This window comes from Caballeronia sp. A2-2 (genome assembly GCF_057612605.2).
This window is the reverse complement of sequence record NZ_CM172587.1, coordinates 2680750-2736524: the sequence shown is the minus strand read 5'-3', so window position 1 is coordinate 2736524 and position 55775 is coordinate 2680750. Positions and strand designations below refer to the sequence as shown.

The following is a 55775-nucleotide window of genomic DNA, read 5'->3' as shown; positions in this document are numbered from 1 at the left end:
GAAAGCTCCGTGCTGTTCAGAATTTTTCGACCCACGGACGCAGTTCGATTTCCCACGACCACGCGCTGCGATGCTGACGCAGCACATCGACATAGGCCTGCGCGATGGCGTCCGGGTCGAGTGTGCTGTCGTCGTTCGAGGCGTCGCGGCGAACCGCGCCGTCGATCACGAAGTGAACCACGTGGATGCCCTTGGGCGCGAACTCACGCGCTGCGCTTTGCGCGAGACCACGCAGCGCGAACTTGCCCATCGCGAAAGGCGCGGAGAGCGCGAACCCTTTGACGCCCGCAGTCGCGCCCGTCAGGAGAATCGCGCCGTGCGAGGCGGGCAGCATGCGCTTGGCGGCCTGCTGCACGGCATAGAACGCGCCGAGCGCCGATACATCGACCGCCTGTTTCACCGCGTGCGGATCGAGTTCCGCGATGGGTCCGCGCACGCGTCCGCTCGCGTTATAGACCACGAGTTCCGGCGCGCCGATGCGGGCCTCGGTTTCATCGAACAACTTGGCGATTTGCTCGGGGCTCGTGGCATCGACGGGCAAGGCAATCGCGCCGGTTTCATCGACGAGGGAAGCGAGCTTGTCCACATTGCGCGCCGCGATGACCACGGGGATGTCCTGCGCGCGCAGCAGCCGCGCCAGCGATCCGCTGATGCCGGGTCCGGCACCGATGATGAGTGCATTGCGATAAGGAATGTCGGTCATGGCGAGGTCTGTCCTTTGGTCTGAAATCTGGCGTTACATCTGCCGAAGGGCTTTCAGAAGCGTCCGATTATTGGAGTTGCCAATAGGCGTTTAGTCTCGCGGGTTGCTCGCCAAAAAGCAAATAACTACGCAAGCGCCTAAGCGGTCAACGCGGCCAAAGGCGCATATCGGGCAGCCATCAACGACTTATTTTCTGCTTCTATTGCCTTATGAAAAGTATCAAGAAACTCGCTATTCCCGTCTTGTTCGCCGCTTTCGGTGCAATGCAGGCACAAGCGCAAACCTCGGACGCGATCGATCCTTCACTGCTGAAATTGATGGGCGTCTATGGACCGCACAGCGCGTTCGCCGGTCCTTATGTTGGAGCAAAGCTCGGCATGAACTGGTCGGATGCCACGGGCTATCACCCGCGCTCGACGCACTCCACGTTCTTCCCCGGCCTCGTCGCCGGTGTGAACTATGACGTCGGCCCGATGGTTCTCGGCGTGGAAGGCTTCATGGATTTCCACGAAGGCTCGACCACGAAGAAGGATGGCGGTATCGATGCCCGCATCGGCATGCCGTTGAATAATGTCGTCATGCCGTACGCACGCATCGGCTTTACCGGAACATCGCCGGACACGCGCTTTCACTATGGCGTGGGCACGGAATACAAGTTCGCGAAGAACTGGAGCGTGGCGGGCGAATACACGGCCGACACGTCTCACTATGACGGCGGTCATCGTCGCAACGACAGCGTGACTGTCGGCGTGCACTACTACTTCTTCTGATTTTTCTTTTACCGATGCGCGGGCCTTTAAGCGCCCGCGCATTCCCGCCTAAACGTTCACTGCTTTTACTTGCCCGACGCGATGCGATCTTCGATATGCTTCGCGCGCGACGGCGACGACGGGTGCGAACTCAGCATGTCCGACTTGCCGCCATCGATCGAGGACAGCTTCTGGAACGCGGTGACGAGACCCTTCGGATCGTAGCCGCGCTTCTTCTGCAGATCGAACGAATAATCGTCGGCGGCGCTTTCCTGCGATTGCGAGAACTGCGCGTTGATGAACTTCTCCGACAGATCGCCCAATTGCGAGGCCGACAGATTGCCGACCACGCCGCCCGCCGACGACGCCGCCGAGCGCGCCGCCGACGTCGCATAAGCGACCTGCATCGCGCGCTTCACGTGACCGAGCGCCACGTGGCCCATTTCGTGGCCGACCACGCCGCGCACTTCGTCGTCGTTCATCATGTCCATCAGGGCGCTGTAGACGCGCACGCAACCGTTCGCCATGGCAAACGCGTTGACATCCTTCGTCATGTAGACCTTGTAGTTGACCGGCACGCCGTTGATGTTGTCGCCGAGTTGCTTGGCGAGCTTGTTGACGCGCTGCGTGTATTGGCTCGATGCCGGCGCGATCTTGTTCTTGGCGTCGAGTTCCTTGCAGGACTTGTCGGAGAGCGTGCGCACATCGGTGTCGCTGAGCGAGAGCGCCTGCGAGGCGAGCTGGCCGGTTTGCAGAAGCTGGTTCGGGTCCATGCTGCTCACGCTGGCGCATGATGCGAGCACGACGAGCGCGGATGCTGCCAGTGCGATGCGGCTCATGCGGCCGATATTCAGTTTGGTCATTTTTTTCGCCTTTTTTCGAATGCGTTTTGGTTGCCGCTCGCGCGTGGTGGCGAGCGGAGCGCAATGCTCAAGGCGAGCCGGTGTTTTCGCTAGGTGAATATTCTGAAAATGCTTACGGTGAGTGACAAAAAGCTGTCGACTCAGTTGGCGGCGCGTTTTTTGATCGCTCGAACGCGGGCGGCGATGGCATCGATGGGCGAGGCATCGACGGGAAAAGAGGGCAGTTCGGGCATGGCGTCGGCGGCGAGTTGCGTGAGCGTCTGGCCGGGCGGCATCTCGACGAACACCGTCGCGCCGAGTTCCTGAAGCGCCACGGTGGAGTCATGCCAGCGCACCGGATGACGCAGATTGGTCGCGAGATCCTCGCGCACGGCGTCGGCGCGACGCAGCACGCGCGCGCCTCGATTGCTCACGTACGGAATGCGCGGCGCTTCCATGCGCACCGTTTGGGCCGCTTCGATGAGACACGCGGCGGCGTCTTCCAGCAACACGCAATGCGAAGGCACGCTCACCGCGAGCCGCTCGGCCCGGCGCGCGCCGCGTTCGAGGGACAACGCGCGCACTCGTTCGAGCGCGGCATCGCTGCCCGATACGACGATTTGCCTCGGCGCGTTCAGATTGCCGATGTAGGCATCGGCGTGACTGTCTTCGATGACGCGCGCGATTTCCGGCTCGCTCAGGCCAAGCACGGCGAGCATGCCGTAACCGTGCGGGTAGGCGTCTTGCATGAGCGTGGCGCGTAGCTGGACGAGCTTCAAGGCATCGTCGAAGGCGATGGCGCCGCTCGTCACCGCCGCGCCGTATGCGCCGACCGACAGACCTGCGACTGCATCCGGTTCGATGCCTTCTTCTGCCAACGCCCGCGCCGCCGCGACACCGGCGACAACGAGGCCGATCTGCACATTAACGGTCGAACCGAGCGCATCGGCATGATCGATTGCCGATACATCGATGCCAAGCACATCCGATGCTTCGGCCAACGTGCGCGCGATAGCCGGATGCGGATTATCGCCGCCCAGCCGATGCAAAAACCCCGGCATCTGCGCGCCCTGACCCGGAAACAGATACGCAATCACCGCGCGCTCCACGGATCAACGGACAGACGCGGACCGTCCGCGTGACGCAGCATCACACGAAGATTCGAGCGCGCGAATTCGGCGAGCGAGAACGCGGCATCGGGGGTTTCGATCTGCACGTCGATTCGCGTGCCAATAGCCTGCGCGGCTTGCGAGAGCGCGTCGAATAGCGCGGTGGCTTCGTCGCGTGGCAATGGTTGCGGTGCGCGCACGATCAGGTCGAGATCGCTTGCGGGCGTCACGGTGGGCGCGCCGCTCGCGAGTTCGAAACCGGCGCTGCCGGCCGGACCCCATGCGAGATGCGTTGCATCGATGATGGGTGACACGGCGCGCAGCAGTTCGAAGCAGGGCAGATGCGCGCGTGTTTGATCCGGCTCACGCCCGCATAAATCTTCAGGTGCGGTCACGTTCAGCAAAAACCGCGGCTCGATCCACGTACCGAAGCGTTCGCCACGCGTCGCGCCACGCACGCCGACCGCGACCGCATGCTCCAAAGGCGGCGCGCGACGCGCAACAACATACGGCGCCCGTTCGAGCGCGGCCGCAACCCACGACGGCGCATTGGCAAACGGCGGCGCATCGTGGGTCAGGCGCGCGAGATCGTGCGGACGCACGGTGGCTTACCTCACGCGTTCCATTGTTCGCGCATGCGCTTGCGTACATCGATCGATGCCGCGCGCATGCGTTTCGCATCGTCGGAAGCGAGACGGCTCGACAGATCGCGCGGACCGTCGCGCGCGTCCTTCACGGCATCGGCGAGCGTCTTGCGCACGCGTTCGATGTCGGCGGACGAAGGCGAATCCGCGTCGATGTCTTCGATCAGCGCGTGCAGCAAGCCGAGCTTCGCGTACGCGCTCATCTTGTAGGACATCGGCAGCACGCGGTCGCCGAGTGCATCGAGGCTCTCGACGCTGCGCCGCGTGACGCGCGCGGCGGCTTCCTTACCCATTGCGTGGACGGCGGTGCCGGGCGCATCGAGCGCGACGATGCGGTTCGCCTGATAGCCGTGCGCCAGATACGCGCCCGACATCGCCGGACCGACGATCAGCGCGATCACCGGATGCCCGTCGAGCCGCGCGCTGGCATAGGCATCGACGGCGGCGGCGCACGCCAGATGCACGCCGAGCAGTTCTTCGCGCCGTCCGTAGGCCTGGCTTTTGACATCGACCACGGCGACGATGGGGCGCTTCACCGCAGCATTCGTGTCGGCATCGATGACTTCGCGTACGGCGCGTGCCAGCAACCAGCCTTGTTCGAGTCCGACCACGTTGTCGCGCGCGCGCGGAAAGCGGTTGGCGGCATCGGGGACGACGGTGAAAAAGCGGGCGGTTTCATCGCCTAAAACGCCATCGCGTGCGCGGATCGGGCCGTGTTCATCGCCGGAGGAAGCAGAAGAAGTCAGCGCGTCGAGCCAGCGCTCGCCACGGGAAAGCGTATCGCTCATGATGTGCCCCACAAGTCGCGCAAGGTATCGGCATCGATGGCATCGGGGTTCACGCGCGCCAGCCGTTCGAGAAAGCCATCCACGTCTTCCGTGCGATGCCGCGCCGGAACACCGCGCGCGAACGTGGCAAGCACCGCGTCGCGGACCTGCGCCGTATCGTCCTCGACAAGCGTATCGGCCAGACCCACGGCCACGCGTTCCTCGCCGCCGATCATCGACCAGATCAGCCGCCGGTCGCCCGAATCCAGTTCCTCGATGCCCGCTTCCTGCTCGATCACTTCCGGCCCGTTCATGCCGAGCCGCGCCTGCCGCGTCATCACGAGTTCGCTGCACAGCGCCGCCGCCAGCGACATGCCGCCGAAGCAACCGACCATGCCGCCGATCACGCCGACCACCGGCACATGCCGCCGCAACGCGACGATGCCCGCCTGAATCTCCGCGATCACGGCAAGCCCGAGGTTCGCTTCCTGAAGCCGCACGCCGCCGGTTTCGAACAGGATCACCGGACGGATCGCGCGGCCTGCATCGAATTCGCTCAAGGCCATTTCGAGCGCCGCCGCGATCTTCGCACCCGACACTTCGCCGATGCTGCCGCCCTGAAACGCGGGCTCGATCGCCGCGATCACCGCTGGCTCGCCGCCGAGCGTGCCGCGCGCGATCACCGCGCCGTCGTCCGACTGGCAGACGATATTCTGCATCGCCAGCCACGGCGATTCGAGCCGGTCGAACGGGCCGATCAGTTCGCGGAACGTGCCGCGATCGAGCAAGGCCTGCGCGCGCTCCCGCGCCGTCAGTTCGATGAAGCTGTGCCGCGCGAGAAAGGTATCGTGCGCGTTCATGCGGTGTCTCCTTCGCTGGCTTCGACCGCTTCGGCGAGCCGCAGCATGACCACGCCGGGCGTCGCGCCGAAGTCGTTCAGTTCGATGCGCGCCGCGCCGTCATAGCGCTGAAAGAAGCGGTCGAGCACGCTTTTCCAGACATGCCCGTAGCCATCGACGCTCGTGCGGATCACGACTTCCGCGTGTCCCGATGACGACGCCGAGAGCAGCACTTCGAGATCGCCGGAACCGACCACGCCGACATGCGCCGCACGCGTGACGGGCCGCCTGGCGGGATATTCATACTGGATGTTTTCCATCTTCGATCCTCATGCATGCGCCAGATTCAGGCGACGAAGACTGTCGAGAAAAAGAGTGGCCGCGAGCAGATCGGCCGCGCCGCCCGGCGATGCGTTCAGCCTGAGCAGCGCGTGTTCGAGCGCATCGAAGGCGAGGCGTCCTTGCGCGGTCGATATGCCGCCCGCATCGAGCACATGTTGCGCGCCGTTTTGCGCCGTGCGCAGCGCGTGCATGCCGCCGCGATGCAAGAGGCACGTATCGTCGAGCGTGGCGACAATCGCCATCAGCGCATCGACGCGTGCTTCGTTTTCGCCGATGCCGCGCGCGCGCGCCGCATCGAGCGCGGGCAAGCCGATGCGCCACACATGCGGGAAGCCATCGCGAGCTTCGCCGCGTGCGCCTTTCACGGCATAGCGCTTCATGGCGCGCGCACCGTGACTGCTTGCAGGCGGCGCGTATCGGTCTTCATACGCCGCGATGTCGGCAGCGGTCGAGCAGATCGCATCGGCATTCATCGCCGCGCCCGCGCACAAAAGACCCACGATCCAGATTGCACCGCGATGCGCGTTGCTGCCATCGGTCGCATGCATCATCGCGACTTCGCCTTCGCGGCCGATGCGCGCCAATCGTTCGCGCAAGGCTTGCGACGGCACGCCGCCATCCGCCGCGCGCGCGATGGCGAGAAACGTAGGCGCGAGCGCACGCGCGGAACGCAGCATCGTGTCCAGATCGAGATCGCGATGCGCGCCGCTGCCGCGTGCATCGACGAGCGCGGGTTTAGGCGTGAGACGCGCCTCGGCGATCAGCGCATCGACGGCGAGCGTCGCGATGAGCGAAGGCGCGAGCGGGCATTCGGCGCGTAAAAGAGGAAGCGCGGACGTCATCGGGCTCACCAGCTTCTGAAGCGCGCAGGCGGCGCGTAAAGTCCGCCCGACCACGCCACCAGATCGTCGATGCTGCGCGCCGCAAGCAACGAACGCTTCGCTTCCCCGCGCCGCACGCCTAAATCTTCAGGATACGCAACGATCCCGCGCCGCCGAAGTTCAGCGGTTTTCGCAGGCTCCGCGCGCATGCCGATGGGCGTCACGCCCGCGACCGCCGCCAGCGCCGCGCGCCGTTCATCGACGCCTTGGGCCGCGTGCAGATACGCGATGCCTTCTTCCGTCACCACATGCGTCACGTCATCGCCGTAAATCATGACGGGCGCGATCGGCATGCCGCTTTTCTCGCCGACGGCAATCGCATCCAGCGCATCGACGATGGTCGGCTCGCCGCCTTTCTTGTACGTCTCGGCGGTCTGCACGACGAGCTTGTGACCGCGCGCGATCTTCGGATTCGGGCCATCGTCCTTCAGCAGCTTGAGCCACGCCTCGCTCGAATGACGCCGGCCGCGCGGATCGTGGCCCATGTTCGGCGCACCGCCAAAACCCGCGAGACGTCCGAGCGTGACGGTGGAGGAGTTGGCATCGGCATCCATCTGCAAGGTCGAGCCGATGAACAGATCGACGCCGTATTGCCCCGCGAGCTGGCAGAACACGCGGTTCGAACGCAGGCTGCCGTCGCGGCCGGTGAAGAACACATCGGGCCGCGCCTCAATGTATTTCTCCATGCCCACTTCGCTGCCGAAGCAGTGCACGCTCTCCACCCAGCCGGATTCGATGGCCGGAATCAGCGTCGGATGCGGATTGAGCGCCCAATGCGTGCAAATTTTGCCCTTCAGTCCGAGCGATTCGCCGTAAGTCGGCAACAACAGTTCGATGGCGGCCGTATCGAAGCCGATGCCGTGATTGAGCGAGGTCACGCCATAACGGTCGTAGATGCCGCGAATGGTCATCATCGCCATGAGAATCTGCAATTCGCCGATGTGACGCGGATCGCGCGTGAAAAGCGGTTCCACCGCGAACGGACGATCCGCCTGCACGACCACATCGATCCACGAGCCGGGAATATCCACGCGCGGGAGTTCATCGACGATTTCATCGACCTGCGCCACCACGATGCCTTGCCGGAACGCGGTCGCCTCCACGATGGTCGGCGTGTCCTCGGTGTTCGCGCCGGTGTAGAGATTGCCGTGACGGTCCGCCTGCACCGCGCACACCAGCGCGACTTGCGGCGTGAGATCGATGAACATGCGCGCGTACAACTCGATATACGTGTAGATCGCGCCGATCTCCAGCAAGCCGTCTTCGAGCAATTGCGCGACGCGCAGACTTTGCGGCCCGGCGAACGCGAAATCGACCTTGCGCGCGATGCCTTGTTCGAACAGCGCGAGATGTTCAGGACGGCTGATGCTCGAAATGAGCAGATGGACGTCGTGAATCTTGTCGGCGTCCAGCCTGGCGAACGAGCGCGACAGAAAATCCGCCTGCTTCTGATTGTTGCCTTCGAGCGCGACACGATCGCCGCTCACGATCAGCGCGCTCAACGCATCGACGATACGGTCGGTGTCGAGCACCGGACCGTTCATCCACGGCGCGATCAGCTTGAGGCGGCGCGCTTTCTCCTGCGCGCGCGTGTTCCAGGAACGGGTGGTCGGAGCGAGAGCGTCTTCGTTCATCGGTCTGCCTGTCGTGAAGTCGTTCTGGACGATGCACGGCGTTTCTTCCTGACGTGCGTGGTTTGCGCGAGCGCCTGGGCATCGGCGAGAAAGCGGTAAATAAGTTCGCCCGTGGCCAGCAGATGCCGCGCCACGAGAGTCTGCGCCTGTTCGATATCGCGTGCAGCGAGCGCTGCCAGAATCGCGCGATGCTCGGCATCCGACGCGTCCTTATGAATCGGCAAACCGAGTTTCAGGCGCAGATAGCGCTCGCCGCGCCGGTGCATCTGACCGATGAGTTCCATCAGACGAGGACGCGCGGCGGGCGCATAAAGACTCATATGAAACTGCTCGTTGCGCACGACATAGAGCGCGGGGTCCGGCTCCTTCTCGGCAGCTTCGAGCAGACGTTGCGCGACGGCGAGCGTTTCCGGCGTGTGATGTTCCAGCGCGATGCCAATGGCAAGACTCTCCAGCGACGCGCGTATTTCATAGATTTCGCGCGCTTCGTCGGCGGATTGAAGGCTGACCGCCGCGCCGCGATTTTGCTCGATGGTCACCCAGCCTTCGCTTTCCAGTTGCCGGAACGCTTCGCGCACGGGAATGGCGCTCACCGAAAACTGCCGCGCAATCGCGTCCTGCCGCAATGGCTCGCCCGGCAACAACGAACCCTCGACGATGGCGGTGCGCAAGGCATCGGCGATAAAGCGCGAAGTGCTCTGGCGCGGCTCGAACTGGGCATCGCGGAAGGCGCCGTTGCCGGACGCGCCGCTTGCGGATGTAAGGTCTGTCGGCATGGCTAGGTGAAAGTGCGGACTTGTCGGAAGTCGATGTTCAAATATTATATATAAAAACGCGCTTATGTTTTGAGTGCTTTCCCCGAGACGCCGACTTAACCGATGCAGCCGACGTGCTCGTTCTTTCATCTGGAGAGACAAGGCCATGCCGACCACGCTAGACAGTCAGATCCGCGCGCGACGCGCGACGAAGACGCCGCTGAACCGTTCTCAGATCACCGGCTTCTGGGGCGCCTGGGCGGGCTGGACGCTCGACGGAATGGATTCGTTCATCTACGCACTGGTGCTCGCGCCAGCGCTCACCGAGTTGCTGCCGAAGTCCGGCTATGCCGCGACGCCCGCGAATGTCGGGCTGGCCGGGTCGATTCTGTTCGCGCTGTTTCTGGTCGGATGGGGACTGTCGTTCATCTGGGGACCGCTCGCGGATCGCTTCGGGCGCACCAAGGTGCTGGCCGCGACCATCTTCACGTTCGCGATTTTCACGGGTCTGGCCGCGACGGCGAATTCGGTGTGGGCGCTGGGCATTTATCGCTTTTTCGCGGGCGTGGGCATCGGCGGGGAATGGGCGCTGGCGGGAACGTATGTCGCGGAAGCGTGGCCGGAAGATCGCAGGAAGATGGGCGCGGGTTACTTGCAGACGGGTTACTACGCGGGCTTCTTCCTGGCGGCGGCGCTGAACTACACCATCGGCGCGGCATTCGGCTGGCGCGCGATGTTCTTGGTCGGCCTGTTTCCGGTCGTCGTGTCGATTCTCGTGCTGCTGCGCGTGAAGGAAACCGACAAGTGGGAACGCGCCGAAGCGACCGCGCCGAACGTCAAGCACGAAAGCTCCCTCAAGACGATCTTCAATGCGCAGTACCGCAAGCGGACCATCGTGGCGGCGGTGTTGCTGACGGTGGCGATCATCGGCTTGTGGGCGGGGGCGGTGTATGAACCGTCGGCGGTCATTCAGCTTGCGACGAAGGCGGGCATGAGCAAGCCCGAGGCGGCGCGCATGGCGTCCATCGCGACGGGGCTGTTGTCGATCGGCACGATCGTCGGCTGTCTCGCGCTGCCGCCGATGGCCGAGCGTATCGGCCGGAAGAAGACGCTGGCGGTGTACTTCGTGGGCATGGCGGCGTCGATTGCATTGGCGTTCGGCTGGGCGTTCTATCTGCAGAACGGGCTGGTGCCGTTCATCGCGATGCTCGTCGTGCTGGGCTTCTTCGGCGGCAACTTCGCGCTGTTCTCGCTGTGGCTGCCGGAGCAGTTCGAGACGCGCGTCCGGGCGACGGCGTTTGCGTTCTGTACATCGGTCGGGCGCTTTTTCGGGGCGATCGTGAACTTCGGCATCGGCGCGATGGTGCTCAACATGAAGACGCTCGGCGTGCCGATTGCGCTGACATCGATTGCGTTTTTGATCGGGCTTGCGGTCATTCCGCTGGCGCCGGAAACGAAGGGCGAGGAACTGCCGAGTTAATCATTCGAGGTGCCTCCACGCTTACTTCGCGTAAGCATGTTTTCATTGGTAATGGGACGTTACCAAGTTGCACAGATGCCCATCGCCGGGTTGGTTATAGTCATCTCACGACAACAACCAACCCATCGAGGTGGGCTTCACATGAACAAGGTATCGAAGACTTCCGTGGCTTACGCGCTTGCAATCGGCGGTTTGATGGCCTCGGGCGCGGCCATGGCGGGGGTGTCCGTGGGCGTGAACATCGGGGTGCCCGCGCCGGTCTATGTTGCGCCCGCGCCGGTGTACGCGCCGCCGCCTCCGCCGGTGGTGTATGCACCGCCTCCGCCGCCGGTGTATGGCTATGGCGGTCCGGCCATCGTGATCGGCTGGCATGGCGACCGTTACTGGGATGGCCGCCGTTACTGGAATCGCGACGACTGGTATCGGCATAACGGACATGGCGGCGGTGGGTATTACTACGGGCACGACCACGGCGAACATCGCGGCTGGCATTAAGCCAAGTTTTGCCGCGTGACTTTATGAGGGCCATTCGCTCAAAAGCGGATGGCCCTTCGTCTTTTTCGCGATGTAACAAAAGGTAAGGTTTCTCCTGACGATTCGCTGACGCGCGCAAGAACTTACAAAGCTGAAATATTGCAGCGGCGGAGGTTTGCTACATTGCTTCGCACGTGTTCAAGAACAGCGAGGTTCGTCGCACATGAAAAACAATCGGTCGGGGAAGGTCGTCGCGGGCACGTTGATCGCGATGTCGTTTGCAACGAGCAGCGGGGCGCGCGCAGCGGATGTGCGCATCGGCGTGAATATCGGACCGCCGCCGGTGTATGTCGCGCCGACGCCCGTTTATGCGCCGCCACCGCCGCCTGTCTTGTATGCGCCGGGGCCGGTTTATGGTGGGCCGCCGATCGTGATCGGCTGGCATGGCAACCGGTATTGGGACGGACGCCGCTACTGGAACCGCAACGACTATTACCGCTATCACGGACATGGACGCGGACCGTATCACGGACCGCCGCCGCCGCATCATGGCAATGGCTATGGACACGGCGGGCATGGAGGCCACGGTGGACACGGCGGCCCGCAGCACGGACGTCACTGATATAAAAAAGGCCGCTCTCGCAATGAGAGCGGCCTTCGTGTTTCTACGCTGCCTTCTTATTTATTCCCCGATGCCTGCCATGCCGCCGACCACCGCGTGAAACCCCGCATCGACGTGAACGATTTCAGCGCTCATGCCGCCCGACAGATCCGACAGCAGAAACGCCGCCACGTTACCCACTTGTTCGATGGTCACGTTGCGCTTGAGCGGCGCGTTGTCTTCCACGAAATCGAGAATCTTGCCGAAGCCCTTGATGCCGCTCGCCGCGAGCGTCTTGATCGGGCCGGCCGAAATGCCGTTCACGCGCACGCCCTTGCTGCCGAGCGATGCTGCGAGGTAGCGCACGCTCGCTTCGAGCGATGCCTTGGCGAGACCCATCGTGTTGTAGTTGGGGATGGCGCGTTCCGCACCGAGATACGTCAGCGTGAGCAGCGAGGCATCGGCGGAAAGCATGGGTTGCGCGGCCTTGGCGAGCGCCGGGAAGCTGTACGCCGAGATATCGTGCGCGATGCGGAAGTTCTCGCGCGTCATGCCGTCGAGGAAGTCGCCCGCAATCGCCTCGCGCGGCGCGAAGCCGATGGAATGCACGAGACCGTCGAGCGTGTCCCAGCGTTCCTTGAGCGAGGCGAAGGTGCCTTCGATCTGCGCGTCGTCGGCGACGTCGCAGGGATAAACCATGTCGCTGCCGAATTCGGTCGCGAACTCGGTGACGCGTTCCTTGAAACGCTCGCCGACATAAGTGAACGCCAGTTCCGCGCCTTCGCGTTTGCATGCCTGCGCGATGCCATAGGCGATCGAACGGTTCGACAGCAAGCCCGTCAGCAGAATGCGTTTTCCAGCGAGAAAGCCCATGAATGCTCCTTTGATGTCAATGTCGCGCGCGAGTCAGTCATCGAATCGCGATGATGTTCGACGCGCGCAGCGCTCCGGCTTTTGATACGCGCCGGCCAGTGCGTGAATTTGGGTAGAATTCTCTCACATCGCAACGCCCGGTCAGGCGTGTGGCTACAGTCGTTCAACGCGCATCATCCACGAAAGGGGCTTATGACGACTCGCACGACGATCCGCTCACTGAACGCCTGGCGTGGTTGCATCGCGCTCTTGCTGACCGGATCGGCCGCGTGGTTCGCGAGTCCCGCGCTTGCCGTGCATGCCATCGCGCAATATGGCGAGCCGAAGTATCCCGCCGGCTTCAAACATTTCGATTACGTCGATCCCAACGCGCCGCGCGACGGCACGCTGGTGCTCGCCAATCCGAGCCGGCTCACGAGCTTCGACAAGTTCAATCCGTTCACGCTGCGCGGCAACCCTGCGCCGGGTCTTTCGCTGATGTTCGAAAGCCTCACGACCGGCAGCCTCGATGAAGTCGCGACCGCATACGGGCTGCTCGCCGACGATATCTCCGTCGCGCCCGATGGCAAGTCCACGACGTTTCACATCAACCCGAAAGCGCGCTTCTCGAACGGCGATCCGGTTACCGCCGAGGACGTGAAGTTCTCCTTCGAGACCTTGAAAAGCCCGCTGGCCGCGCCGCAATTCGCGACGTACTTCGGGCAGATCGCGCGCGCGGTGATCGTCGATCCGCTGACCATCCGCTTCGAATTCAAGGTGGCCACGCGCGAGATGCCGCTGCTCGCGGGCGGCATTCCGGTGTTCTCGCGCAAGTGGGGGATGAAGCCGGACGGCACGCGCATTCCCTTCGATCAACTCGCGTTTCAGCAGCCCATCGGCAGCGGTCCGTATCTGATCGATCACTACGACAACGGCCGCACGATCACGTACAAACGCAATCCCGATTACTGGGGCGCGGCGCTGCCGGTGCGCGCGGGATACTTCAACTTCGCGCATATCGACTACAAGCTTTACGGCGACTCCACCGCGCGTCTCGAAGCGTTCAAGGCGGGCGAGTACGACGTGCTCGTGGAATACATCGCGCGAAGCTGGGTGAGGCGTGACATCGGCAAGCGCTTCGACAGCGGCGAACTCATCAAGCATGAGTTTCCGCAACACAACGGCACCGGCATGCAGGGGTTTTTCATCAACACGCGGCGGCCCTTGTTCAAGGATGTGCGCGTGCGCCGCGCGCTCGATCTCGCGCTCGACTTCGAATGGCTCAACCGGCAGTTGTTCTTCAATCAGTACAGGCGTATCGACAGTTTCTTCGTGAATACGGATTTGCAGGCGAAGGGCACGCCGGGCGCGGGCGAACTGGCGATCCTCAATCCGCTCAAGAGCCAGCTCGATCCTTCCGTGTTCGGTGAAATGCCCGCGCAGCCCAACACGAATCCGCCGGGCTCGCTGCGCGCCAATCTCATCGAGGCGCGCGCGTTGCTGGCGCAGGCGGGCTGGACGTATCGTGACGGCGCGCTGCGCAATGCGAAGGGCGAGCCGTTCGTCTTCGAGATACTGGATGACACGGGCAGCGGTGTATCCATGGAACCGGTCGCAGCGGCGTTCGGGCGCAATCTGCAAAAGCTCGGCATCACGATGAACTTTCGCACCGTGGATTACGCGCTGATCCAGAAACGGCTCGATGCCTTCGACTTCGACGTGACGAGCGTGCGCATGGGCGATGTGCAGATTCCCGGCACCGAACAGATTTCGCGCTTCGGCAGCAAGTCGGCGGACGAGCAGGGCTCGGACAATCTCGCGGGCGTGAAGTCGCCGGCCATCGATTCGATTTTGAATCAGGTCGTGTCCGCGCAGACCCGCGAACAACTCGTCGATGCCACGCACGCGCTCGATCGGGTTCTGATGAACGGCTACTATGTGATCCCGCACTGGTATTCGGCGACGCATCGCGTGGCGTATCGCAACACGTTGGGTTATCCGGCCAAACTGCCGCTGTACTACACGGCGGAAGACTGGATCGTCTCGACGTGGTGGGTCAAACATTGACGAGGTGACGGGTACGCCATGTGGAGCTACATCCTCAAACGCATTCTGTTGATGATCCCGACGCTCATCGGCGTGCTCACGCTCACGTTCGTCGTGATCCAGTTCGTGCCGGGCGGGCCGGTGGAACAGGCCGTGCACGATCTGCGGCGCGGCAACGCGGAAGGCGGCGGAGGCGGCTTCGGGCTGCGCACGCACAGCGGCGTCGATGCGCAACAAGTCGAGCAACTGAAGAAGCTCTACGGTTTCGACAAACCGCCGCTGCAACGTTATGTCTCGATGCTCGGCCGCTTCGCGCGCTTCGATCTGGGCGAGAGTTACTTCCGGCATCAGAGCGTGTGGTCGCTGATCGTGTCGAAGCTGCCGGTGTCGATCAGCATCGGCTTGTGGACGTTTCTGCTCACGTATCTGATTTCGGTGCCGCTCGGCATCGCGAAAGCCGTGCGCAACGGTTCGCGGTTCGATGTCGCGACGAGTCTCGTCGTGCTCGTCGGCTTCGCCATTCCGGGCTTCGTGCTTGGCGTGCTCTTGCTCGTGCTGTTCGGCGGTGGTTCGTTCTGGCAACTGTTTCCGCTGCGCAATCTCACGTCCGACAACTGGGCAACGCTTTCGCTCGGCGGCAAGATTCTCGATTATCTGTGGCATATCACGTTGCCGATCGTCGCGTCGGTGGTGGGCAGCTTCGCGGTCGTCACGATGCTCACGAAAAACGCCTTCCTCGATGAAATCCGCAAGCAATACGTGCTGACCGCGCGCGCCAAGGGATTGAGCGAGCGCCGCGTGCTGTGGAAGCATGTGTTCCGCAACGCGCTGCTGCCGCTGATCGTCGGCTTTCCGGCGGCGTTTATCGGCGCGTTCTTCACGGGCAGCCTGCTGATCGAAACGCTGTTCTCGCTCGATGGCCTCGGGCTCCTGTCCTACGAGTCCGTCGTACGGCGCGATTATCCGGTCGTGCTCGGCACGCTCTATCTTTTCACGCTGATCGGACTCGCGACCAAGCTCATCTCGGATCTCTGCTATGTCTGGGTCGATCCGCGCATTCAATTCGAACAACTGGAGCGCTGAACGTGAACCGTGCGGCTTCGTCACGAACGCAGCAACGCGCAACGGATGCGCAACCCTTGCGCGAACGGCCGTCGATGTCGCCGGGGCGGCGGGTGTGGTTGCGCTTCAGGCGTAATCGGCTGGGGTATTGGAGCTTGATCGTGTTCGTCGCGGCGTTCGTCATCAGTCTGGCCGGGCCGCTGTGGTCGAACGACAAGCCGCTCGTCGTGCGCTATCAGGGGCAACTGTATTTCCCGCTCGTCAAGACGTATGCGGAGACGACCTTTGGCGGCGACTTTCCCACGCCCGCGGATTATCTCGATCCTTTCGTGCGCGACCGCTTCGGCACGCCGGGCAACTTCGTGATCTATCCGCCGAATCACTATTACTACGACACGCTCAACTATTTTTCGAAGGCGTCGAACCCGGCGCCGCCGTCGCGCGAGAACTGGCTCGGCACCGACGATCGCGGACGCGATGTGTTCGCGCGCCTGGTCTATGGCTTTCGCGTGTCCGTGATGTTCGCGCTCGTGCTGACGGCCATCGGCACCGTGCTCGGCGTGCTGGCGGGCGCGGTGCAGGGTTACTTCGGCGGGCGCATCGACATTACCGGGCAGCGGTTGATCGAGATATGGAGCGCGATGCCGGAGTTGTATCTGCTCATCATCTTCGCGTCGATTTTCGAGCCGAGTCTGGTGCTGCTCATCATCCTGTTGTCGCTGTTCGGCTGGATCGGGCTGTCGGATTATGTGCGCGCGGAGTTTCTGCGCAATCGCACGCAGGACTATGTGCGCGCCGCCCGCGCGATGGGTCTGTCGAATTGGCAGATCATCTGGCGGCATGTGTTGCCCAACAGTCTGACGCCAGTTATCACGTTCCTGCCGTTTCGCATGAGCGGCGCGATTCTCGCGCTGACGAGCCTCGATTTTCTCGGCCTCGGTGTGCCGTCGCCGACGCCATCGCTCGGTGAACTGCTGGCGCAAGGCAAGGCCAATCTCGATGCATGGTGGATTTCGCTTTCGACCTTCGGCGTGCTCGTCGCGACGCTGCTGCTGCTGACCTTCATGGGCGATGCGCTGCGCAACGCGCTGGATACGCGCATCGCGGATGCGGTGAAGGCCGGAGGCGGCCAATGATGGAACCGTTGCTCAAGATCGAAGACCTGCGCGTGCGCTTCGGCGACACGCTCGCCGTCGACGGCGTGAATCTCGACATCCACGCGGGCGAACGCGTGGCGCTGGTCGGCGAATCCGGTTCGGGCAAGAGCGTGACCGCGTTGTCCATCCTGCGCCTCGTGCACGAAGCCGAACTCAGCGGCTCGATCCGCTTCAACGGCGAGGACGTGCTCGCCAAAAGCGAACGTGCGATGCGCGGCCTGCGCGGTTCTGACATCGCCATGATCTTTCAGGAGCCGATGACCGCGCTCAATCCGCTCTACGCGGTGGGCGATCAGATCGGCGAAACCATTCAGCTTCACGATGGCGCGACGCCGCGCGAGGCGCGCGCGCGGGCAATCGCGCTGCTGGAGCGCACCGGCATTACCGAGCCGCAGCGGCGTGTGGACAGCTATCCGCATCAGCTATCGGGCGGGCAGCGTCAGCGCGTGATGATCGCGATGGCGCTCGCGTGCCGTCCGCGCCTCTTGCTCGCCGACGAACCGACGACCGCGCTCGACGTGACGATCCGCGCGCAGATCGTCGAACTGCTGCTGGAGCTTCAGCGCGACGAGGCGGAAAAGCGCGGCATGGCGGTGCTGCTCATCACGCACGATCTGAATCTGGTGCGGCGCTTTGCCGAACGCGTGGCGGTGATGGAGCAGGGCGTGCTCGTCGAAACCGGCAGCGTGAAGGAGATTTTCGAGTCGCCGCAGCATCCGTACACGCAGCGGCTTTTGCAGAGCAGGCCGAAGCGGACTGTGTTGCCGGTTTTGCCCATCGCACCGGTCTTGCTCGACGCGAAAGACGTGTCCGTCGATTACCCGATGCATCTGCCGGGCGTCGTCGGCTGGTTCCGGCGCGGCCGCTTCAAGGCCGTGGACGATGTGTCGCTGACCGTGCGGCAGGGCGAGACGCTGGGCATCGTCGGGGAATCGGGTTCGGGCAAGTCCACCCTCGCGATGGCGCTGCTCGGGCTGCAGCGCGTGTCGCACGGCCGCGTGCAGTTCCAGGGCCGCGCGCTCGGCGATTTTCGCGGACGCGAAAAAACCGTGCTGCGCTCGAACCTGCAAGTGGTGTTTCAGGACCCGTTCAGTTCGCTGTCGCCGCGTCAGACGGTCGAGCGGATCGTGGGGGAAGGGCTGGCGCTGCATCGCCCGGAAATGGATGCCGCCGCGCGTCGCACACGCGTGATTGCAGTATTGCGCGAAGTCGGACTGGACCGCACGGCGCTTACGCGCTACCCGCACGAGTTCTCAGGCGGGCAGCGTCAGCGGATCGCGATTGCGCGCGCGCTCGTGCTGGAACCGAGCATTCTGATTCTCGACGAGCCCACCAGCGCGCTCGATGTCTCGATTCAGACTCAAGTTCTGGCCCTGTTAGCCGACATACAGAAGAAACACAATCTCGGATACGTTTTTATTAGCCACGACTTACAAGTGATCGGCGCCATGGCGCATCGCGTCGCGGTCATGAAAGATGGAATTGTCGTCGAGTCCGGCGAAGTAGAGAAGATTTTTGCGAACCCGTCTGAGGAATACACCCGAAAGCTCCTAAGGGCATCGCTGGAATCCTAAAAATCTTTCTCTTTCTCCAATTGGGTGCATGGCTCGATTGTATTTTCCTATTTCTTTTGACAGTTAAATAATTTGTGGCTAGTATCCTCCAAACTTTCACGTATCTCCCTGATTTAACAGTCTTTAATTTGTAAAACCTACCGACCGATGCAACCACAAAAGTTGACTCAGACATGCAAGCGTGCTACCGCCCGCATGTTGATCGGCCTTCTGATGACAACCACCTCCGTCGCGTTCGCCGACGAAGTCAGCAGTAACAGCCAAATTTCTAGCAACAGCGCCGCTTCATCGAAGTCCGGCGACACCGCAAACCAGGTCACGGCCAGCACGTCTGGCGGCGCACGATCGTTTCTCTCCGGCGTGGCGAGCAAGGCAGGCGACGTCGTCGTCGGCGCGCTCAATATGATCGGCGTGCGCTACCGCTGGGGCGGCAACACGCCGGATTCCGGTCTCGATTGCAGCGGGTTCGTGCGCTACGTGTTTCAGGACACGCTCGGTATGACCTTGCCGCGCCGCGCCGAGGAAATGAGCCGCGTCGGCGAGAAGGTCACCGTCGCCGATCTCAAGCCGGGCGATCTCGTGTTCTTCAACACCATGCGGCGGTCGTTCTCGCACGTGGGCATTTATATCGGCGACAACAAGTTCGTGCATTCGCCGTCTACCGGCAGCACCATCCGCGTGGACGATCTGGATGAGGGCTACTGGGAAAAGCATTTCACCGGTGCGCGCCGCATCGAGAATGCGCAGATTGGCGATGGCAGCGAGTTGCGCCAACGCGTGAGCGCGACCATCGGCGCCCAGTAAGTTCGCGGTCGGTCGGTATATCGAAAAGCCTGCTTCCTTCTCGGGAATGCAGGCTTTTTGCTTTTGATGAGCTGAAAAGCTGCCGATGAGCAGCAAACCAAGTCAATCGGTGCAATCGGAAAGCCTCATTGCACGCGCCGCCGAAAGCCGTTATAGTTTTTGAATGAACTTTTTCTCGTTCCCTCTCTCGCTGTTCTCCGCTGGTGCGCTTCTACGCGCACTATCGCATCTAGCGCGCCTACCGCGCTGAGTCGTCTCGCCCTCCGTCTGCTCGTTCTCGGTTTTCGACGCCAGCGGTGGCGCGAACACCCGAATTCCCTTTTGTTCTATCGTTTGTTTACCTCGATTACCGATAATCGATAAATCTCCCCACAGGAGCAGGAGTCCAACATGGCAGCAGACAAGTTGATCATCTTCGATACGACCTTGCGCGATGGCGAGCAGTCCCCCGGCGCGTCGATGACGAAGGAGGAGAAAATCCGCATCGCGAAGCAGTTGGAGCGCATGAAGGTCGATGTGATCGAAGCGGGTTTCGCCGCCAGCTCGAACGGCGATTTCGATGCGATTCAAACCATCGCCTCGCTCGTGAAGGACAGCACGGTCTGCTCGCTCGCCCGCGCGAACGACAAGGACATCCAGCGCGCCGCCGATGCGCTCAAGCCCGCGAACCAGTTCCGCATCCACACGTTCATCGCGACGTCCGCGCTGCACATGGAAAAGAAGCTGCGCATGACGCCGGAACAGGTCTACGAACAGGCCAAGCTCGCGGTTCGCTTCGCCCGCAAGTTCACGGATGATGTCGAGTTTTCGCCGGAAGACGGCAGCCGCACGGACATCGACTTTCTGTGCCGCGTGCTCGAAGCGGTGATCAACGAAGGCGCACGCACCATCAATATCGCGGATACGGTCGGGTACGGCGTGCCGGAACTGTACGGCCAGCTCGTCAAGACGCTGCGCGAACGCGTGCCGAATTCGGACAAGGCGGTCTGGTCCGTGCACTGCCACGACGATCTCGGCATGGCCGTCGCCAATTCGCTCGCGGGCGTGCAGATCGGCGGCGCGCGTCAGGTGGAATGCACGATCAACGGGCTGGGCGAGCGCGCGGGCAATACATCGCTGGAAGAAATCGTGATGGCTGTCAAGACGCGCAAGGATTACTTCGGGCTGGAGCTTGGCATCGATACATCGCAGATCGTGCCGACTTCGAAGCTCGTCTCGCAGATCACGGGTTTCGTCGTGCAGCCGAACAAGGCCGTGGTCGGCGCGAATGCGTTCGCGCATGCGTCGGGCATCCATCAGGATGGCGTGCTCAAGGCGCGCGACACCTACGAAATCATGCGCGCGGAAGACGTGGGCTGGAGCGCGAACAAGATCGTGCTCGGCAAGTTGTCGGGCCGTAACGCGTTCAAGCAGCGTCTGGAAGAACTGGGCGTGACGCTCGAATCCGAAGCCGATGTGAACGCCGCGTTCGCGCGCTTCAAGGAACTCGCGGACCGCAAAGCCGAAATCTTCGATGAAGACATCATGCAGATCGTCTCCGAGGAATCCGCCGAAGCGCAGGCGAAGGAACACTTCCGCTTCGTCTCGATGAAGCAGCACTCCGAAACCGGCGAGCAGCCGCAGGCGCAGGTCGTGTTCGCGGTGGAAGGCGCGGAAGTCACGGGCGAAGCGCGCGGCAACGGCCCGGTCGATGCGACTTTGCACGCGATCGAATCGAAGGTGGACAGCGGCGCGGAACTGATTCTGTATTCGGTCAACGCCATCACGACGGGCACGCAGGCGCAGGGCGAAGTGACGGTGCGGCTGTCCAAGAGCGGGCGGATCGTGAACGGCGTGGGCACGGACCCGGATATTGTCGCGGCATCGGCCAAGGCTTATCTGGCGGCGCTCAACAAGCTGCATTCGAAGGTCGAGAAGCTCAATCCGCAGCTTTGATGCGTCAAGGCTTGCGGCAAGAAAAAGCCCTCGCGGAACGAAAATTTCCGCGAGGGCTTTTTGCTTTTTCGATGCTCAGAACATGTTGCGCCGGTCGGGATCGTGCAGCGGGTCGGGCGTTTTCTGCGTCAGGCGCACCACGCCTTGTTCGTCAAAATAGAAGCTGTACATCATGTACCAGATGTTCGACTCCATGTAGCGATAGGTCCAGACTTCGCGCTTCATCAGCGGAAAATACGAAGTCTCCACGGGCCGGCCGAAGTTCACGAGCACGTCCTTCTTGGTCCATGTGCCGATCTGCGCCTTGTAGAACTCGTTTTCGTCGAGCACTTGTCGAAGGCTCACCACCTTGCCCGATGCATCCACGTCCGCTGCCGTGGTGAATTCGCCGAGCGGTTGCGTCGGCCACATGAGGCGCTTGTCGCCGTTGGGCAAATCGTAGACTTCGCGCGGCGGGCCGAGACGCGCGGTGAGGGCGGATGCATCCGCGCCGGGCGGCACGGCTTGCCACGGCTGAACGCAGGCCGTGAGCATGAAAGCAGCGGCCACGCCCGCGAGCGCGCCGCGTAGTTTGTCGCAAGAGAACCGCATGTCAGCCTCCAAGTGCTGTATTCGTTTTGCCTTCTGATTTTGACACGCGAACGGGCCAAAACATTCGCCGCAACGCGCATCGATTCGCGCTTTATTGTCGATGCTTGCCTTCCCGACGCTTGCGCGAAAATCTCCACGCAGCCTATGATCCGCGCTTTCACTGCAACGGAAAGTCCGATGGCGTTCTGGTTCAAACGAGGATGGCGGCTGGCGGCATCCGCCTGCGCGGTTTTGTCGCTGATGACGAATGCGCTCGCGGCCGATCTTCCGCCGGTGAAGCTCGCGCTGATCGAAGGCATGTCCGGTCCGTTCGCCAACGCAGGCGCGATGGTCGAGCGCAATCTGCGCTTCGGCATCGAACGCGTGAACGCGCGCGGCGGCGTGAAGCTGGCCGATGGCATGCATCCGCTGCAACTCGTCGTGCTCGATGGCAAGGGCAGCAGCGAGGCGAGTCTGGTGGCGTTGCGCGCGGCCATCGACGACAAGATCGGCTTCGTCATGCAGGGCAATAGTTCGGCGGTGGCGGCGGCGCTGGTCTCGGCCATCGACAAGCAAAACGCGCGTGAGCCGGACCGTCGCGTGGTGTTTCTGAACTACTCGGCTGACGATCCCGCGTTGACCAACGAAGCATGCGATTTCTGGCATTTCCGTTTCGATGCCCACGTCGGCATGCGCATGGACGCACTCGCCGACGCGCTGCAACGCGATCACGCGGTGAAGAAGGTTTATCTGCTGAATCAGGATTACAGCTTCGGCCACGACGTAAGCCGCGAAGCGCAGCGCGCGCTCAAGGAGAAACGGCCCGACATCGCGATTGCGGGCGATGAGTTTCATCCGATCGGGCGCGTGAAGGATTTTGCGCCGTACATCGCGAAGATTCGCGCAAGTGGCGCGGATGCGGTCATCACCGGCAACTGGGGCAACGATCTCACGCTGCTGGTGAAGGCGGCGCGTGAACAGGGTCTGGACACGAAGTTCTACACGTTCTATGGGAACGGCTTGGGCGCACCGGCCGCGCTCGGCGATGCCGGCGTGAAACGCGTGATCGCGGTCGCGGACTGGCATCCGAACGCGGGCGGCGCGGCGTCTGACGCGTATTACCGGGCGTTTCGCGCGCGCTTTCCGGCGGCATCGGACGATTACCTCGTGTTGCGCATGCCGCTGATGATCGAAATGCTCGCCGCCGCCATGACCCGCGCCGGCAGCGCCGATCCGTTCGCGGTGGCGCGCACGCTCGAAGGCATGCGCTTCGACGGCGACGGTTTTCATCCCATGACGATGCGCGCCGAGGATCATCAACTGATTCAGCCCCTATACGTGATGGAGATGGACAAGGCCGGAGCGCCGGGAGTTGCCTTCGATAACGAAGGCTCGGGCTACGGTTTCCGCACGTTGCTGGCCGTGCCCGCCGAAAAGACCGCGCCGCCGACGACCTGCCACATGACGCGCCCGGCACGCTGAACCCGCGCCGAAGCGACGTTGCGTTGTGCTATACTCTGCGCTTCGTTTTTTGGCATGGCCTGCGTTCTGAAACTGGGCCTCCGAAAACCGAAGCAATCGTCGAATGTAAGTGTAAAAACCCACGGCACGGCCTTTCTTCCGTGACCGCTTGTCTGTTTCAAAGGAAAAGTAAATGTCCGTCGCAGAAATCAAGAAGTCCGACATCGTCGCCGAACACGCGCGCGGTGCCAACGACACCGGTTCTCCCGAAGTGCAAGTCGCACTGCTCACGAGCCGCATCAACGAACTGACGCTCCACTTCAAGGCCCACTCGAAGGATCACCACAGCCGCCGCGGTCTGCTGCGCATGGTGAGCCGTCGCCGCAAGCTGCTCGACTATCTGAAGGGCAAGGACGCAGATCGTTATCGCTCGCTGATCGAAAAGCTGGGTCTGCGCAAGTAATTGGCTTCACGCGACCAGCGTTAGATCGAAGTGCCTGTGTCAGTTCGCTGATACAGGCACTTTGTTTTTGCGCGTTCCGGTCGTCATGCCGTCATTCGAAGTTCGGTAGTCACAGGCTTTACCCGGATCGCATATCCGGATAGACACTGGTCCGGCCTCGCGGCAGAGCTTTATGTCATTCCAGCGCCGCACGCGCACAGCGGCCGCGCTGGAATGGCATAAGACACCTCTACGCGTGGCGCGGATCGTCCCGCCCGCACCGTCGCAGCGACGGCGCGGGCGCAAACGTAGAAGGAGTCAAAATGTTCAATAAGATCGTCAAAGAATTCAAGTGGGGACAGCATAACGTCCGCCTCGAAACGGGTGAGATCGCCCGTCAGGCAAGCGGCGCGGTCATCGTCGATGTCGAAGATACCGTGGTGCTCGCAACCGTCGTCGGCGCGAAAACCGCCAAGCCGGGTCAGGACTTTTTCCCGCTGACCGTCGATTACCTCGAAAAGACCTACGCCGCCGGCAAGATTCCGGGCGGTTTCTTCCGTCGCGAAGGCCGTCCGTCGGAAGGCGAAACGCTGATCTCGCGCCTGATCGACCGTCCGCTGCGTCCGCTGTTCCCGGAAGGCTTCTATAACGAAGTGCAGGTCGTGATTCACGTTCTGTCGCTGAACCCGGACGTTCCGGCAGATATCCCGGCGCTGATCGGCGCATCCGCGGCGCTGGCCATCTCCGGTTTGCCGTTCAACGGCCCGGTGGGCGCGGCACGCGTGGCCTACATCAACAACGAATTCGTGCTGAATCCGACGCGTCCGCAGATGAAGGAATCGGCGCTCGATCTGATCGTCGCCGGCACGGAACGCGCGGTGCTTATGGTCGAATCCGAAGCACAACAGCTTTCCGAAGAAGTGATGCTCGGCGCGGTCGTGTTCGGCCACGAGCAGATGCAGATCGCCATCGACGCGATCCATGAACTCGTGCGTGACGGCGGCAAGCCGGAATGGGACTGGCAGCCCGCGCCGAAGAACGAAGCGCTGATCGCGCGCGTCACGGAAATCGCCAAGCCGGAACTGGAAGCCACCTACCAATTGCGCAATAAGCAGGCACGTTCGGCCAAGCTGAAGGAAGTGTATTCGGCGACCTCGAAGAAGCTGGCCGAGGAAGCAGCGGCGAACGGCACCGTCGCGGCAGATGCAGCGAGCGTCGGCAACGTCCTGTTCGATATCGAAGCGAAGATCGTCCGTTCGCAGATCCTGAACGGCGAACCGCGTATCGACGGCCGCGACACGCGCACCGTGCGTCCGATCGAAATCCGCACGGGCGTGTTGCCGCGCACGCACGGCTCCGCGCTCTTCACGCGTGGCGAGACGCAGGCGATGGTCGTCGCCACGCTCGGCACCAAGGGCGACGAGCAGAGCATCGACGCGCTCGAAGGCGAATACCGCGAGCGCTTCATGCTTCACTACAACATGCCGCCGTTCGCGACGGGCGAAACGGGCCGCGTCGGTTCGCCGAAGCGCCGTGAAATCGGCCACGGCCGTCTGGCCAAGCGCGCGCTGGTCGCGTGCCTGCCGGGTCCGGACGAATTCGGTTACTCGATCCGCGTGGTGTCGGAAATCACGGAATCGAACGGTTCGTCGTCGATGGCGTCAGTCTGCGGCGGCTGCCTCGCGCTGATGGACGCCGGCGTGCCGATGAAGGCGCACGTCGCGGGCATCGCCATGGGCCTGATCCTCGAAGGCAACAAGTTCGCGGTGCTGACGGACATTCTCGGCGACGAAGATCACTTGGGCGACATGGACTTCAAGGTGGCCGGCACGGCGCAAGGCGTGACCGCGCTGCAGATGGACATCAAGATTCAGGGCATCACCAAGGAAATCATGCAGGTCGCGCTCGCGCAGGCGAAGGAAGGCCGCATGCATATCCTCGGCAAGATGACCGCCGCCGTTCCGCACACGAACACGAACCTGTCGGACTACGCGCCGCGCATGATCACCATCAAGATCAATCCGGAGAAGATCCGCGACGTGATCGGCAAGGGCGGTTCGGTCATTCGCGCGCTGACGGAAGAAACGGGCACGACCATCGACATTTCGGACGACGGCGTGGTAACGATCGCCAGCACGAGCGCGGAAGGCATGGCGGAAGCCAAGAAGCGCATCGAGAACATCACGGCGGAAGTGGAAGTGGGTCAGATCTACGAAGGCCCGGTGCTCAAGCTGCTGGACTTCGGCGCGATCATCAACATCCTGCCGGGCAAGGACGGTCTGCTGCATATCTCCGAGATCGTCAACGAGCGCGTGAAGGACATCAACGACTATCTGAAGGAAGGCCAGATCGTGAAGGTCAAGGTCATCCAGACGGACGAGAAGGGTCGCGTGCGTTTGTCGGCCAAGGCGCTGCTGAACGAAGCTGCACAGCAGGGCGAGCCGACGCAGCAGTAATGCGTTAAGGTGATGGACGGCCGGCCGCGAATGCGAGCCGGCCGTTTTCTTGTCTGACGCTCATCGGGCGATGCTTTGTCCGACGAGCGCCCGGACCCGATGGCAGTGTGGAGCGCGAATTGCTGTGCCCGCGCACGCAGTGTCATCCGGTTCGACTACGCGACCCACGGAGAGAATATGAAGGCCGTCGAAATCACCGAATTTGGCGCACCCGAAGTCTTGAAGCTGGGCGAGCGTCCGACGCCCGCCGCGGGCAAGAAGGAAGTGCTCATCAAGGTCGCGGCGTCCGGCGTGAACCGGCCGGACGTGTTTCAGCGCAAGGGTGCGTATGCGCCGCCGCCGGGCGCGTCGGATTTGCCGGGGCTGGAAGTGGCGGGCGAAATCGTCGATGGCGATTTCGATCCGAAGCACAATCCGTTCGGGCTGAAGAAGGGTGATCGCGTGTGCGCGCTGCTCGCGGGCGGCGGGTATGCCGAGTTCGCGGTTGCGCCGCTCGAACAGTGCTTGCCGGTGCCGAAGGGGTTCTCGGATATCGAGGCGGCATCGTTGCCCGAGACGTTCTTCACGGTGTGGAGCAACGTGTTCGAACGCGCGCATCTCGGTTCGGGCGAGAACGGCGAGGAAGAAACGCTGCTCGTGCAGGGCGGGTCGAGCGGCATCGGTGTGACGGCGATTCAGATTGCGAAGGCGTTGGGGCATCGCGTATTCGCGACGGCAGGGACCGACGAAAAGTGTCGCGCGTGTGAGGCGCTGGGCGCGGAGCGGGCGATCAACTACAAGACGGAAGATTTCGTCGAAGTGGTGAAGTCGCTGACGAACGATCGTGGCGTGGACGTGATTCTCGACATGGTCGCGGGCGACTATCTGCCGCGCGAACTGAAGTCGCTGGCCGATGGCGGACGCATCTGCGTGATCGCGCTGCTCGGCGGCGCGAAGGCCGAGATCAACCTGAACGATATTTTGCGGCGACGGCTCGTCATCACGGGATCGACGCTGCGGCCGCGTTCGGTCGCGTTCAAGGCGAAGATCGCGGCGAAGCTCAAGGAGCATGTGTGGCCGGAGCTGGAAGCGGGGCGCATCAAGCCCGTGATTCATGAAGTCTTCCCGGCACGCGATGCCGCGGCCGCGCACACGCTGATGGAAAGCAGCACGCACGTCGGCAAGATCGTGCTGGACTGGCGCGATGACGCTTAACGGATAAGCTGGCGCGCGCATTATTTCGGAAGTTTGACCGGTTTGCGCGTATCACAGTAAAATCGCCTGTTTTGCAAGCGGTTGGCAGGGAGTTTGCGGTTCCAGCGGTTCAATCCAACAACAGGGCGGCGCTCTCATCCGGAGGCAGAACAAACCGGAGCAGGCAAAAAATCGAGTCGCCGCCGAATCAGAGAGTTTGGCGAGACTTATGTCCAGAGAGCGAGCAAAACTGGTGGTGGGCAACTGGAAGATGCATGGCCGCATCAAGGAAAACGCGGCCTTGCTGACCGAAGTCGCGGCGGGGGCATCGGCTTTGCAGAAGAGTGTGCGGGTGGGCGTTTGCGTGCCGTGCCCGTATCTCGCGCAGTCGCAGGCGTTGTTGAGCGGCTCGGTGGTCCGTTGGGGCGTGCAGGATGTTTCCGCGCACTCGCACGGCGCCTACACCGGCGAAGTAGCAGCGGAAATGGCGGCGGATTTCGGCGTGACTTACGCGATCGTCGGGCATTCGGAGCGTCGGGCGTATCATGGCGAAACGCCGGAACTGGTGGCCGAAAAAGCGCTGCGTGCGTTGAGCGCGCATCTCACGCCCATTCTTTGTCTGGGCGAAACACTGGAGCAGCGCGAGTCGGGGCAGACCGAGCAGGTCATCGCCACGCAACTCGATGCGGTGTTGACGGCGTTGACGCCGGAGCAGGCCGCGAAGATCGTGGTGGCCTACGAGCCCGTCTGGGCGATTGGCACGGGCAAGAGCGCATCGACCGGACAGGCGCAGGACGTTCATGCGTTCGTGCGCGGCAAGCTGGCCGAAGCGGGCGAAGCAGTCGCGAACGTGTCCATTCTGTACGGCGGCAGCGTGAAGCCGGAGAATGCCAAGGAATTGTTCGGGCAACGAGATATCGACGGCGGGCTGATCGGCGGCGCGTCGCTGAAGTCGAAGGATTTTCTGGCGATCTGCCAGGCCGCACAGGCCGCTCAATAACGGGCGTTCGTGCGGGTGAATCGAAAGAGGCATCGCGATAATCGCGTGTCACGGAAACATCAAGATCAGGTGAGTTGAGATGCTGTATTTGAAGACATTGATTGTCGTCGTCCAGTTGTTGTCGGCGTTGGGCGTGATCGGGCTGGTGCTCTTGCAGCACGGCAAGGGCGCGGACATGGGTGCGGCGTTCGGCAGTGGTGCATCGGGCAGTTTGTTCGGTGCGACGGGTTCTGCAAACTTTTTGTCGCGCACGACTGCGGTTCTCGCGGCGGTCTTCTTCGTGACCACGCTCGCGTTGACTTACCTCGGTAGCTACAAGACGCAGGCATCGGCAGGTTTGTTGGGTGCCGCACCTGCGACATCGGCACCGGCGGCGGCAAAGTCGGCTTCGGCACCGGCGATGGCGGCTCCTGCTGCGTCTGCTGCCGCACCCGCTGCGCCTGCATCCGGCTCTGACGTACCGAAGTAATGCATAGTCAGCGAAGAACAAATATTTCGCGTTATCCGCTTTTTGTGCGTTGAACAATTCGCATGGGGTGGTTATAATTCAAGTCTTGAAGCGATTCGCGGCAATAAAGAAGTTGTTTTCCCGGATTGCAGTACAGTGCCGACGTGGTGAAATTGGTAGACACGCTATCTTGAGGGGGTAGTGGCGAAAGCTGTGCGAGTTCGAGTCTCGCCGTCGGCACCAAAGTTATCCAATGCCAGCCGCTGCTTCGCTTCGGCTGGCATTGTCACTTCTGGAGTACCCTTACGTTATGGTTGTATTCGTGAGCGGTCCCAAGTGATTTCGCGCCGGGCGGTTTGTCCCGGCAGCAGTGCCTCAATCAACAACAGACCACATCTACCGATCAGAGGATAGCCTTGAACCTCGCACCCTATTACCCCGTCTTCTTGTTTCTGCTGGTAGGCCTCGGTTTAGGTATAGCGTTGGTTAGCATTGGCAAGATTCTCGGTCCCAACAGACCTGACACCGAGAAGAATGCGCCGTACGAATGCGGCTTCGAAGCGTTCGAAGACGCGCGTATGAAGTTCGATGTACGGTACTATCTCGTCGCGATTCTATTCATCATTTTCGATCTCGAAACGGCGTTCCTGTTCCCGTGGGGTGTTTCCCTGCGCGACATCGGATGGCCGGGCTTCATGGCCATGATGATCTTTCTGCTCGAATTTTTGCTTGGGTTCGCCTACATCTGGAGAAAGGGCGGGCTCGACTGGGAATGACGGTCAGATCACCGGATTCATGGGCGGCTTTGGCTGGCGGCTCATCTGGAGTGGAAAACAAATGAGTATCGAAGGGGTCTTGAAAGAAGGCTTTGTCACCACCACGGCTGACAAGCTCATCAACTGGACGCGCACCGGCTCCCTGTGGCCGATGACGTTCGGTCTCGCGTGTTGTGCGGTCGAGATGATGCATGCGGGCGCGGCCCGCTACGATCTGGACCGCTTCGGCGTGGTGTTCCGCCCGAGTCCGCGCCAGTCGGATGTCATGATCGTCGCCGGCACGCTCTGCAACAAGATGGCGCCCGCGCTCCGTAAGGTGTACGACCAGATGGCCGAGCCGCGCTGGGTGATCTCCATGGGTTCGTGCGCCAACGGCGGCGGCTACTACCACTATTCGTATTCCGTCGTGCGTGGCTGTGACCGTATCGTTCCAGTGGATGTCTACGTTCCGGGCTGCCCGCCGACCGCCGAAGCGCTCGTCTACGGCGTGATCCAGTTGCAGGCGAAGATTCGCCGCACCAACACCATCGCCCGTCAGTAAGGGCTGAGCCTCCCGAAACTATGGCAAGCAAACTCGAGACCCTCAAAGCGAATCTCGAGACGGCAATTGGCGGCCGTCTCCTGAGCATCACGGATTCGCTCGGGCAAATGACGATCGTGGTCAAGGCGGACCACTACCTGGACGTCTGCAAGGAACTGCGCGACAACCGTTCGCTCGGCTTCGAACAGTGCATGGACGTGGCCGGCGTCGACTACTCGACCTTCGGTGAAGGCGCGTATGACGGCCCGCGTTTCGCGGCGGTGCTGCATCTGCTGTCGGTGTCGAACAACTGGCGCGTTCGCGTTCGCGTATTTGCTCCGGACGACGAAGTGCCTATCGTGCCGTCCGTCGTCGATATCTGGTCGTCGGCGAACTGGTACGAGCGCGAGGCGTTCGACCTCTACGGCATCGTGTTCGAAGGCCATCCGGATTTGCGCCGCATTCTCACGGACTATGGTTTCATCGGCCATCCGTTCCGCAAGGACTTCCCGATTTCCGGCTACGTCGAAATGCGTTACGACCCGGAAGAGAAGCGCGTCGTGTATCAGCCCGTGACGATCGAACCGCGCGAGATCATCCCGCGCGTGATCCGTGAAGATCGCTACGGCGGTCTGAAACATTAAGAGAACGCCATGGCAGAGATCAAGAATTACACGCTGAACTTCGGCCCCCAACACCCTGCCGCGCACGGCGTGCTGCGTCTCGTGCTCGAACTGGATGGCGAAGTCATCCAGCGCGCCGACCCGCATATCGGCCTGCTGCATCGTGCGACCGAAAAGCTCGCGGAAACCAAGACTTTCATCCAGTCCGTTCCGTACATGGACCGTCTCGACTACGTGTCGATGATGGTCAACGAGCACGGCTATGTGCTCGCCATCGAAAAGTTGCTCGGCATCGACGTGCCGGTGCGCGCGAAGTACATCCGCGTGCTGTTCGACGAAATCACGCGCGTTCTGAACCATTTGATGTGGATCGGTTCGCACGCGCTGGACGTCGGCGCGATGGCCGTGTTCCTCTACGCCTTCCGCGAACGCGAAGATTTGATGGACGTGTACGAGGCGGTGTCGGGCGCGCGCATGCACGCGGCCTACTATCGTCCGGGCGGCGTCTATCGCGACTTGCCTGACGCGATGCCGCAATACAAGGCGTCCAAGATTCGCAATGCGAAGGCGTTGGACCGGATGAACGAGACGCGTCAGGGTTCGTTGCTCGACTTCATCGAAGACTTCTTCAACCGCTTCCCGGGTTGCGTCGACGAGTACGAAACCTTGCTCACCGACAACCGTATCTGGAAGCAGCGCTTGGTGGGCATCGGCGTGGTGAGTCCGGAGCGCGCGTTGCAGATGGGCTTTTCCGGCGCCATGTTGCGTGGCTCGGGCATCGAATGGGATCTGCGCAAGAAGCAGCCGTACGAAGTGTATGACCAGCTCGACTTCGATATCCCGGTGGGCGTGAACGGCGATTGCTACGACCGTTACCTCGTGCGCGTCGAGGAAATGCGGCAGTCCGTGCGCATCGCCAAACAGTGCATTGACTGGCTGCGCAAGAATCCCGGCCCTGTGATGGTCGATAATCACAAGGTTGCGCCGCCGTCGCGCGTCGGCATGAAGAGCAACATGGAAGAGCTGATTCACCACTTCAAGCTCTTCACCGAAGGCTTCCATGTACCCGAAGGCGAGACGTATGCCGCGGTCGAGCATCCGAAGGGCGAGTTCGGCATCTATCTGGTGTCGGACGGCGCGAACAAGCCGTACCGCCTGAAGATTCGCGCGCCAGGTTACGCGCACCTTGCCGCGCTCGATGAAATGGCGCGTGGTCACATGATCGCCGATGCCGTGACGATCATCGGCACGCAGGACATCGTGTTCGGCGAGATCGATCGCTGAGCACGCAGGGCGCCAGGTTGCGACAGCGTCGCCATGAATCGCCGTGAAGCGAAAGCGAAGCAGCACTAACAGGAAACCGCAGGACGCCAGGTCTGCCGCAAGCCAACGCGCGGCAGGTTTTCGTTCGGTAGGAATTGAAAGAGTCGTGTCTGAAAATGATCTCAGCTGAAGGCCTGAAAGAAATCGATCGCGCGGTCGCGAAATATCCGCCCGAGCAGAAGCAATCGGCGGTGATGGCCGCATTGGCTGTCGCTCAGGAAGAGCACGGCTGGCTGTCGCCCGAACTCATGGAGTTCGTCGCCACCTACCTGAGCATGGCGCCGGTCGCCGTGCAGGAAGTGGCCACGTTCTACACCATGTTCGAACTGAAGCCGGTGGGCCGCCACAAGATCACGCTGTGCACGAACTTGCCCTGCCAACTCGGCCCGGACGGCGGCTCGGACAGCGCGGCGCAATATTTGAAGCAGAAGCTTGGAATCGATTTCGGCGAAACCACGCCGGACGGCAAATTCACGCTGAAGGAAGGCGAGTGCTTCGGCGCTTGCGGCGATGCGCCCGTGGTGCTGGTGAACAACCATCGCATGTGCAGCTTCCTGAGCCGCGAGAAGATCGACCAGTTGATCGAGGAACTTTCGAAATGACGTCACTCCACGATCGTCACATCAAGCCGCTGATCCTCGCCGGTCTCAATGGCGAGAACTGGCATCTCGAAGATTACGTCGCGCGCGGCGGCTACAAGCAACTGCGCCGTATTCTCGAAGAGAAGATTTCGCCCGAGCAGGTCATCGCCGACGTGAAAGCGTCGGGTCTGCGTGGCCGAGGCGGCGCGGGCTTCCCGACCGGCCTGAAGTGGAGCTTCATGCCGCGTCAGTTTCCGGGGCAGAAGTATCTCGTCTGCAACTCGGACGAAGGCGAGCCGGGCACGTTCAAGGACCGCGACATCCTGCGCTGGAACCCGCATTCGCTGATCGAAGGCATGGCCATCGGCGCGTATGCCATGGGTATCACCGTGGGTTTCAACTATATCCACGGCGAGATTTTCGAGGTCTACCGCGTGTTCGAGCAGGCGCTGGAAGAAGCGCGTGCGGCCGGTTATCTCGGCGCGAACATTCTGGGCTCCGGCTTCTCGTTCGAGCTTCATGCGCACCACGGTTACGGCGCGTATATCTGCGGCGAGGAAACCGCGTTGCTCGAATCGCTGGAAGGCAAGAAGGGCCAGCCGCGCTTCAAGCCGCCGTTCCCGGCGAGCTTCGGCGTGTATGGCAAGCCGACCACGATCAACAACACCGAGACCTTCGCGGCCGTGCCGTTCCTGCTCGAAATCGGTCCGCAGAATTACCTCGAAATCGGCAAGCCGAACAACGGCGGCACGAAGATCTTCTCCGTGTCGGGCGATGTGAACCGTCCGGGCAATTACGAAGTCCCGCTCGGCACGCCGTTCGCCACGTTGATGGAACTCGCCGGCGGCGTGCGCGGCCAGTCGATCAAGGCCGTGATTCCGGGTGGTTCGTCCGCGCCGGTCGTCCCCGGTGACGCCATGCTCAAGACCGACATGGACTACGATGCCATCGCCAAGCAAGGCTCCATGCTGGGCTCGGGCGCGGTCATCGTCATGAACGAAACGCGCTGCATGGTGCGCTCGCTCTTGCGTCTGTCGTACTTCTATTACGAGGAGTCATGCGGTCAGTGCACGCCGTGCCGTGAAGGCACGGGCTGGCTGTATCGCGTGGTGCATCGGATCGAGCATGGGCTCGGGCGCAAGGAAGATCTCGATCTCCTGAACTCGGTCGCGGAAAACATCATGGGGCGCACCATCTGCGCGCTCGGCGATGCAGCGGCCATGCCCGTGCGCGGCATGCTCAAGCATTTCTGGAACGAATTCGAATATCACGTCGAGCACAAGCATTGTCTCGTCGGCGGGCACGCTCACGCGCCGTCGGAAGCGCTTACCGCGTAATCAGGCGCGCAGCAGTTGCGCGAGATAAGAGGTTGAGGACCATTCCCCATCATGGTTGAACTAGAAATTGACGGCAAGTCGGTCGAGGTGCCCGAAGGCAGCATGGTGATCCAGGCTGCGCATAAGGTCGATACTTACATCCCTCACTTCTGCTATCACAAGAAGCTGTCGATCGCGGCGAACTGCCGCATGTGCCTCGTCGAAGTCGAGAAGATGCCGAAGGCCGTTCCCGCCTGCGCCACGCCGGTATCGAACGGCATGGTCGTGCGCACCACCTCCGACAAGGCTGTGAAGGCCCAGCAATCGGTGATGGAATTTCTGCTCATCAACCACCCGCTGGATTGCCCGATCTGCGATCAGGGCGGCGAGTGCCAGTTGCAGGATCTGGCCGTGGGTTACGGCAAGTCGCAGTCGCGCTACAGCGAAGAAAAGCGCGTGGTGTTCCACAAGAACGTGGGACCGCTCATCTCCATGGAGGAGATGTCGCGCTGCATCCACTGCACGCGCTGCGTGCGCTTCGGCCAGGAAGTGGCCGGCGTGATGGAACTCGGCATGCTGGGCCGCGGCGAGCATTCGGAAATCACGTCCTTCGTCGGCAAGACGGTGGATTCGGAACTCTCGGGCAACATGATCGACCTGTGCCCGGTCGGTGCGCTCACGAGCAAGCCGTTCCGCTACAGCGCGCGGACGTGGGAACTGTCGCGCCGCAAGTCGGTGAGCCCGCATGATTCCGTGGGCGCGAACCTCGTCGTGCAGGTGAAGAACAACCGCGTCATGCGCGTCCTGCCGATGGAAAACGAGTCCATCAACGAATGCTGGATCTCGGACAAGGACCGCTTCTCCTACGAGAGCCTGAACAGCGAAGAACGTCTCACCACGCCGATGCTCAAGCAAGGCGGCCAGTGGATCGAAACCGACTGGCAGACCGCGCTCGAATACGTGGCAAAGGGCATCAACGGCATCAAGGCGGATCATGGCGCGAACGCCATCGCCGCGCTCGGCACGCCGCACAGCACGGTCGAGGAACTGCATCTGCTCAAGGCGCTGGCTGAAGGCGTCGGCACGCCGAACGTCGATTTCCGTCTGCGTCAGAACGATTTCTCCGCGCCGGTCGGCGTGGGCGCGCCGTGGCTCGGCGTGAGCATCGCGGACTTGTCGATGATCGACACCGCGTTCGTGATCGGCTCGTTCCTGCGCCGCGATCATCCGCTGTTTGCGGCACGTCTGCGTCAGGCGGCCAAGAGCGGCGCCATGGTCACCTTCCTCAACGCCAGCAACGACGACTCGCTGATTCCGACCGCGCATCGTCTGGTCGCGGCGCCTTCGGCGTGGCTCGATCAGCTTGCGGGCATCGCGGCGGCGGTGTCGGAAGCGCGCGGCGTCGCGATGCCGGACGCGTTCGCGGGCCGCGAAGTATCGGCGGCGGCGAAGGATGTCGCGGCATCGCTCTCCGCTGGCGAAAAGCGCGTCGTGTTGCTTGGCAACGTGGCGGTTCAGCATCCCGATTTCGCGCAGATTCAGGCGGCCGCGCAATGGATCGCCGATAACACCGGCGCCACGCTCGGCTTCCTCACGGAAGGCGCGAACTCGGTCGGCGCGTATCTCGTCGATGCGCTCCCCGGCGAAGGCGGCCTGAACGCGCGCGAAGTCTTTGAGCAGCCGCGCAAGGGTTATGTGCTGCTCAACGCCGAACCCGAATTCGACACGGCCAACCCGGCACAAGCCATCGCCGCGCTCAAGGCTGCGGAAATGGTCGTCGTGATGTCGCCGTTCAAGCACGGTCTCGATTACGCGGACGTGCTCCTGCCGATCGCGCCGTACACCGAAACATCAGGCACGTTCGTCAATGCCGAAGGCACGCCGCAGTCGTTCAACGGCGTGGTGCGTGCGCTTGGCGACACGCGTCCGGGTTGGAAGGTGCTGCGCGTGATCGGCTCGATCCTCGGCTTGCGCGGCTTCGATTTCGACACGGCGGAAGAAGTGCGCGTCGCGGCGCTCGGCACGGGCGAACTCAGCGCGCGTCTGTCGAACAAGACGTCGGTTGCGGCCACGCGGGCGGCATCGAACGTCGTGCTGAACGGCAGCGGCCTGCAACGTCTGGCCGATGTGCCGATCTATCACGCCGATCCGCTCGTGCGCCGCGCGCCGTCGCTGCATCTCACGACGGCGGCCCGCAACGCGAACGTCGCCGGTCTGCCGACCGCGCTGTTCGACCGGCTCGGCCTGAAGGATGGCGAGCCCGTGCGCATCAAACAAGGCAACTTGTCGGTGACGCTGCCCGCCGTTCGCGATGCGAATCTGGCGGAAGCGGTGGTCCGCGTGTCGGCGGGCACGACGGCTGGCGCCGCGCTCGGCGGCCTGTTCGGTGAACTGGTAGTGGAGAAGGCGTAAATGGGCTTGTTCGATACGATCAACGCAGGCGGCACGCAGATTCTGGGCGTTGCATGGCCGACGGTATGGGCGCTGGTGCGCATTGTCGTGGTGGCCGTGGTCATCCTGCTCTGCGTGGCGTACCTGATTCTCTGGGAACGCAAGCTCATCGGCTGGATGCACGTTCGTCTCGGCCCGAACCGTGTCGGTCCCGCAGGCCTCTTGCAGCCGATCGCGGACGTGCTGAAGCTGCTGCTCAAGGAAGTCATTCAGCCGTCGGCCGCAAGCAAGTGGATCTACGTGATCGCGCCGATCATGACCGTGGTGCCGGCCTTTGCCGTGTGGGCGGTGATTCCGTTCCAGGCGCAGGCGGTGCTCGGCAACATCAACGCGGGCCTGCTGTACGTGATGGCGATCTCGTCCATCGGCGTGTACGGCGTGATTCTCGCGGGCTGGGCGTCGAACTCGAAGTACGCGTTCCTCGGCGCCATGCGCGCGGCGGCGCAGATGGTGTCCTACGAAATCTCGATGGGCTTCGCGCTCGTCGTGGTGCTGATGGTCGCAGGCACGCTGAACATGTCGGATATCGTGCACTCGCAGCAGCGCGGCATCTTCGCCAACTTCGGCGTCAATTTCCTGTCGTGGAACTGGCTGCCGCTGTTGCCGATGTTCGTCGTGTACTTCATCTCGGGCATCGCGGAAACGAACCGTCACCCGTTCGACGTGGTGGAAGGCGAGTCGGAAATCGTCGCGGGCCACATGATCGATTACTCCGGCATGGCGTTCGCGCTGTTCTTCCTGGCCGAGTACATCAACATGATCGTGATCTCGGCGATCGCCACGACGCTGTTCCTCGGCGGCTGGGATGCACCGTTCGGCTTCCTGACGTTCATTCCGGGCGTATTCTGGTTCGCCTTCAAGGTTTTCCTGCTGCTGTCGGTCTTCATCTGGGCGCGCGCGACTTTCCCGCGCTACCGCTATGACCAGATCATGCGGTTGGGCTGGAAGGTATTTCTGCCGGTGTCGGTGGTCTGGGTGGTGGTGGTCGGTTTCTGGATCATGTCGCCGCTGAACATCTGGAAGTAATGGGACAAGCGGGACCAAGCGCGGACGCGAAATCATCATGAACGCAATACAGAACTTCTTTAAGACCTTCTTCCTGACCGAACTGCTCAAGGGTCTGGCGCTGACGGGACGCTACACGTTCCAGCGCAAGATCACGGTGCAGTTCCCCGAGGAAAAGACGCCGATCTCCCCGCGTTTTCGCGGCCTGCACGCGCTGCGCCGCTATGAAAACGGCGAGGAGCGGTGCATTGCCTGCAAGTTGTGCGAGGCCGTGTGCCCGGCGATGGCGATCACGATCGAATCGGAAACGCGCGCGGACAACACGCGCCGCACGACGCGCTACGACATCGACCTGACCAAGTGCATCTTCTGCGGTTTCTGCGAGGAAAGCTGCCCGGTCGATTCGATCGTCGAGACGCATATCCTCGAATATCACGGCGAGAAGCGCGGCGACCTGTACTTCACGAAGGACATGCTGCTCGCGGTGGGCGACCGTTACGAAACGGAAATCGCTGCGTCGAAGGCGGCGGACGCGCCTTATCGTTGATTGATGCAGTGAAGCCGGCGTGTAGATTCGCCGGCAATGAAGCGATGTAGCTGTATCGGCACATTGCAGTGCGCGTCGAGGGCGGGCTCGGTCCACGAGGAGGACTCGAGCCGGAAGCGCCGACACACCATGCCTGAATGATGGCCTAACGATGAACCGGTAATCATGGAATTCACAACCGTACTGTTCTATATCTTCGCGCTGCTGCTGACGATGTCCGCGCTGAAGGTGATCACCTCGCGCAACCCGGTGTCGTCCGCGCTGTTCCTGGTGCTCTCGTTCTTCAACGCCGCCGCCATCTGGATGCTGCTGGAAGCCGAATTCCTCGCGATCCTGCTGGTGCTCGTCTACGTTGGCGCGGTGATGGTGCTGTTCCTGTTCGTGGTCATGATGCTGGACATCAACATCGACGAACTGCGGCGCGACTTCAAACGTTTCGTGCCGCTCGCGAGCCTCGTGGGCGCGATCATCGTGATCGAAACGGCGCTCATTCTGTGGCACGGCTTCGGCGCGACGGTCACGCCGGTGGTCGGCGCGGCGGTCAGCGGCGCGGGCGTCATGCCGAACACGCAACTGATCGGCAAGGTCATCTACACGGATTACATCTTCGCGTTCGAAATCGCGGGACTGGTGCTGCTGGTCGCGATCATCGCGGCGATTTCGCTGACCATTCGCGACAAGAAGGACAAGAAAACGCAAACCGTCAGCCAGCAGGTCAAGGTGCGCCGCGAAGATCGCGTGCGTCTCGTGAAGATGCAGTCGGAGAAGTCGGCGCCCGACGCTTCGACGGAACCTGCCGTCACCGGAAACATCGGTGCCGGCACGGTGGACAACAAGGGCTGAGCACCGAAGGAGATAACAATATGTTGAGTCTTGCCCATTACCTGGTGCTCGGCGCGATCCTGTTTGCGATCAGCATCGTCGGCATCTTCCTGAACCGCCGCAACGTCATCATCATCTTGATGGCCATCGAGCTGATGCTGCTCGCGGTGAACACCAATTTCGTCGCGTTCTCACACTATCTGGGCGATATCCACGGCCAGATCTTCGTGTTCTTCGTGCTGACCGTCGCCGCGGCCGAAGCCGCGATCGGTCTCGCGATTCTCGTGACCCTGTTCCGCAGCCTCGACACGATCAATGTCGAGGACCTCGATCAGCTCAAAGGTTAAATTCAGGCCAGGCCAGTTATGTCGACGACACTCAATGAAAACCTCCTGCTCGCGGTTCCTCTGGCGCCGCTCGCCGGTTCGCTGATCGCGGGGCTGCTCGGGAAAATGATCGGCCGTCGCGGCGCGCACAGCGTCACGATTCTCGGCGTGTTCATCTCCCTCGTTCTCTCGGTGATGGTCTATGCCGATGTCATGCAGGGCGCAAGCTTCAACGCGACCGTGTACGAGTGGATGAACATCGGCTCGCTCAAGATGGAAGTCGGCTTCCTGGTCGATTCCCTCACGGCCATGATGATGGTCATCGTGACCTTCGTCTCGCTGATGGTGCACATCTACACGATCGGCTACATGGCAGACGAGGAAGTGGGCTACGAGCGCTTCTTCTCGTATATCTCGCTGTTCACGTTCTCCATGCTGATGCTCGTCATGAGCAACAACTTCCTGCAGTTGTTCTTCGGCTGGGAAGCGGTGGGTCTGGTGTCGTACCTGCTGATCGGCTTCTACTTCACGCGTGAAAGCGCCATCTACGCGAACATGAAGGCGTTCATCGTGAACCGCGTGGGCGACTTCGGCTTCCTGCTCGGCATCGGGCTGATTCTCGCGTTCACCGGCTCGCTCAATTACGGCGATGTCTTCGCGCAGGGCGACAAGCTCGCGGGCCTGACTTTCCCGGGCACGGACTGGGGTTTGCTGTCGGCGGCGTGCATCTGCCTGTTCATCGGCGCGATGGGTAAGTCCGCGCAGTTCCCGCTGCACGTGTGGCTGCCCGATTCCATGGAAGGCCCGACGCCGATCTCCGCGCTGATTCACGCGGCAACCATGGTGACGGCCGGTATCTTCATGGTCACGCGCATGTCGCCGCTGTTCGAGCATTCGGATGCGGCGCTCTCGTTCGTCACGGTCATCGGCGCGATCACGGCCTTGTTCATGGGCTTTCTGGGCGTGGTGCAGAACGACATCAAGCGCGTGGTGGCGTATTCCACGCTCTCGCAGCTCGGTTACATGACGGTCGCGCTCGGCGTGTCGGCGTATCCGGTCGCGGTGTTCCACCTCGGCACGCACGCGTTCTTCAAGGCGCTGCTGTTCCTTGGCGCGGGTTCGGTCATCATCGGCATGCACCACGATCAGGACATGCGCAACATGGGCGGCCTGGCGAAGTACATGCCGATCACGTGGATCACGTCGCTGCTCGGTTCGCTCGCGCTGATCGGCACGCCGTTCTTCTCCGGCTTCTATTCGAAAGACTCGATCATCGATGCGGTGAAGCTTTCGCATCTGCCGGGTTCGGGTTTCGCGTACTTCGCGGTGGTGGCGAGCGTGTTCGTCACGGCGCTGTACTCGTTCCGCATGTATTTCCTCGTGTTCCACGGCCCGGAGCGTTTCCGCGGTCCGAAGCACCCCGATTCGCCGATGGGGCAGGCCGAAGCGCATGGTCACGGTCACGACTCGCACGGTCATGACGATCATGGTCACGGCCCGCATATTCCGCACGAAAGCCCGCTGGTCGTCACGCTGCCGCTCATCTTGCTGGCGATTCCGTCGGTCATCATCGGCGCGATCATGATCGGCCCGATGCTCTACGGCGATTTCTTCTCGCACGGCGTGGCGTTCGACAAGGTCATCTTCATCGGCGAGAACCACGAAGCGCTCAAGGAAATGGCCGGTGAATTCCACGGCTGGTTCGCCATGGGTCTGCATTCGGTCGCGGGTCTGCCGGTGTGGCTGGCGCTCGCGGGCGTGGTCGTCGCGTGGTTCCTGTACATGAAGCGTCCCGATCTGCCGCCGGTCATCGCGAAGCGGTTCGGCCCGATCTACACGCTGCTGGACAACAAGTACTACTGCGACAAGATCAACGAAGTCGTGTTCGCCAAGGGCGCGGTCGCCATCGGCCGTGGCTTGTGGAAAGAGGGCGATGTGGTCGTGATCGACGGCATCGTCAATGGCAGCGCGCGGTTCATGGGCTGGTTCGCCGGGGTGATCCGCTTCCTTCAATCCGGATACATCTACCACTACGCGTTCGCCATGATTATCGGCATGTTGGGGCTCTTGACCCTGTTTGTGACGCTCGGCGGCAAATAAGGCGAGGGAACCCATGCATTCATTTCCGATTCTCAGCGTCGCCATCTGGCTGCCGATCCTTTTCGGCCTGTTGGTCCTCGCGGTAGGTAACGATCAGAACCCGATGCCCGCGCGCTGGATCGCGCTCATCGGCTCGGTGCTCGGGCTGATCGTGACGATTCCGCTCATCACCGGCTTCGATACCTCGACGGCCGCGTTGCAGTTCGTCGAGCAGTCCAACTGGATCGAGCGCTTCAACATCACGTACCACCTGGGCGTCGATGGCATCTCGATGTGGTTCGTCGTGCTCACCGCGCTCATCACGGTGATCGTCGTGATCGCCGGCTGGGAAGTGATCACCTCGCGCGTGTCGCAGTACATGGCCGCGTTCCTGATCCTCTCGGGCATCATGATCGGCGTGTTCTCGTCGGCGGATGGCCTGCTGTTCTACGTGTTCTTCGAGGCCACGCTCATTCCGATGTACATCATCATCGGTGTGTGGGGCGGCCCGAACCGCGTGTATGCGGCCTTCAAGTTCTTCCTCTACACGCTGGCCGGTTCGCTCCTGATGCTGGTCGCGCTGCTGTACCTGTACACGCAGACGCACACCTTCGATCTCGCGACGTGGCATGAAGCGAAGATCGCCATGACGCCGCAGGTGCTGCTGTTCATCGCGTTCTTCCTGGCCTTCGCGGTCAAGGTGCCGATGTGGCCGGTCCACACGTGGCTGCCGGATGCGCACGTCGAAGCGCCCACGGGCGGCTCGGTCGTGCTGGCGGCGATCATGCTGAAGCTCGGCGCGTACGGTTTCCTGCGCTTCTCGCTGCCGATCGCGCCGGACGCGAGCCATTTCCTTGCGCCGGTCGTCATCACGCTGTCGCTGATCGCGGTGATCTACATCGGGCTGGTCGCGCTGGTGCAGGCCGACATGAAGAAGCTCGTCGCGTATTCGTCGATTGCGCACATGGGCTTCGTCACGCTCGGCTTCTTCATGTTCGGACCGTCGAGCCAGCTCGGCATGGAAGGCGGCATCATCCAGATGATTTCGCACGGTTTCGTCTCGGGCGCGATGTTCCTCTCCATCGGCGTGCTGTACGACCGTGTGCACTCGCGCCAGATTTCGGATTACGGCGGCGTCGTGAACACCATGCCCAAGTTCGCCGCGTTCGCCATGCTGTTCGCGATGGCCAACTGCGGTCTGCCGGGCACCTCGGGTTTCGTCGGCGAATTCATGGTGATTCTGGCGGCGGTGAAGTTCAACTTCTGGATCGGCTTCCTCGCGACCTTCACGCTGATTCTCGGCGCGGCCTATACGCTGTGGATGTACAAGCGCGTGTACTTCGGCGCGGTCGCCAACGATCACGTCGCGAAGCTCGCGGACATCAACAAGCGTGAGATGTTCATGCTCGTGGTGCTGGCGGCGTTCACGCTGTACATGGGCCTCTATCCGAAGCCCTTCACCGATGTGATGCACGCGTCGGTGGCCAATTTGCTTTCCCACGTCGCGCAGTCCAAGCTGCCGCTGGCTCAGTAACGCTGGGCGGAGGAACTACAAGATCATGCAAAACGCCCCTATGAGTCTCATGTGGCCGGACGGCCTTCTGATGGCGGCGGTCGTCATCGCCTGGCTGAACGACACCATCTTCGGTCAGGCGAGCCGCCGCACCACGTATCTGATCGCGCTGGTCTCGACCATCGTCGTTGGCGTGGGGTTCGCCTTCACCGCGCTCAATCCGACGCCCGCGTACTTCTTCTCGCGCATGTATATCGTCGATCCGTTCGCGAGCGCGATGAAAGCGGTCGTGTGCCTGGGTTACGCTGTATCGATCGTCTACTCGAAGAAGTATCTGGAAGACCGCGATCTGTTCCGCGGCGACTTCTTCCTGCTCGGCCTGTTTTCGCTGCTCGGCCAGTGCACGATGATTTCGGGCAACAACTTCCTGACGCTGTACCTCGGTCTGGAACTGATGTCGTTGTCGCTGTATGCGGTCATCGCGCTGCGCAAGGATTCGACGCAGGCCAATGAATCGGCGATGAAGTATTACGTGCTCGGCGCGCTGGCATCCGGCTTCTTGCTGTATGGCATCTCCATGCTGTACGGCGCGACCGGCTCGCTCGAACTGAACGAAGTCTTCAAGGCGGTGGCTTCGGGCCGCATCAACGACGCGGTGTTGCTGTTCGGCGTGATCTTCATCGTCGCGGGCGTGGCGTTCAAGATGGGCGCGGTGCCGTTCCATATGTGGGTGCCGGACGTGTATCAGGGCGCACCGACCGCCATGACGCTGCTTACCGGTGGCGGCCCGAAGGTCGCGGCGTTCGCGTGGGGGCTGCGCTTCCTCGTCATGGGCCTGCTGCCGTTCGCGGTCGACTGGCAGGAAATGCTGGTGATTCTCGCGGCGCTTTCGCTGATCGTCGGCAACGTGACCGGGATCGTGCAGAAGAACATCAAGCGGATGCTGGCGTACTCGGCCATCTCGAACATGGGCTTCGTGCTGCTCGGGCTACTGTCGGGCGTGGTGGACAACAAGGTCGATGGCGCGGCGAGCGCCTACGGTTCGGCCATGTTCTACAGCATCGTCTATCTCATCACGACGCTCGGCAGCTTCGGCGTGGTCATGTTGCTCGCGCGCCGCGACTTCGAAGCCGAAACGCTCGAAGACTTCAAGGGCTTGAACCAGCGCAGCCCGGTGTTCGCGTTCGTCATGATGATCATGATGTTCTCGCTCGCCGGTATCCCGCCGACGGTCGGCTTCTACGCGAAGCTCGCCGTGCTCGAAGCGACGATGAACGCCGGTCTGACGTGGCTCGCCGTGCTGGCCGTGCTGACCTCGCTGGTGGGCGCGTTCTACTACCTGCGTATCGTCAAGCTCATGTACTTCGATGCGCCGACGGATCAGTCGCCCATCGTCGCGGGCAGCCTGAACCGCTCGCTGCTTGCCTTCAACGGTCTGGCCGTGCTCGTGCTCGGTCTGGTGCCGGGTCCGCTGATGACGGCTTGCCTGCAAGCAATCACGCATACGCTGCCGCTGTAATGTCGGCTGCGGGTTGGTTTATCGTGTTGTTGGCGCTGGTCGGCGCCAACGTGCCGTTTCTGAATCAGCGTCTTTTTGCCGTCGTTCCGGTGCCGCTTCCCGCGCCAGCGGGGCGCCGGGCGGCGAAGAAGAGTGTGTGGATCCGCATCGGCGAATTGATCGCGCTGTACTTCGTCGTGGGCGTGCTCGGGTTCATGCTCGAAGCGCGCGCGGGCAATCGGTTCGATCAGGGATGGCAGTTTTATGCCATCACTTTCTGTCTCTTTCTCGTGTTCGCCTTTCCGGGCTTCACCTATCAATATCTCGTCAAGCGCCGCTGACGGCATGTGCCGTCGGTGGCTTGTTTGCTTTTAAGTTTCAAGGCGCAGGCACCGAACATGGCAGATCATCCTTCCATTCCCGATAACGACGACGGCCTGATCGAAAAGCCGGTCGAAAGCGTTACGCTCCACGAAGGTAAGTTCCTCACGCTCAAGCGCGATACGGTTGAGTTGCCCGATGGCACGCACGCGACGCGCGAGTTCGTCGTGCATCCGGGCGCGGTGATGATCCTGCCGGTTTTCGACGATGGCCGCGTGCTGCTCGAACGTCAGTTTCGTTATCCGATCGGTCGTGTGCTGATGGAGTTTCCGGCAGGCAAGCTCGATCCGAACGAGGACGAACTCGATTGCGCCAAGCGCGAACTGCTCGAAGAGACCGGTTACACGGCGCGCGAGTGGACGTTTCTCACGCGCATCCATCCGGTCATTTCGTATTCGACGGAATTTATCGATCTGTATCTGGCGCGCGGTCTGACAGCGGGCGATGCGAAGCTCGACGAAGGCGAGTTCCTCGAAACCTTCATCGCCGATGAAGCGCAGCTCATGGACTGGGTGAAGGACGGCAGCATCAGCGATGTGAAGACGATCATCGGCGTGTTCTGGCTGGAAAAGCTGAGGTCGGGCGAATGGAAGGCGTGAAGCGTCGAGCAGAGCAAACGGCTAGAATCGACCGGGCCAGATTGAACGGTCTTTCGCACGATCGTTCAAAAAACGTCATTCTGAGATAAACTCCCCGGCAAGCTCCATGAAGGTTCTCGATCTGAAGTGCCCGCACGAACACCGCTTCGAAGGCTGGTTTGCCTCGACGGACGCGTTCGAAGCGCAGTTGTCGCGCGGTCTCGTCGCGTGTCCGGTTTGTTCGGCCACCGAAGTGAGCCGCATGCCATCCGCGCCGCGATTGAATTTGTCTACGGCGCGTGGTGAAGCTGCACCGTCGCAAGCGTCCGAGACAACGGAACCGCAAACGCTGCAAGCGCGCGCCATGCAGGCCATGCGCGAACTGATCGAGAAGACCGAGAACGTGGGCGAACGCTTTGCAGAGGAAGCGCGGCGCATGCATTACAACGAAGCGCCGGCGCGCAACATTCGTGGCGTCACCACGCCGGAAGAAACGCACGCTTTGCTCGAAGAAGGCATCGAAGTATTGCCGTTGCCCGTTCCGGCCGCGCTGAAAGAGCCGCTTCAGTAATCTGAACGCGGCGTCTCCTGTGGCCCGGTTCGGGTCATCCAATGGAGACAGCGCATGACCTACAGCTACGAAGATTTCAATGTCGGCGACGCGGTGCAACTGAGCGCGCATACCTTCACGCGTGAAGAGATTGTCGAATTCGCGGGACGTTACGATCCGCAGCCATTTCACCTGAGCGAAGAAGCAGGGCGAGCCTCGCATTTCGGCGGCCTCGTCGCCAGCGGCTGGAACACCTGTTCGGCGATGATGGGCATTCTCGTGCGCGACATGCTCGCCGATTCCACCTCGATGGGCTCACCCGGTCTCGACAATATCCGCTGGCTCAAGCCGGTGCGCGTCGGGGATTCGGTGCGCTTGACCGTGCGCGTGCTGGACAAGCGCGTGTCGAAAAGCAAGCCGGATCGCGGTATCGTGGCGACGCGCTGGGAAGCGCACAATCAGGACGGCGAACTGGTGCTCACAGTAGATTCGAGCGCGCTGTTCGGCCTGCGCGAGCCGGGCGCGGCGTCTTGATCTAGGCGTATCGCCCGAATTCGAGCTTGGCGATTGCGTTGCGATGCACCTCGTCCGGTCCATCCGCGAGGCGCAACGTGCGTGCCGACGCGTAGGCATAAGCGAGCGGAAAGTCATCGCAGATGCCGCCGCCGCCGTGCGCCTGAATCGCCCAGTCGATCACCTGACAAGCGACGTTCGGCGCGACGACCTTGATCATCGCGATCTCGCCACGCGCGCCTTTGTTGCCGACGGTATCCATCATGTAAGCGGCTTTGAGCGTCAGCAAACGCGCCTGCTCGATCATGATGCGCGCTTCGGCAATACGCTCCTGTGTCACGCCGTGCTGCGCAATCGGTCGGCCGAACGCCACGCGCGAAAGCGTGCGCTTCGTCATGAGTTCAAGCGCGCGTTCCGCGAGGCCGATCAGCCGCATGCAATGGTGAATGCGTCCCGGCCCGAGCCGACCTTGCGCGATCTCGAAGCCGCGTCCCGCGCCCAACAAGATATTCGACGCAGGCACGCGCACGCCCTCGAGCGTGATGTCCATATGCCCGTGCGGCGCGTCGTCATACCCGAACACGTTCAACGCACGATGCACCGTGATGCCCGCTGCATCCGCAGGAACGAGGATCATCGACTGTTGCGCGTGCTTCGGGGCATCGGCATCGGTCTTGCCCATCACGATGTATACCTTGCAGCGCGGATCGCCCGCACCGGATGACCACCACTTATGGCCATCGATCACGTAATCGTCGCCATCGCGCATGATGCTGCACTGAATGTTCGTCGCATCCGATGACGCCACATCCGGCTCGGTCATCAGAAACGCCGAGCGGATTTCGCCGCGCAACAGCGGTTCGAGCCACTGCGCCTTGTGCTCGTCCGTGCCGTAGCGTTCGATGGTTTCCATGTTGCCGGTATCGGGCGCGTTGCAGTTGAAGACTTCGGGCGCCCACGGCACGCGGCCCATGATTTCGCACAGCGGCGCGTATTCGAGATTGGTCAGGCCCGCGCCGCGATCGGATGCGGGCAGAAAGAGATTCCACAGTCCTTCCGCGCGTGCTTTGGCTTTGAGTTCTTCCATGAGACGCGTCGGCAGCCACGCATTGCCCGCCGCGCGATTCGCCGCGATTTCCTCGCTGAAGGCGCGCTCGTTCGGATAGATGTGGGCATCGAAAAAGGCGAGCAGTTTTTCGCGCAGGGCTTGCACTTTCGGGGTGTAGTCGAAGTTCATGCTTTCGCTCGTCTCCTTGTCATGCGACGCGTTGCGCGTAGCGCCACGCGAGTTCCGCCATGGGCCGTGCGCGGCGTCCGGCGTCGGCGGCTTGCGCGCTCGCGGCGGTGCCATCGACCACGCGTTTCATGATGCCTTGCAAAATCGCGGCGATGCGGAACATGTTGTAGGCGAGGTAAAAGTTCCAGTCGCCCTCGATCTCGAAGCCCGTTCGCTCGCAATAGCGCGCGACGTATGCCTGTTCGTCCGGAATGCCGAGCGCCGCCCAATCGAGTCCCGCGATACCGCGAAACTGCGACGGATCGACATGCCACGCCATGCAGTGATACGCGAAATCGGCGAGCGGGTCGCCGAGCGTCGAGAGTTCCCAGTCGAGCACGGCGAGCACGCGCGGTTCGTGCGGATGGAAGATGAGGTTATCCAGCCGGTAATCGCCATGAACCACGCTCACGCGCGTCTGCCGCGACGCCGGAATATGCGCGGGCAACCATTCGATCAGCCGGTTCATCGCGTCGATCTGCTCTGTCTGCGAGGCGATGTATTGCTTGCTCCAACGCCCGATCTGCCGCTCGAAGTAGTTGCCGGGTTTGCCGTAAGTCGCGAGACCGGCGGCATCGACATCGACCGTATGGAGCGCGGCGATCACGCGATTCGTTTCGTCGTAGATCGCGGCGCGTTCGGCAGGCGTCATGCCCGGCAGCGACGGGTCCCACAACACGCGGCCTTCGACGAACGCCATCACGTAAAACGCGCGGCCGATCACGCTTTCGTCCTCGCACATCGCGAGCATGTCGGCGACGGGTACATCGGTCGATGCAAGCGCGTGCATCACGCGATATTCACGCTCCACCGCATGCGCGGACGGTAGCAACTTCGCGGTCGGACCGGGCTTCGCGCGCATCACATAACTGCGTGATGGCGTGATGAGCTTGAACGTGGGATTCGACTGTCCACCCGCGAATTGCTCGACAGTCACCGGCCCCGCGAAACCTTCGACATGCGTCTCAAGCCACGCCGTCAACGCGTCCATGTCGAAACGCTGGCGCTCATGCACCGGGCGCGTTCCCTCGAATGCCGAAAAATCGTTGTGGTCGTCGGCCATCGTCTCCTCCTTGTGATGCGCGTTCAGTCCATCTCGTTCTCGTCGGCCTTGTGGCGGACGAACTGCGCATAGAGCAGTTCCATCGTCGTGTTGCGCACATCGGCGTGAAGCGGCGAGGGCGGCGAATGATTGATCGCATGCACGATCCAGTCGCCCGGGTTCTCGCCCACATCGAGCACGTTGATGCAGCCCGTCGCCTGCGACAGATGCCCGAAGAACGCGCGCCCGCCCGCCGTGATCGCGTGTGAGAGCAACGCGCGGTTCACCCCGCCGTGCAGCACGAGCAGAACCGTGTCCCACGTCGTGTCTTCGCGCAGGCGTTGCATGGCAGGCAACGCGCGGTCGAGCAATTCGCCGATGGTCTCGCCGCCCAGAAACTGCGTGTCTTCCGGGACGACGCCATCGAACACGGAAAGAAACGCGCGCTCGATATCGGCGTTGGAAAGTTGCCTGAGCTTGCCGCCGCGAATCTCTTGCCACTCGGGCCAGACTTCGGGTTCGATCGACTGCGCGGTTTCATCGAGCACGCGTCGCGCGGTTTCGAGCGTGCGCGGCAAACCGCTCACGATCACGCGGTCGAAACGAGTCTTTTGCGCGACGAACACGCGGCCTGCCGCGCTGGCTTCTTCGCGTCCACGCGCGTTGAGCGGCACGCTTTCGGGATCGATGGCGCGGCCGGTGTCATCGAAATAGGTGACATCGCCGTGACGCATCAGGAAGATACGGCGGCGCTTCGGCAGTTCGTAACGTGCCATGTCGATGCGCTCAGCGATAGTTCGGCTGACGCTTGTCGAGAAACGCGGTGATGCCTTCGAGCGCATCGCCGTGATGCAAGGCATCGACGAAACAATCGCGTTCCATGTCCAGATGCGCGGCGAGCGGCTGAACATCCGCCGCGTTGATGAGCGACTTGATGCGCGCCATGGCTTTGGGCGACACGCTGCCGAGATCGTCCGCCCAGGCGATGGCTGCATCCAGCGCGATGCCTTTCTTCGTCAGCCGATTCACCACGCCGACCTCATGCAGACGCACCGCGCCGATGGGCTTGGCTTCGAGCAGCACTTCGCTGGCGAGCGTGCGCGGCAACGAGCGCGACAGAAACCACGAAGCGCCGCCGTCCGGCGTCAAACCAATTCGCGCATAGGACATCACGAAGCGCGCGTCATCGGCGGCGACGATCAGATCGCACGCCAACGCAAGCGAAAAGCCCGCGCCCGCCGCCGCGCCTTCGACCGCCGCGATTACCGGCTTGGTCGATGCCCGCAGCGCGCTGATCCATTCCGCCAGCAGATCAATGCTCTGCGCTTGCACGGACGGCGCCTGCGCGCGGTTCTCCATCAGCCGGTTCAGATTGCCGCCCGCGCAGAAAAAGTTATCCGCGCCGGTGAGCACGATCGCGCGCACGGAGTTGTCGCGCTCGGCGGTGTTGAGCGCTTCGATGCCCGCCGCGTACATATCGGGATGCAATGCGTTGCGCGCGCCGGGGTTCGACAGCATCAGAACGAGCGTGGTGTCGCTGCCCGCGGGGCGATTCGTCAGCAATTCGGCGCTCATCCGAGCTCCTCGATAGGGGTGAATCAGAGCTGCGCGAGCCGTTCCAGCGCGAGCGCGAGCGTGGCTTCTTTCTTGGCGAAGCAAAAGCGCACCACGCCCGATTCATGGCTCTCGTGATAGAACGCCGAAACCGGAATGGCCGCCACGCCGATCTCGCTCGTCAGCCACTTGGAGAACTCGGCTTCGGGCATGTCGCTGATCTTCGAATAATCGACGCACTGGAAATACGTGCCATCGCACGGCAACAGCGAGAAGCGCGATTTCGACAGACCTTCGCGGAAGAAGTCGCGCTTCTTCTGATAGAACGCGGGCAGGTCGAGATACGGCTTCGGGTCTTCGAGATAGTGCGCGAGGCCGACCTGCATGGGCGTGTTGACGGTGAATACGTTGAACTGATGCACCTTGCGGAATTCTTCGGTCAGCGCGGCGGGCGCGGCCACGTAGCCCACTTTCCAGCCGGTGACGTGAAACGTCTTGCCGAAGCTCGACACCACGAAGCTGCGCCGCGCGAGTTCCGGGTAGCGCGACACGCTTTCGTGCGGCGCGTTGTCGTAGACCATGTGCTCGTAGACTTCGTCGGAGACGATCAGCACGTTGGTGCCGCGCACGATGTCTTCGAGCTTCTGCATGTCCGCCGCGCGCCAGACGCGGCCGGTCGGATTGTGCGGCGTGTTGATCATGATGAGGCGCGTCTTCGGCGTGATCGCGGCGGCGATCTTGTCGAAGGGCAGGGCGTAGTCCGGCGCTTCGAGCGACACGAACACCGGCTTGCCGCCCGCGAGTTCGATGGATGGCACGTAACTGTCGTACATCGGCTCGATGACGATGACCTCATCGCCCGGATGCACGCAGCACAGCACCGCCGTCAGCAGCGCCTGCGTGGCCCCGGCGGTCACGGTGATTTCGCGGTCGGCATCGTAGGCGCGGCCGTAGAGCGCTTCGATCTTGCGCGCGATCGCGTGACGCAGCGGCGCGGCCCCGGCCATCGGCGGATATTGATTGTGGCCTTCGCGCATGGCGTTGGACACGGCATCGACGATGCGCGCATCGCAATCGAAATCGGGGAAACCCTGACCGAGATTCACCGCGCCCTTCTGCGCGGCGAGCGCGCTCATGACGGTGAAAATGGTCGTGCCGACATTCGGCAGACGCGAGGGAAACGAGAGTTCGTCAGGGAAAGCGGGCAGATCGTGCGATGCGTTCATGGTGATGAGGTCGTTGTCTCTGCGGATATTTTAGGAGTGTCAGCGGATTGCCGCCTCGACCGCGAGCACGAACGGCTTCGGCTCGGCGATGCGAAAGGCAAAATCACGCGCGATGCGCCGCGCAAGTTTGAGCACCGCGCGGTCCTTCGATACGAGCCACGCAGCCTGCGCGGCATGCGCGAGTTCGAGGAACTTCTGGTCGTCGCGATCCTTGCATTTGGGCAGCGGACGCTCGCTGTCGGGCGCGGCGGTCGCGACCAGCGTGGACAGGCGAGCGACCGTTTCCAGCGCGGCCGTCTTGTCCACGTTCATGCGCACGAACTGAGGATAATCCAGCACGCGCGTGAGTTCGTTCAGACAGCGCGAGTCGATCAGCGCATCGAGCGTGCGCGCCTCCAGTGCGGCGTGGATGGGGCGCGTGGCCGGATCGTCGAACACGAGGATATCGATCCACACGTTCGAGTCCAGCACCACGCGTAAAGGTGCTTGCAAAGGTAATGACGCGCACGACGCGCCCGGCGCAGCGGAATTTTCCATTCGATACAATCGGGGATTCAAGTCTAATCATCGCCGGCAGTGACCGGCGAGCCTCCATGATAATCGTTCTCTCGCCTGCCAAATCGCTCGACTACGAGACGCCTGCTCATATCAAGAAGCACACGCTGCCCGAATTCGTCGATGACGCCGCCGAACTCATCGATGGTTTGCGGCAACTCACGCCTCAGCAAATCGGCGGCATGATGGGTATTTCCGACCAACTCGCGACGCTGAATTTTCAGCGCTATGCCGAATGGTCGAAGACTTTCGATGCGGACAATTCGAAGCAAGCCGTGCTCGCGTTCAATGGCGATGTGTACGAAGGCTTCGCCGCGAAAACGCTGTCGTCCGCCGATCTGGACTTCGCGCAGAACCATGTGCGCGTGTTGTCCGGGCTGTATGGCTTGCTGCGTCCGCTCGATTTGCTGCAACCGTATCGGCTGGAAATGGGCACGCGTTTTCCGAACGCGCGCGGCAAGGATCTTTATGCATTCTGGGGCGAGCGGATCACGGCGACGCTCAACGCGCAATTGAAGAAGCAGCGTGGCGCGCGTGTGCTGGTGAACTGCGCATCCGGCGAATATTTCAAATCGGTGCGGCCGAAGCTGCTCGCCGCGCCCGTCATCTCGCCGGTGTTCGAGGACTGGAAGGGCGGGCGCTACAAGATCATCAGCTTTCATGCGAAGCGCGCGCGTGGGTTGATGGCGCGCTATGCGGTGGAGAACCGCATCGACGAACCCGAACAACTCAAGGGATTCGACAGCGAAGGGTATAAGTTCGACGCGAAGGCATCGAACGATACGACATATGTGTTTCGCAGGCGTATTGCCGACTAAGGCGCGCGGACACGCAAGATCAAGTTTGAGGACACGAAGATGAGCATCTCCATTTCCAGCAACTTCGACGCGGGCGCGATCGAAGTGGTCAAGGCGGACGATTTCGAGGATATCCGCCTGCGCGTGCGCAAGGATAGCCACGCGGAATTCGCGCAGTGGTTCTACTTCCGCGTCTCGGACGTGCGCGGCCAGCGTCTGGTAATGACCTTCGAGAACGCCGCCCAGTGCGCGTTCCCCGAAGGATGGCGCGACTACGAAGCAGTCGCGAGCTATGACCGCGTGAACTGGTTTCGCGTCGCGACCGAATACGATGGCCGCGTGATGAAGATCGATCACACGCCCGATTTCGATCGTGTGTATTACGCGTATTTCGAGCCGTACAGCGAGGAGCGCCAGTCGGAGTTTCTGGGCACGGTCCAACAGTTGCCCTACGCAACGCTCACCGAACTCGGCCAGACCGTGCAGGGCCGGCCCGTTTCGCTGCTCACGCTCGGCCTGCCGGATTTCGGCGATGCACCGCCCAAGAAGAACATCTGGATCATCGCGCGCCAGCATCCCGGCGAGACGATGGCGGAATGGTTCGTCGAAGGTCTCGTCAAGCGGCTGGCGGGCTTCGGCGACTGGGCAGGCGATCCGGTCGCGCGCGCGTTGTTCGAGCATGCGGCTTTCCATATCGTGCCGAACATGAATCCCGATGGCAGCGTGCTCGGGAATCTGCGCACGAACGCGGCGGGCGCAAACCTGAATCGCGAGTGGATGGAACCGAGCGCCGCGCGCAGTCCCGAAGTGCTGCTCGTGCGTGAGGCCATCAAAGAAACAGGCTGCGATCTGTTCTTCGATATTCACGGCGACGAAGCCATTCCGTATGTGTTCGTCGCGGGCTCGGAGATGTTGCCGGGCTTTACCGAACAGCAGGCGAAGGAACAGAAGGCGTTCGTCGAATTCTTCAAGCAGGCGAGCCCGGACTTCCAGAACGTGCACGGCTACGAGTCGAGCAAGTATCAGACGGATGCGCTCAAGCTCGCGTCGAAGTACATCGGCAACGAGTACAAGTGCCTGTCGCTCACGCTGGAGATGCCGTTCAAGGACAATGCCAATCTGCCCGATGACGGCGTGGGCTGGAACGGCGCGCGCAGTGCATCGCTCGGCGCGGCGATGCTGCAGGCCGTGCTATGGCATCTGCAGTCATTCTCCGGTTGATGCGCTGAAGGACGCGAAGGCGGCTAGTGTTTCTTCTTGCTGGTCGCCTTTTTCTTCGACTTCGCAGCGTGTTTGCCGTGTGCGGTCGAGGTCGAATGCGACTGGGCGCGCAGCGGCGGCACCGGGTCGTTCCAGCCGAACGCGAGCATCTGACTGCCGACATAGCCGCAACGGAACTTGAGCGTTTGCGGATCGCCTTCGCCGCTTTTCGGCACGCCTTGTCCTTCGACGGTGACCACGTTGTCCACCTTGATCTTCTGCTTGTGTTCGTCGAACGAGTCGTTCCATGGTTCGATGGTGAAGTGCGAAGGGTCGAAGGACTGCGACGGGAACTCGACGTGATCGAAGGCCGTCGATGTGCTTGCGACGAAGCTGCCATGCGCGGCGCAATCGGCGACCAGCGGATTGGCGTTGAAATCGGTCACGAAGTGGTGAATCAGTTCATTGCGCTCATCGAGCGAATCGGCAACGGCGGACACAGCGTATGCGAGCGATGCGCATACCGCAATCCGGCCGACGAGCCGCAGGAGCCGGCGCGGTGCGAAGATACTTTCCATCAGGTTTGGCGCTAAGACGACACGGGCAAGTAAGATGCCGCGTGGTGGGAAGGAGTTCAATCTTATCGCAATTAAGACAGGCTTCGATTGTCTTGACTTGCGGTTGAGCCTGGCTTTATCTTTGGCTTCGTTCAGACGCGCGGTCCGCGATCGAGACGATAACGGCGCACGTCGTACGTGGTGATCCACGCCGGTTTGTACACGGTGATCAGAATCGTGAGCAGTCCCGTAAAGAGCGCTTCACCGATTCCGAGCAAGAGCGAACCACGCATGAAGGCGGCCGGCACGGTGACAGGCACGCCCGCGAGCGCCGATTCCAGCAACACCGTAGCGCCACATGCTGCTGCAATCGCAGCGCCGGCCGTCACGAAACCATGTCCGATGATGAAGGTGAACAGGTTGCGAGGCACCCACGCGCTCGACAGTCGTTGCAGAACCGTGGATACCGTGACCGGCACGACACCGAACAATAGATACGTTGTGGCAACCGAGAGCCATGATGCATCGAGCACGACGGCTGCAAGCCCCGTGGTCGCCGCCGTGCCGATCAGCGCGAGGCGCCAGTCGAACAGCGTGACCATGAGCGTCGCGCCCAGAAGGTGGATGACGGGTCCGTCGTCGAACCAGGCGTTGCAAGCCCAGAGCACCGTCACCGCGACGACGATGCCAAGCCACACATGCTGAAGCGTGGCGTCCTGCAGTCGTCCGAAAGGACGCTGCGCCAGAACGAGCGCGAGCAACCCGACGGCAACGATCGAACTGCCGACAGCAAGCCAAAGCGGTAGCGGTGTGTAGAAGAACCCCATGCCTTGCATATTACTCGTTGCGCGAGAAAACGTGTACGCAAACGACAGACCCGTTCGGCGTCATTGTTGCCGGAAAGACGGTGAGGGCTCGGCGGCCATGGGTATCGGCCCGCTTTCCCGGCCCAGCGACGGCGGGTAGCTTTCATGTTTCGGCCGAAGGGGCACGACGTTGCTTTCTTCGGGCATGACGTCCTTCGCATCTTGTGCGTTCTGCGCTTGTTCGGCTTGTTCCGTTTGCGCTGCTTGCGCCGGTTGCTCCGCTTGGTCTGGTTGCTCGACTTCCTCTTCCTGCTCCATGTCCTCGACGGGCTCTTCGTGCTCTTCGTGCTCTTCGTACTCCAGGTCTTCCTGCTGGTCACGCAGGATTTCCAGATGGGAGTCCTGCACACCGTTGTAGATGGCAACCGCCGCCGCGCGATTCGCAGCCCCCAAAAGTTGGAAGATGCTTGCAAGGTGTATTTTCACCGTCCCTTCGCTAATGCCCAACGTCTTGGCGATTTGCTTATTCGTGCTGCCCATATGCACGCAACGCATGATTT

General features: G+C 62.0%; 57 protein-coding genes and 1 tRNA gene (1 of these 58 running past the window's edge). 37 read left to right on the top strand and 21 right to left on the bottom strand.

The genetic code is table 11. The features are described from left to right. Nucleotides 1-16: 16 nt before the first annotated feature. Nucleotides 17-703, bottom strand: coding sequence for an SDR family NAD(P)-dependent oxidoreductase (locus ACZCWR_RS13010; RefSeq protein ID WP_487301156.1), 687 nt, complete (start codon nt 701-703; stop codon nt 17-19). A 209-nt stretch (nt 704-912) separates the two neighbouring features. On the opposite strand from ACZCWR_RS13010, the gene ACZCWR_RS13005 reads away from it, so the two are divergent. Then, nucleotides 913-1473, top strand: coding sequence for a porin family protein (locus tag ACZCWR_RS13005; RefSeq protein WP_487301155.1), 561 nt, complete (start codon nt 913-915; stop codon nt 1471-1473). 65 nt (nt 1474-1538) lie between these two features. Here the strand turns inward: ACZCWR_RS13005 and loiP are convergent, their stop codons facing one another. From loiP to ACZCWR_RS12960, 9 genes are all read right to left on the bottom strand, one after another. Continuing rightward, nucleotides 1539-2315: a metalloprotease LoiP gene (loiP, locus tag ACZCWR_RS13000; RefSeq protein ID WP_487301154.1), complete on the bottom strand. Its 777-nt coding sequence runs from the start codon at nt 2313-2315 to the stop codon at nt 1539-1541. 140 nt (nt 2316-2455) lie between these two features. Beyond that, on the bottom strand, nt 2456-3391 hold the full coding sequence (mdcH, locus tag ACZCWR_RS12995; RefSeq protein ID WP_487301153.1) for a malonate decarboxylase subunit epsilon: 936 nt from the start codon (nt 3389-3391) through the stop codon (nt 2456-2458). Next, nucleotides 3388-4005, bottom strand: a complete 618-nt coding sequence (locus ACZCWR_RS12990; RefSeq protein WP_487301152.1) for a malonate decarboxylase holo-ACP synthase — start codon at nt 4003-4005, stop codon at nt 3388-3390. The genes mdcH and ACZCWR_RS12990 overlap by 4 nt, the downstream gene beginning before the upstream one ends. Nucleotides 4006-4016: 11 nt before the next feature. After that, the gene (gene mdcE, locus ACZCWR_RS12985) at nt 4017-4835 is read right to left on the bottom strand and encodes a biotin-independent malonate decarboxylase subunit gamma (RefSeq protein WP_487301151.1); all 819 of its coding nucleotides are present in this window, start codon (nt 4833-4835) and stop codon (nt 4017-4019) included. Next, complete coding sequence (locus ACZCWR_RS12980) at nt 4832-5674, bottom strand: biotin-independent malonate decarboxylase subunit beta (protein WP_487301150.1); 843 nt, start codon at nt 5672-5674, stop codon at nt 4832-4834. Before ACZCWR_RS12980 ends, mdcE begins: the two co-directional genes overlap by 4 nt. Next, nucleotides 5671-5973 carry a malonate decarboxylase subunit delta gene (locus tag ACZCWR_RS12975; protein WP_487301149.1) on the bottom strand — a complete coding sequence of 101 codons (303 nt, stop codon included), beginning with the start codon at nt 5971-5973 and terminating at the stop codon, nt 5671-5673. Before ACZCWR_RS12975 ends, ACZCWR_RS12980 begins: the two co-directional genes overlap by 4 nt. 9 nt (nt 5974-5982) lie before the next feature. Beyond that, nucleotides 5983-6837: a triphosphoribosyl-dephospho-CoA synthase gene (locus ACZCWR_RS12970; protein ID WP_487301148.1), complete on the bottom strand. Its 855-nt coding sequence runs from the start codon at nt 6835-6837 to the stop codon at nt 5983-5985. Nucleotides 6838-6842: 5 nt separating this feature from the next. Beyond that, nucleotides 6843-8510 (bottom strand): malonate decarboxylase subunit alpha, encoded by a 1668-nt coding sequence (gene mdcA, locus ACZCWR_RS12965; protein ID WP_487301147.1) that lies wholly within the window; start codon nt 8508-8510, stop codon nt 6843-6845. After that, nucleotides 8507-9286, bottom strand: coding sequence for a GntR family transcriptional regulator (locus tag ACZCWR_RS12960; RefSeq protein WP_487301146.1), 780 nt, complete (start codon nt 9284-9286; stop codon nt 8507-8509). The genes mdcA and ACZCWR_RS12960 overlap by 4 nt, the downstream gene beginning before the upstream one ends. Nucleotides 9287-9431: 145 nt before the next feature. On the opposite strand from ACZCWR_RS12960, the gene ACZCWR_RS12955 reads away from it, so the two are divergent. The 3 genes from ACZCWR_RS12955 (at nt 9432) to ACZCWR_RS12945 (ending at nt 11841) form a co-directional block, all read left to right on the top strand. Further along, entirely contained in the window at nt 9432-10745 is a 1314-nt protein-coding gene (locus ACZCWR_RS12955) for an MFS transporter (protein ID WP_487301145.1), read from the top strand. 141 nt (nt 10746-10886) lie between these two features. Continuing rightward, entirely contained in the window at nt 10887-11240 is a 354-nt protein-coding gene (locus ACZCWR_RS12950) for a hypothetical protein (RefSeq protein WP_487301144.1), read from the top strand. A 202-nt stretch (nt 11241-11442) separates the two neighbouring features. After that, entirely contained in the window at nt 11443-11841 is a 399-nt protein-coding gene (locus tag ACZCWR_RS12945; protein ID WP_487301143.1) for a hypothetical protein, read from the top strand. 60 nt (nt 11842-11901) lie between these two features. Here ACZCWR_RS12945 and fabI read toward each other — a convergent pair whose 3' ends face one another. Then, nucleotides 11902-12693 carry an enoyl-ACP reductase FabI gene (gene fabI, locus ACZCWR_RS12940; RefSeq protein ID WP_487301142.1) on the bottom strand — a complete coding sequence of 264 codons (792 nt, stop codon included), beginning with the start codon at nt 12691-12693 and terminating at the stop codon, nt 11902-11904. Between the two features lie 192 nt (nt 12694-12885). Between fabI and ACZCWR_RS12935 the strand changes: the two genes are divergently transcribed. From ACZCWR_RS12935 to ACZCWR_RS12910, 6 genes are all read left to right on the top strand, one after another. Continuing rightward, entirely contained in the window at nt 12886-14739 is a 1854-nt protein-coding gene (locus tag ACZCWR_RS12935; RefSeq protein ID WP_487301141.1) for an extracellular solute-binding protein, read from the top strand. Nucleotides 14740-14757: 18 nt separating this feature from the next. Continuing rightward, nucleotides 14758-15801 carry a microcin C ABC transporter permease YejB gene (locus ACZCWR_RS12930; protein WP_487301140.1) on the top strand — a complete coding sequence of 348 codons (1044 nt, stop codon included), beginning with the start codon at nt 14758-14760 and terminating at the stop codon, nt 15799-15801. Between the two features lie 2 nt (nt 15802-15803). Then, entirely contained in the window at nt 15804-16916 is a 1113-nt protein-coding gene (locus tag ACZCWR_RS12925) for an ABC transporter permease (RefSeq protein ID WP_487301139.1), read from the top strand. Continuing rightward, complete coding sequence (locus tag ACZCWR_RS12920) at nt 16913-18511, top strand: ABC transporter ATP-binding protein (RefSeq protein WP_487301138.1); 1599 nt, start codon at nt 16913-16915, stop codon at nt 18509-18511. Before ACZCWR_RS12925 ends, ACZCWR_RS12920 begins: the two co-directional genes overlap by 4 nt. Before the next feature lie 147 nt (nt 18512-18658). Next, a complete protein-coding gene (locus ACZCWR_RS12915) occupies nt 18659-19315 on the top strand; it encodes a C40 family peptidase (protein WP_487301137.1) in 657 nt (218 codons plus the stop codon). A gap of 390 nt (nt 19316-19705) precedes the next feature. Next, the gene (locus tag ACZCWR_RS12910) at nt 19706-21250 is read left to right on the top strand and encodes a 2-isopropylmalate synthase (protein WP_487301136.1); all 1545 of its coding nucleotides are present in this window, start codon (nt 19706-19708) and stop codon (nt 21248-21250) included. A 75-nt stretch (nt 21251-21325) separates the two neighbouring features. On the opposite strand, the gene ACZCWR_RS12905 is transcribed toward ACZCWR_RS12910, so the two are convergent. Beyond that, nucleotides 21326-21841: a hypothetical protein gene (locus tag ACZCWR_RS12905; RefSeq protein ID WP_487301135.1), complete on the bottom strand. Its 516-nt coding sequence runs from the start codon at nt 21839-21841 to the stop codon at nt 21326-21328. A gap of 177 nt (nt 21842-22018) precedes the next feature. On the opposite strand from ACZCWR_RS12905, the gene ACZCWR_RS12900 reads away from it, so the two are divergent. The 25 genes from ACZCWR_RS12900 (at nt 22019) to ACZCWR_RS12780 (ending at nt 46223) form a co-directional block, all read left to right on the top strand. After that, on the top strand, nt 22019-23302 hold the full coding sequence (locus tag ACZCWR_RS12900; RefSeq protein WP_487301134.1) for a branched-chain amino acid ABC transporter substrate-binding protein: 1284 nt from the start codon (nt 22019-22021) through the stop codon (nt 23300-23302). A gap of 172 nt (nt 23303-23474) precedes the next feature. After that, a complete protein-coding gene (gene rpsO / locus ACZCWR_RS12895) occupies nt 23475-23744 on the top strand; it encodes a 30S ribosomal protein S15 (RefSeq protein WP_487301133.1) in 270 nt (89 codons plus the stop codon). Nucleotides 23745-24046: 302 nt separating this feature from the next. After that, a complete protein-coding gene (gene pnp / locus ACZCWR_RS12890) occupies nt 24047-26179 on the top strand; it encodes a polyribonucleotide nucleotidyltransferase (protein WP_487301132.1) in 2133 nt (710 codons plus the stop codon). 177 nt (nt 26180-26356) lie between these two features. Continuing rightward, nucleotides 26357-27373, top strand: a complete 1017-nt coding sequence (locus ACZCWR_RS12885; protein ID WP_487301131.1) for an NAD(P)H-quinone oxidoreductase — start codon at nt 26357-26359, stop codon at nt 27371-27373. Nucleotides 27374-27581: 208 nt separating this feature from the next. Further along, nucleotides 27582-28352, top strand: coding sequence for a triose-phosphate isomerase (gene tpiA / locus ACZCWR_RS12880; protein WP_487301130.1), 771 nt, complete (start codon nt 27582-27584; stop codon nt 28350-28352). Nucleotides 28353-28431: 79 nt separating this feature from the next. Next, on the top strand, nt 28432-28821 hold the full coding sequence (secG, locus tag ACZCWR_RS12875; protein ID WP_487301129.1) for a preprotein translocase subunit SecG: 390 nt from the start codon (nt 28432-28434) through the stop codon (nt 28819-28821). Nucleotides 28822-28958: 137 nt separating this feature from the next. Continuing rightward, a tRNA-Leu gene (locus tag ACZCWR_RS12870) sits at nt 28959-29043 on the top strand. A gap of 173 nt (nt 29044-29216) precedes the next feature. Beyond that, complete coding sequence (locus ACZCWR_RS12865) at nt 29217-29576, top strand: NADH-quinone oxidoreductase subunit A (protein WP_487301128.1); 360 nt, start codon at nt 29217-29219, stop codon at nt 29574-29576. Nucleotides 29577-29637: 61 nt separating this feature from the next. Next, nucleotides 29638-30117, top strand: a complete 480-nt coding sequence (locus ACZCWR_RS12860; RefSeq protein ID WP_006052903.1) for a NuoB/complex I 20 kDa subunit family protein — start codon at nt 29638-29640, stop codon at nt 30115-30117. A 20-nt stretch (nt 30118-30137) separates the two neighbouring features. After that, the gene (locus ACZCWR_RS12855) at nt 30138-30740 is read left to right on the top strand and encodes an NADH-quinone oxidoreductase subunit C (RefSeq protein WP_487301127.1); all 603 of its coding nucleotides are present in this window, start codon (nt 30138-30140) and stop codon (nt 30738-30740) included. 9 nt (nt 30741-30749) lie between these two features. Beyond that, nucleotides 30750-32003 (top strand): NADH-quinone oxidoreductase subunit D, encoded by a 1254-nt coding sequence (locus tag ACZCWR_RS12850; RefSeq protein WP_487301126.1) that lies wholly within the window; start codon nt 30750-30752, stop codon nt 32001-32003. A gap of 155 nt (nt 32004-32158) precedes the next feature. Then, nucleotides 32159-32644 carry an NADH-quinone oxidoreductase subunit NuoE gene (nuoE, locus tag ACZCWR_RS12845; RefSeq protein WP_487301125.1) on the top strand — a complete coding sequence of 162 codons (486 nt, stop codon included), beginning with the start codon at nt 32159-32161 and terminating at the stop codon, nt 32642-32644. Beyond that, nucleotides 32641-33960: an NADH-quinone oxidoreductase subunit NuoF gene (gene nuoF, locus ACZCWR_RS12840; RefSeq protein WP_487301124.1), complete on the top strand. Its 1320-nt coding sequence runs from the start codon at nt 32641-32643 to the stop codon at nt 33958-33960. The genes nuoE and nuoF overlap by 4 nt, the downstream gene beginning before the upstream one ends. A 51-nt stretch (nt 33961-34011) precedes the next feature. Then, on the top strand, nt 34012-36351 hold the full coding sequence (gene nuoG, locus ACZCWR_RS12835; protein WP_487301123.1) for an NADH-quinone oxidoreductase subunit NuoG: 2340 nt from the start codon (nt 34012-34014) through the stop codon (nt 36349-36351). Next, the gene (gene nuoH / locus ACZCWR_RS12830; protein ID WP_487301122.1) at nt 36352-37416 is read left to right on the top strand and encodes an NADH-quinone oxidoreductase subunit NuoH; all 1065 of its coding nucleotides are present in this window, start codon (nt 36352-36354) and stop codon (nt 37414-37416) included. 37 nt (nt 37417-37453) lie between these two features. Further along, nucleotides 37454-37942, top strand: a complete 489-nt coding sequence (gene nuoI, locus ACZCWR_RS12825; RefSeq protein WP_008341734.1) for an NADH-quinone oxidoreductase subunit NuoI — start codon at nt 37454-37456, stop codon at nt 37940-37942. Nucleotides 37943-38107: 165 nt separating this feature from the next. Continuing rightward, the gene (locus ACZCWR_RS12820; RefSeq protein ID WP_487301121.1) at nt 38108-38785 is read left to right on the top strand and encodes an NADH-quinone oxidoreductase subunit J; all 678 of its coding nucleotides are present in this window, start codon (nt 38108-38110) and stop codon (nt 38783-38785) included. A gap of 20 nt (nt 38786-38805) precedes the next feature. Further along, complete coding sequence (gene nuoK / locus ACZCWR_RS12815; RefSeq protein ID WP_031360677.1) at nt 38806-39111, top strand: NADH-quinone oxidoreductase subunit NuoK; 306 nt, start codon at nt 38806-38808, stop codon at nt 39109-39111. Nucleotides 39112-39129: 18 nt separating this feature from the next. Then, complete coding sequence (gene nuoL, locus ACZCWR_RS12810; RefSeq protein WP_487301120.1) at nt 39130-41190, top strand: NADH-quinone oxidoreductase subunit L; 2061 nt, start codon at nt 39130-39132, stop codon at nt 41188-41190. 13 nt (nt 41191-41203) lie between these two features. Continuing rightward, a complete protein-coding gene (locus ACZCWR_RS12805) occupies nt 41204-42703 on the top strand; it encodes an NADH-quinone oxidoreductase subunit M (protein ID WP_487301119.1) in 1500 nt (499 codons plus the stop codon). Nucleotides 42704-42728: 25 nt separating this feature from the next. Then, the gene (nuoN, locus tag ACZCWR_RS12800; RefSeq protein WP_487301118.1) at nt 42729-44201 is read left to right on the top strand and encodes an NADH-quinone oxidoreductase subunit NuoN; all 1473 of its coding nucleotides are present in this window, start codon (nt 42729-42731) and stop codon (nt 44199-44201) included. After that, the gene (locus ACZCWR_RS12795; protein ID WP_487301117.1) at nt 44201-44521 is read left to right on the top strand and encodes a DUF2818 family protein; all 321 of its coding nucleotides are present in this window, start codon (nt 44201-44203) and stop codon (nt 44519-44521) included. Before nuoN ends, ACZCWR_RS12795 begins: the two co-directional genes overlap by 1 nt. Before the next feature lie 57 nt (nt 44522-44578). Then, complete coding sequence (locus ACZCWR_RS12790) at nt 44579-45160, top strand: NUDIX domain-containing protein (RefSeq protein ID WP_487301116.1); 582 nt, start codon at nt 44579-44581, stop codon at nt 45158-45160. Between the two features lie 106 nt (nt 45161-45266). After that, nucleotides 45267-45710, top strand: coding sequence for a DUF1178 family protein (locus ACZCWR_RS12785; protein ID WP_487301115.1), 444 nt, complete (start codon nt 45267-45269; stop codon nt 45708-45710). A 54-nt stretch (nt 45711-45764) separates the two neighbouring features. Continuing rightward, complete coding sequence (locus tag ACZCWR_RS12780; protein ID WP_487301114.1) at nt 45765-46223, top strand: MaoC family dehydratase; 459 nt, start codon at nt 45765-45767, stop codon at nt 46221-46223. Between the two features lies 1 nt (nt 46224). Here the strand turns inward: ACZCWR_RS12780 and ACZCWR_RS12775 are convergent, their stop codons facing one another. From ACZCWR_RS12775 to ACZCWR_RS12750, 6 genes are read right to left on the bottom strand one after another with little or no spacing between them, the layout of a single operon-like run. Further along, on the bottom strand, nt 46225-47439 hold the full coding sequence (locus ACZCWR_RS12775; RefSeq protein WP_487301113.1) for an acyl-CoA dehydrogenase family protein: 1215 nt from the start codon (nt 47437-47439) through the stop codon (nt 46225-46227). A 19-nt stretch (nt 47440-47458) separates the two neighbouring features. Further along, nucleotides 47459-48541, bottom strand: coding sequence for a phosphotransferase (locus tag ACZCWR_RS12770; protein ID WP_487301112.1), 1083 nt, complete (start codon nt 48539-48541; stop codon nt 47459-47461). 23 nt (nt 48542-48564) lie between these two features. Then, nucleotides 48565-49296, bottom strand: a complete 732-nt coding sequence (locus ACZCWR_RS12765; RefSeq protein WP_487301111.1) for a histidine phosphatase family protein — start codon at nt 49294-49296, stop codon at nt 48565-48567. Nucleotides 49297-49306: 10 nt separating this feature from the next. Continuing rightward, nucleotides 49307-50095: an oxepin-CoA hydrolase, alternative type gene (locus ACZCWR_RS12760; protein WP_487301110.1), complete on the bottom strand. Its 789-nt coding sequence runs from the start codon at nt 50093-50095 to the stop codon at nt 49307-49309. 23 nt (nt 50096-50118) lie between these two features. Next, complete coding sequence (locus ACZCWR_RS12755) at nt 50119-51300, bottom strand: pyridoxal phosphate-dependent aminotransferase (RefSeq protein ID WP_487301109.1); 1182 nt, start codon at nt 51298-51300, stop codon at nt 50119-50121. A 39-nt stretch (nt 51301-51339) separates the two neighbouring features. Next, entirely contained in the window at nt 51340-51837 is a 498-nt protein-coding gene (locus ACZCWR_RS12750) for a putative toxin-antitoxin system toxin component, PIN family (protein WP_487301108.1), read from the bottom strand. Between the two features lie 56 nt (nt 51838-51893). Between ACZCWR_RS12750 and yaaA the strand changes: the two genes are divergently transcribed. Then, nucleotides 51894-52673, top strand: a complete 780-nt coding sequence (gene yaaA / locus ACZCWR_RS12745) for a peroxide stress protein YaaA (RefSeq protein WP_487301107.1) — start codon at nt 51894-51896, stop codon at nt 52671-52673. 39 nt (nt 52674-52712) lie between these two features. Continuing rightward, nucleotides 52713-53873 (top strand): M14 family metallopeptidase, encoded by a 1161-nt coding sequence (locus ACZCWR_RS12740; protein WP_487301106.1) that lies wholly within the window; start codon nt 52713-52715, stop codon nt 53871-53873. A gap of 23 nt (nt 53874-53896) precedes the next feature. Here ACZCWR_RS12740 and ACZCWR_RS12735 read toward each other — a convergent pair whose 3' ends face one another. The 3 genes from ACZCWR_RS12735 to ACZCWR_RS12725 all read right to left on the bottom strand — a co-directional run. Beyond that, on the bottom strand, nt 53897-54430 hold the full coding sequence (locus ACZCWR_RS12735; RefSeq protein WP_487301105.1) for a BspC domain-containing protein: 534 nt from the start codon (nt 54428-54430) through the stop codon (nt 53897-53899). Nucleotides 54431-54561: 131 nt separating this feature from the next. Beyond that, nucleotides 54562-55236 carry an energy-coupling factor ABC transporter permease gene (locus ACZCWR_RS12730; protein ID WP_487301104.1) on the bottom strand — a complete coding sequence of 225 codons (675 nt, stop codon included), beginning with the start codon at nt 55234-55236 and terminating at the stop codon, nt 54562-54564. A gap of 60 nt (nt 55237-55296) precedes the next feature. Beyond that, nucleotides 55297-55775: the 3' end of a LuxR C-terminal-related transcriptional regulator gene (locus tag ACZCWR_RS12725; RefSeq protein WP_487301103.1), read on the bottom strand. It continues 487 nt past the right edge of the window; 479 of the gene's 966 nt are visible here — the last part of the coding sequence; the start codon falls outside the window, past its right edge; the stop codon is at nt 55297-55299.

Bases quoted from the DNA above. Each gene is read 5' to 3' on its own strand.
- ACZCWR_RS13010 (WP_487301156.1), bottom strand. From the start codon at position 703: ATGACCGACATTCCTTATCGCAATGCACTCATCATCGGTGCCGGACCC.
- ACZCWR_RS13005 (WP_487301155.1), top strand. From the start codon at position 913: ATGAAAAGTATCAAGAAACTCGCTATTCCCGTCTTGTTCGCCGCTTTC.
- loiP (WP_487301154.1), bottom strand. From the start codon at position 2,315: ATGACCAAACTGAATATCGGCCGCATGAGCCGCATCGCACTGGCAGCA.
- mdcE (WP_487301151.1), bottom strand. From the start codon at position 4,835: ATGAGCGATACGCTTTCCCGTGGCGAGCGCTGGCTCGACGCGCTGACT.
- ACZCWR_RS12980 (WP_487301150.1), bottom strand. From the start codon at position 5,674: ATGAACGCGCACGATACCTTTCTCGCGCGGCACAGCTTCATCGAACTG.
- ACZCWR_RS12975 (WP_487301149.1), bottom strand. From the start codon at position 5,973: ATGGAAAACATCCAGTATGAATATCCCGCCAGGCGGCCCGTCACGCGT.
- ACZCWR_RS12970 (WP_487301148.1), bottom strand. From the start codon at position 6,837: ATGACGTCCGCGCTTCCTCTTTTACGCGCCGAATGCCCGCTCGCGCCT.
- mdcA (WP_487301147.1), bottom strand. From the start codon at position 8,510: ATGAACGAAGACGCTCTCGCTCCGACCACCCGTTCCTGGAACACGCGC.
- ACZCWR_RS12960 (WP_487301146.1), bottom strand. From the start codon at position 9,286: ATGCCGACAGACCTTACATCCGCAAGCGGCGCGTCCGGCAACGGCGCC.
- ACZCWR_RS12955 (WP_487301145.1), top strand. From the start codon at position 9,432: ATGCCGACCACGCTAGACAGTCAGATCCGCGCGCGACGCGCGACGAAG.
- ACZCWR_RS12950 (WP_487301144.1), top strand. From the start codon at position 10,887: ATGAACAAGGTATCGAAGACTTCCGTGGCTTACGCGCTTGCAATCGGC.
- ACZCWR_RS12945 (WP_487301143.1), top strand. From the start codon at position 11,443: ATGAAAAACAATCGGTCGGGGAAGGTCGTCGCGGGCACGTTGATCGCG.
- fabI (WP_487301142.1), bottom strand. From the start codon at position 12,693: ATGGGCTTTCTCGCTGGAAAACGCATTCTGCTGACGGGCTTGCTGTCG.
- ACZCWR_RS12935 (WP_487301141.1), top strand. From the start codon at position 12,886: ATGACGACTCGCACGACGATCCGCTCACTGAACGCCTGGCGTGGTTGC.
- ACZCWR_RS12930 (WP_487301140.1), top strand. From the start codon at position 14,758: ATGTGGAGCTACATCCTCAAACGCATTCTGTTGATGATCCCGACGCTC.
- ACZCWR_RS12920 (WP_487301138.1), top strand. From the start codon at position 16,913: ATGATGGAACCGTTGCTCAAGATCGAAGACCTGCGCGTGCGCTTCGGC.
- ACZCWR_RS12915 (WP_487301137.1), top strand. From the start codon at position 18,659: ATGCAACCACAAAAGTTGACTCAGACATGCAAGCGTGCTACCGCCCGC.
- ACZCWR_RS12910 (WP_487301136.1), top strand. From the start codon at position 19,706: ATGGCAGCAGACAAGTTGATCATCTTCGATACGACCTTGCGCGATGGC.
- ACZCWR_RS12905 (WP_487301135.1), bottom strand. From the start codon at position 21,841: ATGCGGTTCTCTTGCGACAAACTACGCGGCGCGCTCGCGGGCGTGGCC.
- ACZCWR_RS12900 (WP_487301134.1), top strand. From the start codon at position 22,019: ATGGCGTTCTGGTTCAAACGAGGATGGCGGCTGGCGGCATCCGCCTGC.
- rpsO (WP_487301133.1), top strand. From the start codon at position 23,475: ATGTCCGTCGCAGAAATCAAGAAGTCCGACATCGTCGCCGAACACGCG.
- pnp (WP_487301132.1), top strand. From the start codon at position 24,047: ATGTTCAATAAGATCGTCAAAGAATTCAAGTGGGGACAGCATAACGTC.
- ACZCWR_RS12885 (WP_487301131.1), top strand. From the start codon at position 26,357: ATGAAGGCCGTCGAAATCACCGAATTTGGCGCACCCGAAGTCTTGAAG.
- tpiA (WP_487301130.1), top strand. From the start codon at position 27,582: ATGTCCAGAGAGCGAGCAAAACTGGTGGTGGGCAACTGGAAGATGCAT.
- secG (WP_487301129.1), top strand. From the start codon at position 28,432: ATGCTGTATTTGAAGACATTGATTGTCGTCGTCCAGTTGTTGTCGGCG.
- ACZCWR_RS12860 (WP_006052903.1), top strand. From the start codon at position 29,638: ATGAGTATCGAAGGGGTCTTGAAAGAAGGCTTTGTCACCACCACGGCT.
- ACZCWR_RS12855 (WP_487301127.1), top strand. From the start codon at position 30,138: ATGGCAAGCAAACTCGAGACCCTCAAAGCGAATCTCGAGACGGCAATT.
- ACZCWR_RS12850 (WP_487301126.1), top strand. From the start codon at position 30,750: ATGGCAGAGATCAAGAATTACACGCTGAACTTCGGCCCCCAACACCCT.
- nuoE (WP_487301125.1), top strand. From the start codon at position 32,159: ATGATCTCAGCTGAAGGCCTGAAAGAAATCGATCGCGCGGTCGCGAAA.
- nuoF (WP_487301124.1), top strand. From the start codon at position 32,641: ATGACGTCACTCCACGATCGTCACATCAAGCCGCTGATCCTCGCCGGT.
- nuoG (WP_487301123.1), top strand. From the start codon at position 34,012: ATGGTTGAACTAGAAATTGACGGCAAGTCGGTCGAGGTGCCCGAAGGC.
- nuoH (WP_487301122.1), top strand. From the start codon at position 36,352: ATGGGCTTGTTCGATACGATCAACGCAGGCGGCACGCAGATTCTGGGC.
- nuoI (WP_008341734.1), top strand. From the start codon at position 37,454: ATGAACGCAATACAGAACTTCTTTAAGACCTTCTTCCTGACCGAACTG.
- ACZCWR_RS12820 (WP_487301121.1), top strand. From the start codon at position 38,108: ATGGAATTCACAACCGTACTGTTCTATATCTTCGCGCTGCTGCTGACG.
- nuoK (WP_031360677.1), top strand. From the start codon at position 38,806: ATGTTGAGTCTTGCCCATTACCTGGTGCTCGGCGCGATCCTGTTTGCG.
- nuoL (WP_487301120.1), top strand. From the start codon at position 39,130: ATGTCGACGACACTCAATGAAAACCTCCTGCTCGCGGTTCCTCTGGCG.
- ACZCWR_RS12805 (WP_487301119.1), top strand. From the start codon at position 41,204: ATGCATTCATTTCCGATTCTCAGCGTCGCCATCTGGCTGCCGATCCTT.
- nuoN (WP_487301118.1), top strand. From the start codon at position 42,729: ATGCAAAACGCCCCTATGAGTCTCATGTGGCCGGACGGCCTTCTGATG.
- ACZCWR_RS12795 (WP_487301117.1), top strand. From the start codon at position 44,201: ATGTCGGCTGCGGGTTGGTTTATCGTGTTGTTGGCGCTGGTCGGCGCC.
- ACZCWR_RS12790 (WP_487301116.1), top strand. From the start codon at position 44,579: ATGGCAGATCATCCTTCCATTCCCGATAACGACGACGGCCTGATCGAA.
- ACZCWR_RS12785 (WP_487301115.1), top strand. From the start codon at position 45,267: ATGAAGGTTCTCGATCTGAAGTGCCCGCACGAACACCGCTTCGAAGGC.
- ACZCWR_RS12780 (WP_487301114.1), top strand. From the start codon at position 45,765: ATGACCTACAGCTACGAAGATTTCAATGTCGGCGACGCGGTGCAACTG.
- ACZCWR_RS12775 (WP_487301113.1), bottom strand. From the start codon at position 47,439: ATGAACTTCGACTACACCCCGAAAGTGCAAGCCCTGCGCGAAAAACTG.
- ACZCWR_RS12770 (WP_487301112.1), bottom strand. From the start codon at position 48,541: ATGGCCGACGACCACAACGATTTTTCGGCATTCGAGGGAACGCGCCCG.
- ACZCWR_RS12765 (WP_487301111.1), bottom strand. From the start codon at position 49,296: ATGGCACGTTACGAACTGCCGAAGCGCCGCCGTATCTTCCTGATGCGT.
- ACZCWR_RS12760 (WP_487301110.1), bottom strand. From the start codon at position 50,095: ATGAGCGCCGAATTGCTGACGAATCGCCCCGCGGGCAGCGACACCACG.
- ACZCWR_RS12755 (WP_487301109.1), bottom strand. From the start codon at position 51,300: ATGAACGCATCGCACGATCTGCCCGCTTTCCCTGACGAACTCTCGTTT.
- ACZCWR_RS12750 (WP_487301108.1), bottom strand. From the start codon at position 51,837: ATGGAAAATTCCGCTGCGCCGGGCGCGTCGTGCGCGTCATTACCTTTG.
- yaaA (WP_487301107.1), top strand. From the start codon at position 51,894: ATGATAATCGTTCTCTCGCCTGCCAAATCGCTCGACTACGAGACGCCT.
- ACZCWR_RS12740 (WP_487301106.1), top strand. From the start codon at position 52,713: ATGAGCATCTCCATTTCCAGCAACTTCGACGCGGGCGCGATCGAAGTG.
- ACZCWR_RS12735 (WP_487301105.1), bottom strand. From the start codon at position 54,430: ATGGAAAGTATCTTCGCACCGCGCCGGCTCCTGCGGCTCGTCGGCCGG.
- ACZCWR_RS12730 (WP_487301104.1), bottom strand. From the start codon at position 55,236: ATGGGGTTCTTCTACACACCGCTACCGCTTTGGCTTGCTGTCGGCAGT.